The organism is Roseibium sp. (genome assembly GCF_039982295.1).
Taxonomy (GTDB): Bacteria; Pseudomonadota; Alphaproteobacteria; order Rhizobiales; family Stappiaceae; genus Roseibium.
This window is the reverse complement of sequence record NZ_JBDWYP010000087.1, coordinates 55,346-110,157: the sequence shown is the minus strand read 5'-3', so window position 1 is coordinate 110,157 and position 54,812 is coordinate 55,346. Positions and strand designations below refer to the sequence as shown.

The following is a 54,812-nucleotide window of genomic DNA, read 5'->3' as shown; positions in this document are numbered from 1 at the left end:
CCGCTTGACCTCTTCCTCGGTTATGCCGCGTGCCTTGGCCGTGTCGGGGATCTGTTTTTCCACGAGGGGCGTCCAGACATAGGCCGGGCAGATCGCGTTGACCGTGATGCCCTGTTCGGCGACTTCGAGCGCGACGGTCTTGGTGAGACCTGCAATACCGTGCTTGGCGGCAACATAGGCGGCCTTGTAGGGCGAGGCGACAAGGGCGTGAGCCGACGCGGTGTTGATGATCCGGCCCCAGCCACGCTTTTTCATGCCGGGGAGCGCGGCGCGTGTGGAGTGGAATGCAGAGGTCAGGTTGATTGCGATGATCGCGTCCCACTTGTCGATGGGGAACTCATCGACCGGCGAAACATGCTGGATGCCGGCGTTGTTGACCAGGATGTCGACCGAGCCGAGTTCGTTCTCGGCGTTCTGGATCATGGTCGCAATTTCGTCGGGCTTGAGCATATTGGCGGCTGAATAGATGCAGCGAACGCCGAAGTCGTTTTCGATGGCGGCGCGGGTCGCTTCAATCTCATCCGCATCGCCAAGGCCGTTGATCACGACATTGGCGCCCTCTTCGGCGAAGGCGCGGGCGCAGGCCAGTCCAATTCCGGATGTGGATCCGGTGACAACAGCTGTTTTGTTCGCAAGCATTCGATTGGCTCCCAGAAATGAACTTTGGCTGACTTTTTACGATGTTTCACTGCACTGCAACAGGGCTTTCGCCCGGCGATGGAAAATTGATGCTTTCGTGAGGCGGGACCTCAACGCCGGTTGATACGGTTGACCGAGGCAAGCGCCTTTTCTGCCTTCTCCCTGGCGGACTGACGGCTCGTGTCGGCCTGTTCGTAGACCTGGCGGGTCAAGCCGAGGCGTACGGCGAACCGTTCGCGGATCAGACCGTAAAAGGTCGCGTGGAGACTGGCGAAGATCCAGACTGTCAGCAGCATGGAGCCCATGGGGAAGACGGCGGAGCGGATCTGTTCAAGGATCGGCTCGCCTGCAGTCAATGCGCCCACTGCCGTCAAGGCCAGGTACCAGAGGCCGATCAGGCAGCCCGCCAGGAGGCTCATGATCAGGGCCGAGAACGCCATGGGCCATCCAAGTCCGCGCGTGGCGCTCCAGCTCTCCTTCAAGGTCAAGGGGTCATCCACGGCAGCCGCGGGCAGGACGACCGATAGCTTCTGGACCACCATGAGCGAGATAAAGGGCGCTGCGAGGAAAAGCAGGAAACCCAGGCCGCCTGTGAACATGGCGATAACGGATGCAACAATGCCGAGTGGGATCAGCGCAACGACGCCGATCAGCGACAGGACAATCTGGTTGATGATGACGGACAATGTGCGCTTCGAGACTGTCAGCGGAAAGTCCCGTGCGTCGATCAGAATTCGGCGCACATAGGCAATTGCGATCGAAAACCCGATGAGGATATTGGCAAGGATGGCGAGAAGGCGCAGGCCGCCCTCATTTGGCTCGCCGACCGGCTCGGTCATATAGGACACGGTCGAAAAACCAGCGCCGGGCGACAGCACCGAGCCTATGGCGAAGTTGAGTGCCGCCAGAAGGAGGATATAGGCCCAGCCGGTTCGGAACAGGGTTCCCTGATGGGCCATGGCCAGTGACAACGATCGCTCCAACAGCGTGACAAACACTTTTCCAGTCTCCCGCAGCGCGATCCTTCACCGGTCTCGCCCCAACATAGTGATTTCGGCGGAGCTTTGAAGGGCGTGTGTGGTCAGTCAGAGCGGGAGGGGCCTGCTCCTGCTCCGTGAGCCCTTTCCATCGCAATTCGGTAACCTGCGGTGATCACGGAGATCCCGAGGACCGTGACGATGATCTGCAGCAGCAGGTTCAGGATCAGCACCTTGAACTGGATCAGGATCAGCGGCAGCCCACCACCGACGAAACCCAGCAAGAGCTGCAGGCCGACACTGACGACGATGAAAGGCAGCGAGAGGGTGAAAGCCGCACCGAACATGGACCAGCCAAGCCCCTTGCCGAGTTCATAGGCTTCCTTGAAGCCGAGCGGCCTTTCAACGGCGACTGCCGGCAGGGTGAGATAGAGACGCATGAAATGCGGCACCAGAAAAATTGCGGCCACGAGCCAGAGGACGATCATCACCGCCGGCGCCTGGAGCATCGAGCTGAGAAGGGCAAAGACAAGAACCACAGGCACCATGCAGACCATGAGGATCAAGGCGAGCAGGATCATCTTGAGGATGAACTGGCCTTCTATTGCGCCCAATTTCAAATGGATGAGATCAGGCTCTTCGCCAAGAAGGCCGAACCTGTGCCAGGCGACGGATATGGAAGCGGAAGAGGCAAGGGCAAAGACAAAAGAGATGATGGCGATCAGTGCTGCCGCCGGTGTGGTTTCGGTCGCGTCCTGGGTCTCGCCAACCAGGAGCTGGGTGGCGATGATCAGCACAAATTGAAGAACGAACCAGGCACCGCAGGCCCGGAAGACCGTCTCGAGGTTTCCAAAGACGAGATAAAAAGAATCTTTGAGAATACGTTTGAACACGGTCAACCCTTAGAAAAGTTGTTTGGCAATAGCAGCTGGCAATGCCCGTCAGGCGATGGCTGGACGGGCGATTGGCGAGAATTGAGTGCGACCTTAACGGGAGACGTTTCCTTTGTCATCGACCAGCTGCGCAGTCTTTCGAAGACCGCTCCGGCATTGCCCTTTTGGTCAAGGCGCACTAATCAGGCGGGGAAAGCTTGTGGCGAACGCACCTGCGCCACATATGCAGCCCAAACGCAGCGAAACGGCATAGGTCCATGATCGACAATTTCGCAAAGCAGTTGCCGCGTCGGCGGTCCGTGCCGGTGAAGGTCGGCAATGTCACGGTTGGCGGCGACGCGCCGATCGTCGTGCAGTCGATGACCAACACGGATACGGCGGACGCGGATGCGACAGTCGCCCAGGTCGCAGCGCTGGCGCGCGCCGGGTCGGAAATTGTCCGCATTACGGTCGACCGGCCGGAAGCCGCGGCCCAGGTGGCGCGCATCAAGGACCGGCTGGACCGGATCGGCATTGATGTGCCGTTGGTTGGCGACTTCCACTACATCGGCCACAAGCTGCTGACCGACTATCCAGATTGCGCGGCCGCTCTCGACAAGTACCGGATCAATCCGGGCAACGTCGGTTTCAAGGCGAAGCGGGACACGCAGTTTTCGCAAATCATCGACATCGCCCAGAAGTACGACAAGGCCGTTCGGATCGGCGTCAACTGGGGGTCGCTGGATCAGGAACTCCTGACGCGCCTGATGGATGAGAATTCGGGCAGCGACAAGCCGGTTTCCGCAGCTGCGGTCATGCGCGACGCGATCATCCAGTCCGGACTTTTGTCGGGTGAACGGGCCGAGGCCCTGGGCATGGCGCGCGACAAGATCATCCTGTCGGCCAAGGTGAGCCAGGTGCAGGATCTGATCGCGGTCTATGCAGATCTGGCGCAGCGGTGTGATTACGCGCTGCACCTGGGCCTGACGGAAGCGGGCATGGGCACCAAGGGCATCGTTTCGTCCGCCGCCTCCATGGGAATTCTGCTTCAGCAGGGCATTGGAGACACGATCCGTGTTTCGTTGACGCCAGAGCCTGGCGGCGACCGCACCCGCGAGGTGCAGGTTGCCCAGGAGCTTCTGCAGGTCATGGGGTTCCGGGCGTTTGTGCCGGTCGTTGCCGCCTGTCCGGGCTGCGGTCGGACGACGTCGACGGTCTTTCAGGAGCTGGCCAGCGACATTCAGGATCACATCCGTGTGTCGATGCCGGCGTGGCGCGAGCAGTATCCCGGGGTCGAGAATCTCAATGTTGCCGTCATGGGCTGCATCGTGAATGGCCCGGGAGAATCCAAGCACGCCGATATCGGAATTTCCCTGCCCGGCACCGGCGAAACGCCATCGGCTCCGGTTTTTGTCGATGGTGAGAAGGTCACCACACTACGTGGCGACGATATCGCTGACGATTTCAAGAAGATGGTGCTTGAGTATATCGAGAACCGCTATGGCAAGGGGGCGATGAGTCCTTCTTCCGCCGACATTGCCTGACGAAAGCTGTCCTTCATGACATCGATGCCTGGTTCACAGGAGAGTTCCAAACCTGCCATCCTCGTGATCACATCCCAGGTCGTGCGCGGCGGGATAAGTGGACGCGGGCTGGTTTTTGCGCTCGAAAGACTGGGCCATCCGGTCTGGTTTCTGCCGACGATCCTTCTGCCCTGGCACCCAGGACAGGGCGCCGGTACGCGGATTACCGCACCCGCTGCGGATTTCTCTGCGATCGTCGAGGATCTCGTGAACTCGCCGAAACTCAAGGAGATCGGCGGGATCGTCACGGGCTATCTCGGGAATGCTGAGCAGTCTGCTCCGATTGCGAAACTGATCAAGGCGGTTAAACAGGCTTCGCCGGATGCGCTCTATGTTTGTGACCCGGTGATGGGTGACCATTTTGAGGGGGATCGCAGCGGTCTCTACGTGCCCAAATCCACTGCAGAAACGATCCGTGATGACCTGGTGCCGCTCGCCGATATCGTCACGCCTAATTGTTTCGAACTGGGGTGGCTGACGGGCCGTGACGTGGCGACCGAGCTTCAGGCCCTGTCAGCCGCGCGGGATCTTGGCAATGACCGGGTTCTGGTGACCTCTTCTCCTGCCATGCGCCGCAATTCCATTGCCAACCTGCTGGTCATGCGCCGTGGTGCGCTCGCGGCTGAGCATGCGACCGTTCCAAATCCGCCAAATGGCACTGGTGATCTGATGGCAGGACTTTTTCTGGTTCGCCTTCTGGAAGGCATGCAGGATGAAGAGGCGCTTGTACGCGCTGCCGGATCGACCTTCGAGATGGTTGCACGCAGCGTGAAAAAGGGTGCTGACGAATTGCTCATTGCTGAAGAGCAGATGACGCTGGGCCGCCCCATGGCCCTCGTCTCCAGTCGGCGGGTGCTCGAAGCCACAGGCCGTGGCTGATCCTGGAAACAAAAGGATTGCCGGCGTCGACGGCTGCAAGGCTGGATGGGTTGTGGTTTCGTCTGATTTACGTGGGCAGGGACCCTATCAACTGCAGGTTTTTGAGAGCTTCGCGGTCCTGCTCGCGCATCAACCTGAATTTTCGACTGTCGCGGTCGACATGCCGATTGGCCTGCCTGATCATATAGGGCCACGAGGGCGCGGATCGGAACAGGCGGCGCGCAAACATCTCGGTCAACGCCAGTCTTCGGTCTTTACTGTTCCCTCTAGGGCCGCTGTCTATACGGACGACTATCTCGAGGCGTGTAGTGTCGCTCGGGAGACATCGGATCCGCCGAAGAAGGTCTCCAAGCAGTGCTTTTATCTTTTTCCGAAAATGCGCGAGATCGACACTGTGATGACGGTGGCGTTGGAGGAGCGGGTCTTTGAAGTTCACCCGGAACTCGCCTTTTGGAGGCTGAACGGCGAGGCTGCCATGAGCCTGCCGAAGAAGATCAAGAGCCGTCCAAATGGACCGGGCCTCGATCAACGCAGGGACCTTCTCGTGTCTCATGGATTTGACAAGACATTTCTGGATCAGGTGCCGCCCAAAGGCGTCGGGCGGGATGATCTTCTTGATGCGGCCGCCAATTGCCTGATCGCGTCAAGAATTGCCGCGGGTAAGGCGGAGCCATTTCCAAATGACTATCGACGCGATGGCAAAGGTCTCAGAATGGCGATCTGGGCCTGAGCAGGGCCTCTAACTGGCCGTTTCGGGCGATCAAGGCTTGGAGGCTGGCACAAGCTCAGTCGAGATTTCGCCGACTTCCGGCGACGGGGTGTCGTCTTCAGCCTTGTTCCCAAATGGTACCCAGCGCTTGAAAAAAGAGCTGGTTGTGCTCGGCTTGGCGACGCTGGGTGCGAAAGCGGTCTCGACCGACGTTTCGCCGTCTGCCGGCTTTGGAGTGATTGCACCGGGTGCCGCGGGCGTGGATGCTGTCTGCGTCTCGGTGGTTGAGGCAGCTTCAGCTGCCTGGGTTCCGCCGCCGATCACATTTGCAATTTTCGTCTGCCGTTCTTCCCACCGCTTCTGACGCTCTTCACGGGCATCCAGGCGAGCGACGATCTGTTCGTATTTCTGATCGTCCTTGCTTTGCTTCTTGCTAACCAGCTGCTGCAGGCGTGGTGACACCTGATAGTCAGGGCATTTCGCAGACGCACGGAACGGGATGCCTTCGACAAGTGGGGTGGCGTCGAAGACGTATTTCTTCTCGCACACGGATATTTTCGGGGGCACCTGGGTCAATTCAAAGTGGTCGTATCCGGTCTTGAGCATACGCCAGAATTCCATGTGCTCGCTGTCGCGATGCTTGGCCATGTTTTCCGGAGTCATCTCAAACGGATAGGCTTGGACCTGGAATGAGCGTTGGCCACCCTTGAAGCTGTCGCGGGCGAGGGCGTAGATGTCCTGCACCTGAGCGTCGGTCATTGCGTAGCAACCGCGCGACGAACAGGCACCATGCACCATCAGGTGTGAGCCGGTGCGGCCATGAGACCGGTCGTAGCTGTTGGGAAAGCCCAGGTTGAAAGCCAGGTGATAGCTTGAATTCGGGTTCATCAAGCCGGGTGTGATCTCATAGAAGCCTTCCGGTGCCTGCCGATCGCCTTCCTTGAATTTCGGCCCAAGTTTTCCCGACCATTTGCAGATCTCGAATTCTTCCAGGAGCGCGAACCTGCCGTTGCGCTTTTCCTTCCAGACTTCGAGCGTGTTCTCTTCCTTGAAGATCCGGATGAGGATCGGCGACGTCTTGCTCATGTTCAGATCGGTGATCTTGCGCTTGATGTCGCTTGAAACCGGCCGTTGTGCCTTTGGTCCATAGCCAAGCTCATCGGCCTGACATCCTGCCAGAAGACCGGCGACAAGAAGGGCGCCGCCCAGATTGCGGACACGTCGGAACGACGTCCGCGTCAGGTTTGAAAACGTTGCCTTTGGATTTTGCCGATGGGCCATGAGAACGTCCCGAAAACTCCAACTCGTTCCGGTCGGCCGGAACTCCAATCGGGCGCCGGGCAATGAAACCTCACCCGAAGCCAGTCATCAAAACTAGGCAGCTATGGTTTATAGCGGGTTACCTGACCGACAAAATGTGTCTCTGATTATCTCAGGGTATATCCCGCCGACAATCAAGTCCGACCATTACTTTGAGCCCAAAATCGGGCCAAACAACGGCAAACGGGGGCGCCGATGGTCACCCCCGCACACGGTTTCGTGAGATCAATCAGATTCAGGACAGGGTGCGTCCGATGTTGAGGAATTTCTCGCGGCGCTGCTTGCGGATCTCTTCCGGCGAAAGCTTGGAGAGATCCGCAAGGGCTGTCTCGATGGCGGAGCCTGCACGATCGATTACCGTCTCGCGGGCACGATGGGCGCCGCCGACCGGTTCTTCGACGATGCCGTCGATGACCTTCAGCTGCAGAAGATCCTGCGCCGTCACCTTCATGTTGGTCGCCGCGTCCTGGGCTCTTGCGCTGTCACGCCACAGGATGGACGCCGCTCCCTCGGGCGAAATCACCGAGTAGATTGCATGCTCGAGCATCAGAACCTTGTTGGCGGTGGCAATTGCAATCGCGCCGCCGGATCCGCCTTCGCCAATGATGAGCGAGATGGAGGGGGTGCCCAGTCCCAGACCCTTGTCTGTCGAACGGGCGATCGCTTCAGCCTGTCCACGCTCTTCAGCGCCGACGCCTGGATAGGCACCGGCCGTGTCGACCAGCGACAGAACGGGAATGTTGAAACGCTCGGCCATGTCCATGATGCGTACCGCTTTGCGGTAGCCTTCCGGACGGGCCATGCCAAAATTGTGCTTCAGACGAGACTGTGTGTCCGAGCCTTTTTCCTGGGCGAGAACCGCAACCGATTGGCCACGGAAACGGCCCAGGCCGGCGATCAGGGCGTGATCTTCGGCAAAGTTCCGGTCTCCAGCCAGTGGCGTGAAGTCCTCGACCAGCGCAGAGATGTAGTCGGCAGCATGCGGGCGATCCGGGTGCCGCGCGACCATGGTTTTCTGCCAGGGCGTCAGCTTGGAATAGAGGTCCTTGAGAGTCTGCGACGACTTCATGTCCAGCCGCTTGATCTCATCCTCGATGTTCACGGCCTCGCCGTCAGCTGCCAGGGCGCGAAGCTCCTGGATCTTGCCTTCGATATCCGCGACGGGTTTTTCAAATTCCAAATAGCTGTGCATGTACTCGTTTACCTGGAACAAGCAGCCGGCGGGCGCCTTGAGAGCAAGGTGCAAGGGCCTGTTTTGTGACGTGATCCGACAGGGATGTTGCAGTGCCCTGTTTGTCTTTAGTAGTCGGCTCTAGCAAGAGAAAGGGGCACGCGCAAGAGCGTGCCGCCGGCTTGATCACTCTTGCCTTTGCTTTGTCAGCGCGCTGCGCGATCGCTTCCGTCGCCGCCAATGTTGAGTTTGGAGGCTTGAACCACCAGTCGTCCGGAGGTGGTGTCGATGGAAATCCTGTAAGGGATCAGCACGTTGTCACGGCCCATGGGAGCAAGCCAGGCTTCCATGCCGGCCTTTGCCATATGTTTGACTGATTCTTTTGACGGGCGGTGGCCTGCCACTGGAACCCACTGTGCCTTGCAGATCACGACCTTGCCATCATAGCCCTTGCCGGACACTTCTTTCGTACCCTTGTAACTGAGCTTGATGTCAAAACGTGTCCAGCCGTCAAACACGGGCAGTTTGCGTTTGCAGGCCTCGGGTCCAAGGGCGTTCTTTCCGGCGCGCACAGGCATCAATGCCGCGCTCAGGGGGTCCATGGCGTTCTTGCGGTGGCGGCCTGTGACCTTGATGCGTTCCTTGTTTGGCTTGAACTGCGGTGTCACTTCCATGTTCCGGATGTGACCGGATCCCTGCTTCAGCGCGACGTAGAAGTCGCGGTTGGCAGCGTGGGATGCCATCTGGTAGCGCGATGGCACGACCTTTGAACCGACCAGCCAGCCAGAGGCTTCCGCGCCTCCCTTGCCCGTGGAGAAAAGCGTCCCGATGCCGGCGGGCTCCAGCCCGACCTTGGCAGAATAGGCGTTGCCCTGCAGCATGAGCGACAGGCTGCCCCGACCGACGGTGAAGCCGGCGATCGAAATATTGTAGAGACCGCCGACGCTGCTTTTCTTGGCGGCTGCTGGAGCCGCAGCAAGAGCGCATGCCAGAAATGGCAGAGCAAGAAATTGCCCAAATAATCTAAAACCAGACACTTCAAACCTCCACGCCGTCGGAGTTGACGACGATCTTGCGCCCCCGCGCTGTTGCCCGTGCGGAAAATTGCTTGCGCAAATCACCTGCAGCGGACGTGCCAATTGTTCGTGCGTATGGTAACTCAGTCGTTAACGTAGCACGCGAACGTGTCGGAAAAGTAAGGAATCGCATTCCGCGCGTTTTGAAGCCTTGACGATAGCGTGCTCGGTCAGTATAGCAGGCCAACTTTTTCCGTACAAAGCCGGAGATGCGTAGCCGGGCCTCAGGTCCGCTCCCTTCCGGTTGCAACTGCCGGGTCTGTTTTCGCGGGCCGGCCAAAAGATAAAAGGTGATATCATGGCACGCCGTTGCGAACTCTCCGGCAAGGATGTGATGACGGGTAACAACGTCTCTCACGCAAACAACCGTTCACGCCGCCGTTTTCTGCCGAACCTGTGCGTCGTTTCTCTTATGAGCGAAACACTTGGCGAGACTTTCCAGCTGCGCATCAGCGCGCATGCACTGCGCTCTGTCGAGCATCGCGGTGGTCTCGACGCGTATCTGGCGAAGGCTTCTGAAGATGGCCTGTCCCAGAAGGCACGTCAGATCAAGGCAAGCATCCGCCGCCACAAGGCTGCAGCGGCAGCTGCCTGATCTTCCTTTCGCAGGATAAAAACATGACGGATTCCCGGAGTTTCTCCGTGGCCCGACTCGCCATCGTGATCCTCGCGATGGCGTCTGTCGTTGTGGCCTCCAATTTTCTGGTTCAGTTTCCCGTTCAGGGAATGCTTGGCGCGGTCAATCTCGCAGACATCCTGACATGGGGTGCTTTTACCTATCCCGCTGCCTTTCTGGTGACCGATCTGACAAATCGCCGGTTCGGGCCCAATGCCGCGCGATTCGTCGTGCTCGTGGGTTTCTTGATTGCGGTATTGCTGTCGATCTGGCTGGCCACGCCGCGGATCGCAATTGCGTCGGGCTCCGCGTTTCTGGTGGCTCAGTTGCTTGATGTGACCGTCTTCGACCGGTTGCGCCGTGCGACCTGGTGGAAAGCCCCGATTGTTTCCTCTCTGCTGGGATCAATCGTGGACACGGTGCTGTTCTTCTCGCTCGCCTTTGCCGCAATCTTTTCGACCACCCTTGGCTACCATGACGATTTCGCAGCGGAAGTGGCGCCGTTGTTCGGCGTGTTTGCGCTGGAAGCGCCGCGTTGGGTTTCCTGGGCGCTGGGTGATTTCGCGGTGAAGATCATCGTGGCGGTTGCGCTTCTCGCGCCGTACCGGATCGTTCTGAGCTTTCTGCAGCCGACGCCGAACGGATCGGCAGCATAATCGCAGATCGAACGTCATTGTGTTTTGAAATTCAGAAAAGCCTCTCGATCCGGGAGGCTTTTTTGTTTGCGGTCGTTTAAATCAGGCGGGCGGTCAGCAGGCGCAATCCGACGCTGCCGAAGACAATCGCAAACAGTCCGTTGAACCAGCGGTGCAGGCGGGTATAGCCGTTCCTTAGCGCGGGTACTGCAAACAACCAGCCATAGCCCAGGAATACGGTGGCGCTCATCAGCCCGATCATGACGATGACGGGGAGAAGCTCGGCAAAGCTCGAGTTCGGCGGAACGCCGACGGAATAGAGCGATCCAAAGAAAAGAATGGCTTTCGGGTTGGTGAGGTGCAGCGCATATCCCTTGCGAAAGGCGGTGCCGCCAGAATGTACCTGGATCGGGCTGACTTGTTTTTTGGCACGGGAAAAAGCGGCTCTGGCGGATTTAAGCGCCAGAAAAATCAAGTAGCCGGCACCGACGTAGCGAATGGCCTCCAAGACCCAGGCATTGGCCAGCATCAAGGTCCCGAGGCCGAGAGCCGCCGTAACCGACCAGGTCAGTGAGCCGCATAGAACGCCGAAGGCCAAGGCCATTCCATGTTTGCGACCCGACGCCATGGAAGTGCCCGCAATCGCCAAGGTCGCTGGTCCGGGTGTGGCGAGTGCGAGGAGAGCAACGCTGAAAATCAGAGGGAAATTGATCGTTTCCATGCGGGTTTCTCCAGCTTTTCGCGCCTAATTCTGAGAGGTTTACACGGCCACTTTTCTACAAAGGAGTTATCTTGAAAAGGAGACTCCTCAGAGGGCGTCCATTTTGAAGCGCAACAGCAGCGTTCTTTGCAGGAGCGACCGGTTGTTGTCAGATAGAAGCGTTAGAATGGTCGCGCCGTCTGGTCCCTCATGGATGGCGATGCCTTCCATGTTGTCGATCTGGTAGCCGTAGTCGGCCTCCAACAGGACTTGTCCTTCAAGCCGTGCACCGGGCAGTATATCGGCGTCCTGAATGAGACGTATGCGCATGCCGACGAGGTCGCGCAGATTAAAGCGCCGTTCCAGAAGCAGCAGATCGCCGGTGGGCAGGAAGGTTGCATCGGTGACGTCGTAACGGTCCGATCGTGCCACCGACAGCGTTTCCTGCTGCCCCTCCTTGAGCAGAAATGCGGGGATGCTGTCGCTGCCACTTGGGCCGCGCTCGGCAATGGCCAGAGCGGTTCCCTGAAGACGAGATCCTGTCGGGGGCATCGCCAGGGCTTCAAGTCCCTTGCTGCTTCGCAAGGCCTTGATCTCGGACGAGACTGGCAATTCTTCGATCATCCGCTCCTTGCCTGTGGCCAGCGGCCAGGGAAAGCGGAAGATGTCGTTGGCCCGTTCCGCCGTGACCAGAAGGCTGTCGCCGTCGATCGCAATGGCTTCCGTATCGTGCTGCCAAGCGGCGCGCAGGCTCTTGCCCTCGCGGTTGAGCATCGGCGTATAGCGGGCATTTGTGACGTCGAGCGGAGTGCCGTCCGGGCTCTGCTTGATCTCTGCGGCGAACCAGAGGCCGTTGTCGGTGACGGCGAGGATCTGGTTGCCGCTGTCCAGGCTCAAAAGTCCTGACAAACCACCGACGTTGCGATCGGCGGAAATCAGCTCCAATCCACCCAGAAATGTCAGCGGGCCGAAGGTGTCGAGATCCCGGCCGATTTGAAAGCGGTCGAAGAGCCTGGTCTTGACCTGAACAGACTTGGCAGCTGCAAGAAGGGACACGTATTCGGCTTTGACGGCCAGGACTTGCAGCAGGAAACAGCAGCCGAGTGCAGCGGCGGCGAGCGCACGCAAGTGCGAGCCGCCTTTTGCCATCAGCGCCGTCCTCCTGCACGTTTTTTTCTTCGGCCGCGAACTGGCGCCTCAGGAACCTCGTCGTCAAACAGATCAGCCAACTGATCCGTCATCGCACCCGCCAGTTCCTCGGCATCGACAATTGTCACGGCGCGCTTGTAGTAACGGGTCACATCGTGGCCGATGCCAATGGCAATCAGCTCGACCGGAGAACGGTCCTCGATTTCCTCGATGACATGACGCAGGTGCCGTTCGAGATAGTTGCCGGGATTGACGGACAAGGTGCAATCATCGACAGGAGCGCCGTCGGAAATCATCATGAGGATGCGGCGTTGTTCCGGACGCCCCAGAAGACGCTCGTGAGCCCAGGTCAGGGCTTCTCCATCGATGTTTTCCTTAAGCAGCCCTTCGCGCATCATCAGGCCAAGGTTGCGGCGCGACCGGCGCCAGGGGGCGTCGGCGGACTTGTAGATGATGTGGCGCAGATCATTCAAACGCCCGGGCGTTGCGGGTTTGCCCGCGCCAAGCCAGGCTTCCCTGGACTGACCACCTTTCCACGCCTTGGTGGTGAAACCGAGAATCTCCACTTTTACGCCGCAACGCTCAAGGGTGCGGGCGAGGATATCGGCGCATGTGGCAGCGACGGTGATTGGCCGACCGCGCATGGAGCCGGAGTTGTCGATCAGCAGCGTGACGACCGTGTCGCGGAAGTTCGTGTCTCGCTCCTGCTTGAAGGCGAGCGGTGCCGTCGGATCGGTAACCGCGCGTGTCAGACGCGCCGTATCAAGGATGCCTTCTTCCAGGTCGAAGTCCCAGGAACGGTTCTGCTGTGCCATCAACTTGCGCTGCAGACGGTTTGCGAGCCGCGCGACGGCGCCTTGAAGATTGGTCAGCTGCTTGTCGAGGAAGCCGCGCAACCGATCCAGTTCCGCGATGTCACAGAGGTCCTCCGCAGTCACGGTCTCGTCGAATTGGGTGGTGAAGACCTTGTAGTCGGACGTGGGCGGACGGTTGGAGAACGGCATGTCCTGCCGATCGCTTTCGCCTGCGTCTTCCGAGGCGTCAGCCATGTCGTCTTCAGAGAAGTCTTCCATTTCGCTGTCGGCAGCATCCTGCTCGCCTGCGTCCTGTTCTTCTCCCGACATCTCCATTTCCTGGGGAGCCGCTTCCTGTTCGCCGGTGTCCTCTTCGCCGTCATCGCCGGCTTCAGCTTCGTCGTTGTTGCCTTCATCCTCGCTCTGGTTCGGATCGTCGTCCTGATCCTGATCGCCGATTTCATCGGCCATTTCGAGGGACGTCAGCAGTTGATGAACCTGTTTGGCAAAGCTTTCCTGATCCTCGACGCGTGTGGTCAGAAGATCGAGATCCTTGGCAGCCTTTTCCTCGATCCAGCCGCGCCACATGTCGACCAATTTGGTCGCGCTGGGTGGTGGGGGTGCACCGGTCAGGCGCTCGCGGACCATGAGGGCGATGGCATCCTGAAGCGGCGCTTCCTCGCGGCTGACCACTTCTGGCGCATTGGCCTTTTTGTAGCGGTCGTCGAGCATGGCGGAGATGTTGTCGGCCACACCTTCCATGCGGATCGAGCCGACGGCATCGCACCGGGCCTGTTCAACAGCCTCGAAGATTGCACGAGCTTCGGGACCGGAGGGTGCCCTGCGAGCGTGAAGCTTGGCATCGTGGCACGCAATCTTCAGGGCCATTGAATCGCCAAGGCCACGGGTTACGGCAACTTCGCCGGCCGTTGGCTTGCGAGATGGCTCGGGCAGACGCGCGGTTGCCCCGGACAGGCCGGGACGGTCGCCGGAGAAGATGATCTCCAGCTCCGGCTCACCGGCAATCGCCCGGATGGTTCCGGTGACCGACTGCTTGAACGGTTCTGTCGACGGCGTCGACTTGCCGCTCGGATTGGAGTTGCTGCCCGGCCCTGCCATGCGGTCCTCAGCTCATCACGATGTTGGCGGAGGATTCCGGCAGTTCTTCACCGAAGCAGCGCTGATAGAACTCGGCGACCAGCGCCTGTTCCATGTCGTCGCACTTGTTGAGGAAGGTCAGACGGAAAGCGAAGCCAATGTCGCCGAAGATTTCGGCATTCTCGGCCCAGGTGATGACCGTACGCGGGCTCATGACGGTCGACAGGTCGCCATTGATAAATGCGTTTCGCGTCATGTCAGCGAGGCGCACCATCTTGGAAACGGTCGCACGGCCCTCTGCACCCTGGTAGTGCTTGGCCTTGGACAGGATGATGTCGACTTCATTGTCGTGCGGCAGATAGTTGAGCGTGGTGACGATGGACCAGCGGTCCATCTGCGCCTGGTTGATCTGCTGGGTGCCGTGGTAGAGGCCCGAGGTGTCGCCCAGGCCGATGGTGTTGGCCGTGGCGAACAGGCGGAACGCGGGATGCGGGTGGATCACGCGTGACTGGTCGAGCAGGGTCAGGCGGCCGGAGGATTCCAGGATCCGCTGGATCACGAACATCACGTCCGGGCGGCCGGCATCATATTCATCGAACACAAGCGCGATGTTGCGCTGATAGGCCCAGGGCAGGATGCCGTCCTTGAATTCGGTGATCTGCTGGCCGTCCTTGATGACGATGGCGTCCTTGCCGACCAAATCGATACGGGAAATGTGGCTGTCCAGATTGACGCGGATACAAGGCCAGTTCAGGCGAGAGGCGACCTGCTCGATATGGGTCGACTTACCGGTGCCGTGATAGCCCGAGACCATGACGCGGCGGTTGTGCGCAAAGCCGGCCAGGATGGCGAGGGTCGTCGCGCGGTCGAAAAGATAGTCCGGATCGGCCTCCGGCACATGTTCGGACGGGGTCGAGAAAGCCGGAACCCTGAGGTCGGTCTTGAAGCCAAAGACCTCTTCCACGGAAACTTCTGTATCCGGCGTGCTCGCAGCCGCGTTCGTCATCTCAGTCATCGGTCCTCCGCTGCCTCGGCCGTGCCGGGTGGGGTGTTTTGGAAATATCTGCAGGGAAGATGCAGACTAGGTCGCGACCTAAAGGAAGCCAGCCTTTTTCAGGACATTGTAGGCCTGGATGATCTCTCGAAGACGATCTTCGGATGAGCGATCACCGCCATTGGCGTCCGGGTGGTTTAATTTCACAAGTTCTTTATAGCGCGTCTTGATTTCAGCGCCACGGGCATTTGGTCCCAGATTGAGCACATCCAGCGAGCGCTTTTCAAGAGCCAGCAGCTTGCGCTGGCGCGGTTGCCGGGTTTCGGACGCACGGCGCTGCGCGTTTGCGCGCGCTGCCGTCCGCGGATCAATTCCATCGGGACCATCGGCTGCCTGACGGTTCACGCCCATCTTCCAAGTGGGGCGGTGACCGGTCATGGAGTCCTTTTGGTAGCTGCGGACGTCGTCGTCCTGCATGCCGGAGAAGTAGTTGTAGGACTTGTTGTATTCCCGCACGTGGTCGACGCAGAAATTAAAATACTGGCCTTCCCGGTCGCGACCCTTGGGCGCGCGATGGGTGCCGGGACGTTTGCACCCGGGATGATCACAGGAAGGATGTGTTTCCTCCTGCGCCTTCTCCTTGTCGGGCTTCACGCGGATGCTGTCGAAGATTTTTGAGTCCAGTTTCATAGGCTAGATTATGGTCAGAGCTGAGGGCGGGAACAAGCTTTTCGATGATGCAAATTGTGGGCTGCGGCAAGCAAATTTTCGAATGCGACATTTTCGTGCCGCTGTGGGCGGCGAAGCGGGACGCATTCTACAGGATCCGTCTTGACGAAAACATGAGGCGAGGCGAAAAAGCTGCCATGAGCATGAAAGAGACTATCATCGATAAACTGAGTCAGGCATTTGCGCCAGCCTCTCTGGATGTCATTGACGAATCCGACAAGCACAAAGGCCATGGCGGCTGGCGAGAAGGCGGCGAAACGCATTTTCGCGTTCGTATCGTTTCAGAGGCCTTTTCCGGCATGAGCCGGGTGAACCGGCATCGCGCCATCAATGAGCTGCTCGCCGACGAGCTGGCGGCCAGCGTTCATGCCCTGGCCATTGAGGTGCGCGCACCAGAAGATCCCGATCCGCGCGTTGCACGTATTTCCGGCGCGTCCTGAGCTCGGGAGCAGGCGCTGCTTTAGGCTGACTACGATCCGGCAACCGTCGGCGTTGGCGGGGCAGAAACGGCAGGGGGCGGCACCTGTCGGGCTTGTTGCCCTAGCGGCATGATGCGCAGACGGGTGACCCGGTTGCGCTCGCGCCGCAGCACGGTGAAGCGGAAGCCGTGGAAAGTGAAAATCTGGCGTTCGTCCGGGATCATCCGGGCTTCATGGATTACGAGGCCCGCAATCGTCGTGGCCTCTTCGTCAGGCAATGACCAGTCCGTTGCCCGGTTGAGGTCGCGGATCGGCACGGAGCCATCCACGACGACGGAGCCGTCGGCCTGAGGCCGCACGCCTTCCAGCTCCACGTCGTGCTCATCGGCGATCTCGCCGACAATCTCTTCCAGAATGTCTTCTAGCGTGACCAGGCCCATCACCTCGCCATACTCGTCGACAACGAGGGCGAAATGCGACTTGTGGCGCAGGAAGGCGTTGAGCTGGTCCTGGAGCGAAGTTGTGTCCGGCACGAACCAGGTTGGCGTGATGATCTGCTCGATGTCTAGCTTTTCACTGTCGCCGCCGGCGGCATGAAGCGCGCGCAGCAGGTCCTTTGCGTGAAGAACACCGACAAAATTGTCGGTTTCGCCGCGCCAGAGCGGCAAGCGTGTGTAGGGCGAGGCAAGCGCCGCATCGACCAGCTTCGGCAGGTCGTCGTCAGCATTGAGGGCCACCATGTTGGTCCGGTGGACCATGACGTCGGAGACTTCCAGCTCCGCCAGATCAAGCAGACCACCGATGCGGTCGCGCTCGGCCTTCACGAGGCCGCCTTCCTTGTGCTGAAGGTCGACCGCGCCGCGCAATTCCTCATGGGCCGACAGCACCCAGGTCTCGTCATGAACATCGACACCAACCAGGCGCAGCATGAGCCGGACGATGACTTCGACACCGGCGACGATCGGTCCGAAGATTGCCACGACAACACGGACGATCGGTGCCACGGCCAGGGCGAAGCGCTCCGGGTTTGAGATGGCCCAGGTCTTCGGCATGACTTCGGAGAAGACCAGCACCAGAGCGGTCATGACGAGCGTTGCCAGGGCAACGCCAGCCTCTCCAAACAGGTTGAGGAAGACCGTGGTGGCCAGCGCGGACGCCAGGATGTTGACCAGGTTGTTGCCCAGCAGAAGCGCCCCGATGAGGCGTTCGCGGGCGGCAATGAGCCTAGCGACCAGACCGGCGCGCTTGTCGCCGCTCTTTTCCATCTGGTGCATGCGGGCACGGGAGGCGGCGGTCAAGGCCGTTTCGGAGCCAGAAAAGAAGCCCGAAAGAAACAACAGCACAATGATGGCCGCGATTGCCAGCCAGAGGGTCAGATCGGTCATCGGGTCAGCTTCTCCGTCAGGAAGTCGCGTACGGTGGCGGGGTCGACGCCCTTTTCGACAAAGGACTGTCCGATTCCGCGCGTGAGGATGAACGTCAGGCTGCCGCGGCTGACCTTCTTGTCCTGGGCAATGATGTCCATCAAGGTATCGGCTGGCGGCATTTGGCCCGGGATGTCTGAAATCCTAATGGGCAGGCCGACGGCACTCAGATGCGCTTCGACCCTGTCGACGGTTTCCTGTCCGATCAGGTCGAGGCGCTGCGAGAACTCATGCGCCAGCATCATGCCGATCGAGACACCTTCGCCGTGAACCAGCCGTTCGGTTTCGTAGGAAACAGCAGATTCCAGGGAATGACCAAAGGTGTGACCGAGATTGAGAAGCGCCCGGCGACCTGCTTCATGTTCGTCTTCTGCGACCACATCGGCCTTGGCCTGGCAGGACCGCGCGACTGCTTCGTCCCGCTCAGGGCCGCCGGCAAAGACGGCTTGCCAGTTGTCTTCCAGCCAGGTGAAGAAGGGCTCGTCGCCGAGCAGTCCGTATTTTGCCACCTCGGCATATCCGGCGCGGAAATCGCGCAGGGGCAGGGTGTCCAGAATGGCGGTGTCGGCCAAAACAAGATCCGGCTGATGGAAAGCACCGATCAGGTTCTTGCCATGGCGTGAGTTTATGCCGGTCTTGCCGCCTACGGAGCTGTCGACTTGAGCCAGCAGCGTTGTCGGAACCTGGATGAAGCTCATTCCGCGGCGCACGGAAGCGGCCACGAAACCTGCGAGATCTCCGACGACACCGCCGCCCAGCGCAACGACGGCATCACCGCGCTCGAGGCGGGCTGCCAGGACATCATCGCAAAGACGTTCAAAGAGTTCGAAACGTTTGGAGGCCTCGCCAGCGGGAACTTTCAGAACCACATAATCAAGCCCGGCTTCTGACAGGCTCTTGCTGAAGGCATCAAGGTGCAGCTTCGCAACGGTTTCATCCGTAATGACCGCAAGGCGCGCGCCCGGTTTCACCGCTGCGATGCGAGCACCTGCTTCTTCTAGCAGGCCGCGACCAATGACGATGTCGTAGCTTCGGCTGCCCAAGTCCACGCGAACGGTTTGAAAACGTTCAGTTTCGAGATCGGCGGAGGCGGGCGTGTCAGTCATGTATTGCCTTCAGATGTCTTGTGTCGGACCGGTGTTGATATCGCTGCCCAGAAGCCGTGTTGCAAGGGCCTCAATGATCTCGTCCATGACGACTTCATGGGGGACTTCGCGTGAATGGACCGACAGGTCTGCCGTCGCATAGACCGGATCACGTGTTGTCAGAAGCTCTCTCATGGTACCGTCCGGATCCGGGTTTTGCAGCAGCGGACGGGTCGCTTTCTTGCGCACGCGGGTCATCACTGTGTCGAGATCCGCCCTGAGCCAGACGGATATACCGTGTTCCGATATGGCCTTGCGGGTCGCTTCACTCATGAAGGCGCCGCCACCGGTGGCGAGAACCTGAGGGCCTTCTTTTAGCAGACGCGCGATCACACGCTCTTCTCCGCTTCGGAAATAAGGCTCGCCATGTGTGCTGAAAATTTCTGCGATCGTCATGTTGGCCGCTTCTTCAATCGCCGTGTCCGCATCGATGAAGCGCAGGCCGAGTTTCTGCGCCAGCCGGCGGCCAACGGTGGACTTGCCGGATCCCATGATACCGACAAGAACAATGGAGCGGTCGCCAAGTGCCTCGACAACCCGTGCCATACGGCTGGCCGAAGGGGCCCCGGCGGCGCCGGTCGCGATTGCTGATTTTGGGTCGCTGTTGTGTTTCATGGCGGCGTTTTAGCACATTCGATCAAAAAGAAAGCTTCCCCATGCAAAGAAACAGGCGGAAGCACAAGAGTGAAGTTTGCCGCTGCCGGTTGAGACGGCTTGCGCCGATGCGACGGGCAGGGAAAACTGGCGAGATCCGATTCGTTTGAGGAGCCACCTGTCGTGCCAACCCTGACCCGTCTGATCCTGGTGCTGATCATTCTTGGCGGTCTTGGCTATGGAGCGGTCTATTCCCTGGCAAATCTGGTTGAGCCGCGCGAACGGGAGATCACCGTGCGCATCAAGAAGGACGGTTTTGGCCGCTAGGATCGTGGCATCTGACTATTCCCTGGAGAGTTTTCTGGAAATGCTGGCCGCCGAGCGCGGGGCGGCGGAAAATACCCTGTCCAGTTATCGCAGGGACCTGGAGGACTTCTCCGATTTTCTCGGCTCCACCAATGCCGCCACGGCGGCGGCAGATGACATTTCCGCCTACATGAGCGATTTGGCTGGTCGAGGCTTTGCGGCCACGTCTCAGGCCCGCCGTCTCTCGGCGCTGAAGCAGTATTTCAAGTTTCTCTATGCTGAGGGTCTTCGGCAGGATGATCCGACCCGGTTGATGTCCGCCCCTAAAAAGCGCCAGAGCCTGCCCAAGGTTCTGACGGTCGATGATGTGGACAGGCTCATCGAGGCGGCCCGGTCAGAAACACTTAAATCCCATACATCAGCGGCAGCACGACTGCGCGCGCACCGGCTCTACACCTTGCTGGAAGTGCTCTATGCGACCGGCCTTCGCGTGTCGGAGCTCGTTGCCCTTCCTGTGACCGCCGCCATGCGCGATGCGCGGCTTATCGAGATCAAGGGCAAGGGTGGCAAGGAGCGGCTGGTGCCCCTGTCGAAGGCGGCGCAAAGCGCCATGCGTGACTATGTCGGCCTGCGCGCTGCTGAGGGGGCTTACGAAAAGAGCCCGTGGTTGTTTCCTTCTCACGGCTCCAGTGGTCATTTCACCCGGCAGGCCTTCGCGCGGGACCTGAAGGATCTGGCCGGTGACGCAGGCATCGATCGCTCGGCGATCTCTCCCCATGTGCTGCGCCACGCCTTTGCCTCGCATCTCTTGCAAAACGGCGCGGACCTCCGTGTTGTCCAGCAGTTGCTGGGTCACGCGGATATTTCCACCACCCAGATCTACACGCATGTTCTGGATGAACGGTTGCAGGAGCTGGTCGAAAGCGCTCATCCGCTGGCTAAGTCCTAGGACAGGGCGGGCAGTCCGACGATCACGCCTTCCCGGATGTGGAGCGGGTCATAGGCCTTGCGCGCAAAGACTTCCCGCACCATCGATTCAAAGAACTCAACCGTTTCCGTCGGATAATCGGGGTCGAAGGACGACTGGTCCCACCGCTCGCAGAAATCTGCACAGGACTGGAAATAAATGTTGTCCCTGAAGCGATCTCTGGCGTTTTCATCCCAGCCGTAGTGGTTGGCATAATAGACCATCTGGAAGATGCCGTGATGCTCCACGGTCCAGGCCACTTCCTCGCGGACAAAGGGGCGAATGACCTCTGCTGAAAACCTGTCGTGGTTTTGCGGTGCCAGGCCGTCGCCAATGTCATGCAGCAGAGCGCCGACGACCCAGTCTATGTCCGCCTCTTCGCGATATGCGCGGGTCGCAGACTGAAGGCCGTGCTCCATCCGGGTGATCTTGTAGCCGGACATGGTGTCCTCACCCTGCCTGCGAAGTTCCGCAAGAATGCGGTCTGCCGTCAGAACGTGATAGGGCTTTTCCTGCTCGGCCAGCAGGTCATAGTCAGCCTTGGTGCCGTCTTTCATCTGGGTGAAGGATACGGTCTTCATGTCCGGGCTCCGTGGTGTCTTTTCCGGGCACAGGGTGACGGCTTCGGATGGGGCTGTCCAGCGCGGGCTACTTCGGCATCAAGGCCCAATAGTCGAAGTCGAGGATCATGTTGTCCAGATACTTGCCGTCGGAACTCTTCAGGGGGTGATCGGCGCAGGGGCGGTTCTTCGTGGCAACGAGCCGTAGGCGCAGGGCGCCAACATCCGTGCGCCCTTCGAGTTCCGCCGTATCCAGGATCTCCGACCAGGCAAAGACCGTGTCGCCTGCAAATAGCGGCGCCACGTGACGGCCGCCATTGATTGCAGCGATGTGGAAGGCGTTTCCAAGACCGTTGAACGACAGGGCCCTCGCCAACGAAATGACATGACCACCATAGATCAGACGCTTGCCGAAACGGCCCTGGCCTTCCGTATGCTGGTTGAAATGAACTTTCGCCGTGTTCTGATAGAGACGCGTTGCCATCTGATGCTCCGCCTCTTCCACTGTCATGCCGTCCACATGATCGATCATCTCGCCCTTGGCGTAATCGCCGAATCGGAAGGTGGAGCCGGTCAGATCCGTGTCCCAATGGGCGACGTCGAGCAGGGGCACTGCGTTGCCGAGAGCTTGCGGATCAAGTGCACTTGGCAGTTCCGGCACAACAGGTTCCGGTGGCGGATTGTCTGCGTCGCGTTTGTTCACCATGACCCAGCGGACATAGTCGAGAACTTCGGTGCCATCGGCGGTGTAGCCTGTGGAGCGGACATAGACGACGCCTGTCTTGCCGTTGGAATTTTCCTTCTTGCCAATGATCTCGGAAACCGCCGACAGCGTGTCGCCCGGATAGACCGGCGCGAGGAACCGTCCACCTGCATAGCCGAGATTGGCGACTGCATTGAGCGAGATGTCTGGAACCGTCTTGCCGAAGACGATGTGGAAGGTCAGAAGGTCGTCGATTGGGGCGCGGTCATAACCAAGTGCATGGGCGAAATCGTCTGAGGACTGGACTGCGAAACGGGAGCCATAGAGTGAGGTGTAAAGCGAGGCGTCGCCGGTGGTGATCGTGCGCGGCGTCGCGTGGCGGATCACCTGGCCGACATAGAAGTCCTCGAAAAAGTTACCCGCATTGGTCTTCGCCACGTGCCTGCTCCCCGACATTCCGGTTGGTTTTCGAGATTAAACACTTCCGCAGCGCACAAGAGCAAGGTCGACGTTCGGGGGATGACGATTGGTGCTGTCCTTTGACGGGATCGCAGGTCAGCACCAAAATCGTCAAGCTGGCCCAGGCTTCTTGCCCCGGATGGCGGGCTGGGGCTCTTCAGGCCGAGCGGCTTCTAAAAGAACTCGCGTTCCTTGTTGTAGGGGTGTTCCAGGCCGTAGCCATGGGCGACGCGGTAGCCGTCATAGCTGCGGCCCTTGAATTCATAGATGACCCAAGCCGCCAGACCGATGAAGACGAACAAGAAAAACACCAAGGTGAGAATGGGCATATTGTATTGCATCAGCCCTGATCCGATCGCTCCGAATGCCACGAGCATGGTGAAATAGCCGGATGTCTTGTGGTAAGCCTCAAACAGACGCCGCTTTGGTGTGCGGCTGTACTGGTCGCCCTCCCATGTCTTTGGATCGTTGATGTCCGATCCTTCGCGGTACTTGCCGCCGCGCGTGCCACGCATTTGCGAAGAGATGACTTGGCCAACGCCCATCAGAACCGTCATCATTCCCAAATAGGAATGCGTGGATTGACTGAAGCCCCCGCTGACAACCAGCGCGACACAGGTCCCGCTTACCGCCAGGAACATGGCAAACAACAAACCAAACTTGTGAACGCTGAAAAACCACCATTCCCGGTGCCAAAGGCTGACATCGCGCTGAAGGCCTTTTTCTGAGGGTGGGGGTTTGTGAAAGCGCATAACCGTGACGCAAATGGGCACGAGAACAATCCAAACGAAAAACATCAACATCGCATGGTAGTTCCAGTGAATGTCGATCGTGCGCCCTAGAAATCCCAAATACACTTCGGTGGGAATGTGAGGTGCATTTTCATTCATTGGCACGTCTCCCTGCATTTTTATGTCTAACCGTTGTTTTTTGCTCTATTTTTAACGGTATGCGATTTTGTGAAGTCGACCATCTGTTTTGATAATGTTCAAATGGGTTCTTCAATGGTTGTTTCTTGCTGACTTTTATTAGATTTCATCTGAGTAATATGCGTTTTTTTGCAGGAGGTGATCAAGGACGGAATGCGGGAGTATCATGGTGTGAACGTGATCAGCCTTTGACAACTTCGCACGCCTGGTCAGCGTCGATGCCTGCGGTCATGCAGATCCATTCCGGCAAAAGCGGATTTTTCGAGTGGGTCGAGCCATGGCATGACGGAGTGTGAAGGGGGCTTTCCTTGGACACGAGTGCCCTTCACGCAAATCAACTCTCTTTGGTATCGTCACCGAAAGTGTGGTAAGCGCCAGCCAAACAACATCAGGAATGCAGCATTGAGCGAACTGACCGTGGCGGATGCGACGAACCGCATCTATGAATCACTCCAGGCAGACAACGAGGACATCGATCTTCACATTGCGGCTCTCAAGCCTGCGTTGAAGCGCGAAGGCTTGAAGGAAGTCGTTCTGGATCCATCCCGGCTTGTCCAGAACAACCGGTCTGGCCGCAAGCTGTTGCAGGCCTATTTTCGCCAGCGTGGCGTGAAGGTTTCCTTCGCGTCTTCGTGAGGCCGTGCGCATCCAGCGCTTTTAGGCAGCCTTTTCTGATCCTGCTGCGACGATCTTGACCACGTCGGCCATGATGTCGGTGAGCTGAAAATCCTTCGGCGTGTAGACGGCGGCGACGCCCATGGCCTTCAGGCTGGTGGCGTCCTCATCGGGGATGATCCCGCCGACCACGACCGGAATGTCGTCAGCACCGGAGGCTCGCAGGCGGTCCAGGACATCCCTGACCAGGGCCAGATGCGAGCCGGACAGGATCGACAGGCCGATGACGTGGACATCTTCCTCGATCGCCGCATTGGCAATCTGGGCTGGCGTCAGCCGGATGCCTTCGTAAACCACCTCCATGCCGCAATCGCGTGCCCGTACGGCAATCTGTTCCGCGCCGTTGGAATGTCCGTCCAGCCCCGGCTTGCCGACAAGGAATTTCAGGCGGCGGCCAAGCTTTGCGGAAACCGATTCCACGTCTTCTCGCACGGCAGCCAGATCTCCTGCGTCGTCGCGAGCGGCTTGTCCGACGCCGGTCGGAGCGCGGTATTCGCCGAAAACTTCACGCAAGGTGCGCCCCCACTCACCAGTGGTGACACCTGCCTTGGCGGCGGCAATGGAGGGCTCCATGATGTTGCAGCCTTCGCTGGCGGCCTGCTTCAATTCCGCGATGGCGGCATCGACTTGCTTCTGGTCGCGGTTGTTGCGCCAGGCCTTGATCTTTTCGATGGCTTCTTCCTCGACGTGCTCGGGCACGGTCAGGATGCCGCCATCTTCGCCGGATGCCAGCGGAGAGGGTTCGCTCTCGGTCCATTTGTTGACGCCGACCACGATCTGCTCACCGGCTTCAATGTTGGCAAGGCGAGCGGAATTGGATTCCACCAGTTTGCGCTTCATGTAGCTGGATTCAACGGCTGCGACCGCCCCGCCCATGTCGTCGATACGGGCCAGTTCCTCGCGGGCCTCTTCCTTCAGCGCTTCCACCTTGCGGGTGATTTCCGAAGAGCCGTCGAAGATGTCGGCATATTCCAGAAGATCCGTCTCATAGGCGACGATCTGCTGCATCCTGAGGGACCATTGCTGGTCGAAGGGACGCGGCAGGCCGAGGGCCTCGTTCCACGCAGGAAGCTGAACGGCGCGGGCCCGGGCGTTTTTGGATAAGACCACGGCCAGCATCTCGATCAGGATGCGGTAGACGTTGTTTTCAGGCTGCGGTTCGGTCAGGCCGAGCGAATTCACTTGAACACCATAGCGGAAACGCCGGTATTTCTCTTCCTCGACGCCATAGCGTTCCCGGCAGATCTCGTCCCAAAGCTCGGTGAAAGCGCGCATCTTGCACATCTCGGTGACGAAGCGCATGCCCGCGTTGACAAAGAAGGAGATGCGGCCGACTGCGCGCGAAAATTCATCTTCCGGAATAGCGCCGGAGGCCTTCATGCTGTCCAGAATGGCAATGGCGGTGGCAAGGGCAAAGGACAGCTCCTGAACCGGTGTCGCACCTGCTTCCTGCAAATGATAGGAGCAGACGTTCATCGGGTTCCATTTGGGCATATTGGAATAGGTCCAGGCGATCACATCCGTGGTCAGTGCCAGGGAAGGCGCCGGCGGGAACACGTAAGTGCCGCGGGACAGATATTCCTTGATAATGTCGTTCTGGGTCGTGCCGGAAAGCAGTTTACGATCCGCACCCTGTTCGTCGGCCGCAGCGACATACAGAGACAGCAGCCACGGCGCGGTCGCGTTGATGGTCATGGAGGTGTTCATGCGCTCCAGGGGAATGTCCTGGAAGAGCGCTCGCATGTCGCCAAGGTTCGATACGGGCACGCCGACCTTGCCGACCTCATCACGGGCCAGAATGTCGTCCGGGTCATAGCCGGTCTGGGTCGGCAGGTCGAAGGCAACGGAGAGGCCGGTCTGCCCCTTTGCCAGATTGCTCCGGTAGAGCTTGTTGGATTCGACCGCAGTGGAGTGACCGGCATAGGTGCGGAAGATCCAGGGGCGATCGCGCTCTGTAGCTGCCGTGGGTGCAGAATTGTCCGGCGTACTCATAATCTGTCCCTCCTCCAGACAGTTTCGACCTAATGTCTACAGGCATGAAAAGTCACGCCTTTGCCGCCTGGTGCTTCCGCTAACGGAAATCATGCCTTTTTATCGTGGGCGTGGAAAGCCCGTTTATATGCAATGCAAAAAGCTCCTTGGCTCAAAACGCAAGTTAAGCAATAGTCGTATAGATATGATGCTATTTTCGCATGATAGTTGCGCAAATGCGGTCTCAAGTTCGATTTTGCCTTTTGCGCTGCAGCGGTTGCGTGTTGGCGAAACTTGGCAAACTTCAAGCGCGAGGCTGCTGCAAGGGAGGAAAACATGACAAGCGCAACAGCTGAGGCCAACGACAATCGAACGCCGGAGGCGGTACCGATGAAAGACCTTTACGAGCCGGGTGAAATTCCGCCGCTGGGCCATGTTCCAAAGAATATGTACGCCTGGACGATCCGACGGGACCGTCACGGTCCACCGGAAGAGGCGATGAAGCTGGAAGTGGTGCCGACGTGGGAGCTCGATAGCCACGAAGTTCTGGTTCTCGTCATGGCTGCGGGCGTCAATTACAATGGTATTTGGGCCGGGCTCGGCGAGCCGATCAGCCCGTTCGACGTTCACAAGGCGGATTATCATGTCGCCGGTTCCGATGCGTCGGGCATCATCTGGGCTGTCGGCGACAAGGTGAAGCGCTGGAAAGTCGGCGACGAGGTTGTCATTCACTGTAACCAGGACGACGGTGACGATGAGGAGTGCAACGGCGGCGATCCCATGTTTTCGCCTACCCAGCGTATCTGGGGCTATGAGACCCATGACGGTTCCTTCGGCCAGTTCACCCGGGTGCAGGCGCAGCAGTTGATGCCGCGGCCACAGCATCTGACCTGGGAAGAAAGCGCCTGTTACACGCTGACGCTGGCAACGGCCTACCGCATGTTGTTCGGTCACCATCCGCATGAGTTGAAGCCGGGACAGAACGTTCTCGTCTGGGGCGCATCCGGCGGCCTCGGTTCCTATGCGATCCAGCTGATCAACACGGCTGGCGCCAATGCCATCGGGGTGATCTCCGACGAAGACAAACGCGACTTCGTCATGGGCCTTGGCGCAAAGGGTGTGCTCAACCGCAAGGACTTCAACTGCTGGGGTCAGCTGCCGACGGTGAATTCACCGGAATACAACGAGTGGTTCAAGGAAGTTCGCAAGTTCGGCAAGGCGATTTGGGACATCACTGGCAAAGGCAATAACGTCGACATCGTCTTCGAACATCCGGGCGAGGCAACGTTCCCGGTCTCGACGTTCGTCTGCAAAAAGGGCGGTATGGTCGTGATTTGCGCCGGGACCACAGGGTTCAACTGTACCTTTGACGTCCGCTACATGTGGATGCACCAGAAGCGGCTCCAGGGCTCGCACTTTGCCCATCTGAAGCAGGCGTCTTCGGCCAACAAGCTGATGATCGAGCGCAGGATCGATCCCTATATGTCCGAGGTGTTCCCCTGGGATCAGATCCCCAAGGCACACACCAAGATGTGGAAGAACCAGCACGCACCGGGCAACATGTCAGTGCTTGTCTGTGCGCCGACGACAGGGCTCCGATCCTACGAAGATGTTCTTGAGGCGGCCAGGCGCTGATCCCCATTCAAGGCTCCCAGGAGCTCAAGTTTCTTGAGCGGCCTACCGAGGACCAACCCGCCCCGGCGGGTTGGTCTTTTTTTTGACACGGAAGCTGACTAGCGCCTCTATGCTCTGACTACCAAACAACGAATCGACCCTGACGTCCGCTGCAAAGGCGGAGTTGTGATGCCGGTGACGCATAATGGGGACTTCATGAACAAGATCCGCTTCTCGCCGGTTGTCGGCCTCTTTGCTGCCCTGCTGGTATCGGCCTGCGCGCCCAACAACGGTGAGGTGCCCGCCTTCTACAAGAGCATGGCGCGGCTGGACGCATCGGTCGACCAGGCTGTCGCGGCGCAGATGATCTCCCAATACAGGGTGAACAACGGTCTGCAGCCGCTGACAGTCGATCCCGCTCTCGGCGTCATTGCCTTGAGTCAGGCGCGGGCGATGGCCGCGGCCGGATCAGTGAGGACGTCCCTGGGCAAGGAGCAGAAACTGTCTGCCCGCATGGCATCGATCGGCGAACCGGAAACCCATGCGGTTGAAAATGTCAGCGGTGGGTACCGAACACTTGCAGAAGCTTTCTCCGGATGGCGGGAATCGCCCAAGCACAACAAGGTGATGCTCGATCCGGCGGCCACACGCTTTGGCCTTGCCACCGCCTATTCCGCGCGGGCCAAGCACAAGGTGTTCTGGTCGCTCGTCATGGCCGGGCCAAAGGCGAACTAAAGACTATTTGCGCAGCCCCCTTGCAGTTGTCCTCTGGCGCTAGCACTGTGTGCTGACAAGAGTGGGGACAATATGGTGTTTGGATTGAAAGCCTTGGGGCGTCGAAGAGTTGGACTGGCGGCAGCGTTGATGCTGGCGGCAGGTTTTGCATCCGGCGCCGGAGCCGCAGATCTGCATGCAGGCTACTATTATCCCGCGCCGCAGACACATGAGGTCTATGTTGCCAGCGTGCCGGTTGCCGATGACGCCGAAGAAACCTCACGGGCCGCTTTTGTGATCGGGCTTGCCGCCCAACAACTCCAGCAAAATCATGCGCCGGGCTATCACCTCTTTGCCAAGGGCGAAAGCCTTGAAAAGATGATCATCGTCGCGACGGGGGATGGGCGTTACGACACGCCCTATCGCATGCGTGCACTGCTGGCATCCCTGACGTCCATGGCCAGGGCGACGCCGCTGTTCACCCAGTCGGCGGAGCCTTATGAGCTCAACTTCCTGGATTTTTGCAAGCTGCTCGGATTCACGCAGGTGACGATTAGCGACGGGAAGGCCATTGCGCACCAGATAAAGGTGCGCTGAGCCGTCGCGCCGCATATTTTGCTCGAGGCTTATTCGGTCGCTGCGGGAGCACTTTCTTCCTCAGAGGCAGGGGCGTCATAGCCTTCAAGCCGGTCAAGCCAATCAAGGCTCTGGAACCAGTGGCCGCGCATGTCGCCAAGGGTCCCGTTGGCCGTGTTTTCCATCAGCCAGGCGTTCAGGAAATTGACGAAACGCTCGCTGCCTGGCCGCACGGCCATGGCTTGCAGGGTTGAAACCAGGGGCTCGGCTTCCGCGGCAAAACGGTCTGGATCGCGCGACACGATGAATTCGGGATAGGGCGTGGGAACAATCACACCTTGAACGTCGCCGTCGAGAAAGGCGTCGCGCAGATCGCCGTTGTTGTCGTAGCGCATGACTTCGGCCAGCCGAAACTCACTCGACGCGGCGTAGTCGGCGAGCGTGTCTCCGGCAACGCCGAGCTTCATGCCCTCGACATCGAAGCCATTGTCTTCAGCGCCCTCGGGCAATGCGGTCTTGTCGACCACGACACTGAAATCCGTGCTGGAATAGGGAGCCGTGAAGAGCACTTCACGCGCCCGGTCTGCCGACACGGACATGCCTGAGATCACCACGTCCAGCTGGCCGATGGTGAGGCCACGCAGCAACTGGTCGAAAGGCATCTCGACAAATTCCGGCGTGAGTTGAAGCGCGTCTGCCACGGAGGTTGCTACGTCGATCTCGAAGCCCATGCGACCGCCGCTTTTGTCGTGTGCCAGCCAGGGAACGAAATTTTCCTCGGCGATGCCGACGCGCAATGTGCCGCGGGAAAGGGCGTCCTGCATGGTGCCGGCGCTGACTGGTGCATTCGAAACAGCACCGCCGATCAGTGCTGCGACGGCAAGTGATATAGGGAATTTCATGTCACAAATCCTTCCGGGTCTGGCCGGGAAACTTTAAGTCGGGCAGCTGGTCAGCGGCGGCGGCCACCGCTTGGCCGCGACGGACGTCCGCCACTTGGCCGAGACGGGCGCGCTCCGGGACGGGGACGATAGCTCGGAGGCCGCGCGCTGGGTGGTCTGGCGCTGGGCGGTCTCGCTCCCGGTGGCCGTGACCCGGGAGGTCTGGCGATCGGGTTCGATGGTCTCGGCGGGCGCACACCTGGCGGCGGACGGTTTACAGGGGGGCGCGCGATCGGAGGTGTTGGCTTGGGCGGCCTGTATCCCGGCGGACGGTTTCCAGGAGGGCGGTTGCCTGGTGGCGGACGATAGCCCGGATGATAAGGCGGGCGCGGACGGTAGATCGGGTAGCTGTGCCAGATCAGAGGCAGGCCGATATAAACCCCCGACCGGTAGATCGGCTGGCCGTAATAGGTGCCGTTTCCCGCGTAGGCGAGATATTTCCCGGAGGCCCAGCCGCGCTGGCCTGCATGGTCGATATCACACCAGCCGTAGCCTTCCGTGCAATTGAACACGGTGACAATGCGGCCATTGGGAATGGACCCGATGATCTCATAGTTGGTGCCCGGTCCGGCGCGAAAGTTCAGATTGGTCGTGGCACTCGCCTGATAGGCGGACTGAGCCGACGCGGCAGAGCAGATCGTTAGGAACAACAGAGCCAAGGGGGCGGAAATACGAAACCCTTTGCCAAATCCAAGCATCAAAACCTCCACGCGATAACGTGCGCGGAGTATGGCACAGGTTGATAACATCGCAATGATCGATGTCAGATTTGTCTGACGTTGTGGTCAGGGCCCGGCGTTCGTGCCGGAATTTACGCTCTAGCGCTCCAGCTCACCCTTCAGCCATTTCCGAAATTGTGACTTGCTGCCGTAAAAAACGTTCCGGTCGACTTGGCCGTCGATGCCCGGTACGTCGCCTTCGGCGGTGTACTGCCAGAAATACCAGTCGTCGCGGTCCGTGTAGATATGGTTCGGATAGCTCGCCACCGAACGCAGCCAGAATTGCTCGTCCTTGAAGGCTCCGACCATACGGTCGCGGTGGAAGTCGACCGAAGAATAGATGACGGGGCGCTTGCCGTAGTGCTTTTCGACCTCATCGAGGAAATATTTCATGTCGCGGACGATTTCAGACCGTGGCGGGCGAATGCGGCAGGTCTTGGAATGGGCGTTCCACTCCATGTCGAGCACCAGCGGCAGAGCCGTCGGATCTTTCGGCACGGTTTTCAGAACCCATTCGACCTGTTCCTCAACCGGGCGGCAAAAATAGTAGAAGTGATAGGCGCCGCGCGGGACGCCTGCGGCCTTGGCTCCATACCAGTTGTCGAGAAACCGGTGGTCAGCGTGGTCTCCGCCTTCGGTCGCCTTGATCCAGGCGAACTCAACACCGCCCCGCCGGGCTGCGGCCCAGTCTACATCCCCTTGGTACTTGGAGATGTCGATGCCATGAACCGCATAGTCTTCAGGCGTGGGGTCCGGAAAATCGTAGCCGGAACACGATGCCAGAAGGACAGCGCCAAGGATTGCGCAAAATTGACGGGTCAGATCGAGCACAAGATCTCTCGCTTGGTTAAGGGTGTGCGAACAGTTCGGCTCAAAATGGCGCATTATTCCTAACGAAACATGGAGATCTCAAAACTGTGACCCGGTGTGGATGACGTCGGAAAAAGTTGAGTGCAATTGCGCTGCGTCAAGGACCGGCACGGGCTTGTCATGACCCAATTGCTGTCATGGATCATGCGCTCACATTCATTGGCCTTGGCTTGCTGTTGCTGGTCGGAATGGCCGCCGACGAAATCGGCCATCGCACCCGCTTGCCGCGGGTGACCTTGCTCATTTTGTGTGGTGTCGCGGCGGGACCGTCAGGGTTCGACCTCTTTCCCGAAACCTTCTTTGCCCTTTACGAACTGATGTCGGTCCTTGCGCTCAGCATGGTTGCCTTCCTTCTGGGCGGCAAGCTGACCAGGTTCAATCTGCAAAACAGCGGCAAGTCGATTGCCATTGTCTCCGTTGCGGTTGTTGTGGTGACAGGCCTGATTGTCGGTGCCGGGCTGACGCTCATCGGGCTTGCCCTGGCGCCAGCTCTGGTTCTGGCCGCCATGGCGACGGCCACCGATCCGGCCGCCACCCAGGATGTCATGCGCCAGAGTGGTTCGAGGGGCCATTTCACCAATGTGGTCACGGGCATCGTGGCGCTGGATGATGCTTGGGGGCTGATTGTTTTTGCCTTCTGCCTGGTCTGGGCGCAAAGCGTCGAGGGGTTGAGCGCCGATGGACACCTGCTGACTGCTGCGCGGGAAATCGTCGGCGCGGTGTTGATCGGTGTTGCGGTCGGCCTGCCGGCTGCCTTCCTGACGGGCCGGTTGCGTCCGGGCGATCCAACCCTTTCCGAAGCGCTGGGCGTGGTCTTTCTGGTCGCGGGGCTCGCGATCTGGTTTGAGGTTTCGTTTCTCTTGGCGGGGATGACTTGCGGGGTGGTGATCGCCAATTTCGCCAAGCACCATTCGCGGGAATTTCACGAAATTGAACACGTGGAATGGCCGTTCATGACGCTGTTCTTCGTGCTGGCTGGCGGGATGCTTGAAGTCGGCAGTTTGAGCGAGCTCGGCCTTCTGGGGTTCGGCTATGTTGCTTTGCGTCTTGTCGGGCGGTTCATTGGTGGGTGGATTGGTGGCGCCTTCACCTCCTTGAAGAAGCCTGAAAGAGCCTGGATGGGGATGGCGCTTGTTCCGCAGGCCGGTGTCGCGCTCGGCATGGCGCTTGTGGGCGTCGAGGTGCTGCCTCATTGGCGGGATCAGATCCTCACCATTGCCATCGGTTCAACGGTAGTCTTCGAGCTGATCGGTCCACCCATGACCCAATTTGCGCTGACGCGGGTAGGGGATGTGAAACGCTCCTGACATGGGCGTATTGAGATCGGAGCGTATGAAATTTGGTCTGGCCGAGGGCCCGTAAAGACCGTAAGACAGGTCATCTTCCCGTGCCGATTCTTCAAGGGTTCCGATGACCGATCGTCTGACAATTGCCACCTGGAACATCAACTCCGTACGGCTGCGCATGCCGATCGTCGAGAAATTCCTCGAGGAAGTCCAGCCGGACGTGCTGTGCCTCCAGGAAACCAAATGTCCGGATGCCAACTTTCCTTTCGCGCCATTGCGCAAGGCGGGCTACGAGCATATCGAGATCAACGGCCAGAAGGGCTACCACGGGGTCGCCACCGTTTCCCGCCTGCCGCTTGCCAATGTGGAGAAGCGCGAATTCTGCCAAATGGGCGACAGCCGTCACGTGGCCGTTGATGTTCCGTTCAACGGCGGTGCGGTGCGGGTGCATAATTTTTACGTGCCTGCGGGTGGTGATGAACCCGACCGGGAGATTAATCCGAAGTTTGGGCACAAGCTCGACTTCTTTGCCGAGATGAAGGGCTGGTTGCAGGGTGCCGAGACGGCAAAGCCTGCGGTGCTTGTGGGTGATCTGAACGTCGCGCCCTATGAGCATGACGTCTGGTCGCATAAGAAGCTGCTGAAAGTTGTCAGCCACACGCCCGTCGAAGTCGATCTCTTTGAAGATGTGCGCGAAAGCGGCGGCTGGATCGACGCCATGCGCCGATTTACCCCGATGGAAGAGAAGATCTACACGTGGTGGAGTTACCGCGCCAAGGATTGGTCCGCAGCTGACAAGGGGCGCCGTCTGGACCATGTCTGGGTATCGAAAAGCCTTGATGAGAACATCAAGGGCACCCGCGTCCTGCGGGATGCCCGCGGTTGGGAAAAACCCTCCGACCACGCGCCCGTGATCGCAGAGTTTTCCATCTGACCATTGGCCCGAAGCGCGCGCCTTAAGGCGTCAGGATGATCTTGCCTTGCACTTTGCGGTCCTCGATTTCAGTGAGGGCCGAGGCGATTTCCTCAAGCGGATAGACCGCATGAACATGCGGCTTCAAGGTGCCGTCTGCGACCCAATCGAGAAGTTGCGCCATGTTTTCGCGGTGGCCTTCCGGGTCGCGGATGACGGCTTCGCCCCAGAAGACACCCTGAACGTCGCAGCCCTTGAGCATGACGATGTTGAGCGGGATCTTTGGAATGTCGCCAGCGGCAAAGCCAACCACAAGATATCGGCCTTCCCAGGCCGTGGCTCGGAGCGCCTGCTCGGACAGGTCTCCACCAACCGGATCGTAGACAACGTCGACCCCCTCACCATTGGTCATGGCCTTGAGTGTTTCTTTCAAGGGGAGCTTTGAATAGTCGATGGTTTCTTGCGCGCCGAGGCGTCGAGCGAAGTCAAGCTTTTCCTCTGACGAGGCGCAGGCGATGACCTGAGCGCCCATGAGACATGCGATCTCGACAGCAGCCTGGCCGACACCGCCCGAGGCCCCCAGAACTGCGACCGTCTCGCCGCTGGTCAGTTTTGCCCGGTCGCGGAAGGCATGAAGCGTGGTGCCGTAAGTGACCGTCAGGCCGGCTGCATCCTCAAAGGAAATGCCGTCCGGCAGTCTGACCAGATCGTCTTCCGTCGCGATCACCAGCTCGCGGGCCGCGCCCCAGCGGATGTAGCCCATGACGCGGTCACCCGCGGCAAACTCGCTCACGCCTTCCCCAATCGCCTCGACGACACCGGCAAACTCGGCGCCGGGAGAGAACGGCATTTCCGGCTTGTATTGATATTTGCCCTGAATGATCAGCGTATCGAAGAAGTTCAGCGCGCATGCCTTGACCCTCACAAGCACCTCGCCTTCGGCGGGCTTGGGGTCGGGCAAATTTTCGATGACGAGGTCGGATGCTTGTCCGGGGGCTTTGCAGAGGCAGGCTTTCAAGGTGGTCTCCCGAACAATGTATGCTTTAAATGGGAGGCTTTGGTAACACGGGTTTCCGAATGGGGAAATGGGCCATGAGGCGAAATTGCAACCGGTCTTGAGCTTGAAGTTGCATGCCCTTGGCGGTTAGAAACGCCAAACGTTCGGCCGGGACAGGCCGGTTGAAAAAGGACAAGAAAAATGCGCGGTTATTTTGCCGTCGGCGCCGAGGGGCTGTCCAAGCGGATGAACCTTGGAAACCTGATGCGCTCTGCCCATGCCTTTGGCGCCAATTTTTTCTTCACCGTCGATGCGGAGAAGAACCTGCGCAAGGCGCCGCCATCCGACACTTCAAAGAGCCCCGGGCACTTGCCGTTGTTTTCCTGGGACAGTGTCGAGACAATGGATCTGCCGCGCGGGTGCCAGGTCGTCGGGATCGAGTTGACAGATGATGCAGTGGATCTGCCGAGTTTCGGACACCCCCTGCAGGCGGCCTATGTGCTTGGTCCCGAGCGCGGGTCCCTGTCGCCGGAGATGCTTGAGCGCTGCGATCACGTGGTGAAGATTCCGACCAAATTCTGCATCAACGTGGCCATGGCCGGCGCCATCGTTCTTTATGATCGTCACCGTGCGCTCGGCCGCTATGCGGACCGCTCGTTAACGGCCGGTGGCCCGAGCGTTGAGGTTCCGAAACATGTATCGGGCGGACCGATCAGTCGGACGGGGCGCGTGGTTCCCGGGCAAGACAAGTAGAGTTGGCGGAAGTCAGTCCACGTCGACCGCGTCATCGGCCTCGATCGCCTGGCGCAGGCGCGCGAAGGCAAGGCGGATGCGGGATTTGACGGTCCCGAGCGGCAAGCCGGTTTCCTCTGAGATTTCGCTGTGGGACAGCCCGGAGAAAAACGCCAGCTTGATCACCTCGGCCTGCTCATCCGGCAGTGCGGCGAGGGCGATGCGGACCCTTTGATCGCGCAGGCGTGCATCCATTTCAACCGCCACATCGGGCACGCTTGCGGGCTGGAGTGCAGGCTCTTCCGGGTTGAGTTCCGCGGTTTTCCTGCGGCGCAGCCGGTCGATGCGCCGGTTGCGGGCGATGCGATAGAGCCAGGTGCTGGCGGAGGATTTGGCGGGGTCAAAGAGATCGGCCTTTCGCCACAGGGTGACCATCACCTCCTGGGCAATTTCCTCAGCTGCCCCACCGTCGGCGCCCTGCTGCATCAGATACCCCTTCAGCCTGGGCGCGAAATGATCGAACAACTCCGCAAATGCGGTTTTGTCCTTTTCATTCGCCACCTTGACGATCAGGTCCGAATAGTACTTCAGCTGCTCCACCGAACAGGAACTCCTTGTTTCCAACCTTCTTATCAGGTTCGACGGATTTCGGAAGTGCCCACGCCACACTCTCGCCTGATTTATCGCGCCAGCGTGCGGATGAGGAAAGGGGCCCTAAAAACGTGGAGCAAAAAAGCTCATTTTTTGAGCCTAAACCCTTTCGTAACCAGCTTTAAGTTATCATTAAAGCAAGGTTTATATGTCACTTGGCATTTGAGTAGAATGCGACGGACATTCACAAGCATAGACGGTGTGAAGATGATGCAAGCAAAAACGCTGGTTATGGCCTTTCTCGGCCTTGTTCTTTCGAGTGCAGCGGCTTTCGCACAGACTCCGACGTTGCTGAAGCAGCACAAGGACTGGGCAGCCTATTCCCATGCAAGCGGCAGCGGAAAGGTCTGTTATGCGTTGACCAAGCCAACACAGATGTTGCCCGGCGACCGGAACCACGGAGATGTTTTCTTCTTCGTGTCCTCGCGGCCGAGTGAAGGGGTCAGTGCCGAGCCAAGCCTGTTGGTTGGCTATCCGCTGAAAGACGGCTCGACCGTGACGGTCGACGTGGACGGCAAGATTTTCAACCTGTTCACCAAAAACGATGGTGCGTGGGTCGAAAACGCGGCAACGGAAGCTCAGCTGATTGCGGCGATGAAGGCTGGCCGACAGATGTCGATCAGCGGCGAATCCAGCCGAGGGACAAAGACGTCCTACAAGTTCTCCCTGTCGGGTGTAACTGCGGCGATCGATACGGCGGGAAGCGCCTGCCGCTAAGTCCTGCTGGTGTCTCTTGAGGGACGCTGAGGGCATCGAGTTTGAAAAGGCCGGCGTTTCGCCGGTCTTTTTTGCGTTTGTGCAAGGCACACATGCGTGAGCGAAACTTGATTTTTCGCCGTTTGTATGGTTTTGACACCACTTGATCAAAGCGCCGGCCCGAGCCGGACTTTCCAGACAAGGCCATTTGCCGAAAGGTTGATCCGGAACGGATCGTTCGCGCGGCCATTTCTGGGCAAGAGACGCGACAGTCCGAAGCGGCGCACAGCCCACGGATGGAAATACAACGGACCAGACCATGGCAACGACGCTCGACATCGCGCGGGACAACCCGAATGCGCAGACCATTACGCCCTTGAGACCTTTAGAGGTCATGGGCGAGGACAAGCCGACGCTTGTCGGTTTGAGTCGTGAAGAGCTCGCCGAGGCTATGGCCAGCATAGGCATTCCGGAAAAGCAGCGCCGGATGCGTGCCTCCCAGCTGTGGCACTGGCTCTATGTGCGCGGCGTGTCCGATTTTGCCTATATGACCAATATCGCCAAGGATCTGCGCGCCAAGTTGGCGGAAACCTTCTCAATCGCACGACCGGAAATTGTCGATGAGCAGATTTCAGTCGACGGCACGCGTAAATGGTTGTTCCGGTTTCCGCCGCGTGGCGCAGGCCGCCCGGTTGAGGTCGAAACCGTCTACATTCCCGAAGAAGGCCGCGGGACGTTGTGTGTGTCGTCGCAAGTCGGTTGTACGCTCACCTGTACCTTCTGCCATACAGGTACTCAAAAATTGGTGCGCAACCTCACATCGGAAGAGATCCTGTCCCAGATTCTTATGGCACGTGACCGGCTCGGGGACTTCCCCGAGATGTCGACGCCCCAAGGTGCGGCTGTTCCCTCTGAGGGGCGGCTTGTGACCAACATCGTCATGATGGGGATGGGTGAGCCGCTCTACAACTTCGAGAACGTCAAGAAGGCGCTGCTAATCGCCTCCGACGGCGATGGCTTGTCGTTGTCCAAGCGCCGCATCACCCTGTCGACTTCAGGCGTTGTTCCAGAAATCTTTCGCACTGGCGACGAGATCGGCTGCATGCTGGCAATTTCGCTTCATGCCGTGCGCGATGAAGACCGCGACATTCTGGTGCCGATCAACAAGAAGTGGAACATTGAGGCGCTGCTGGATGCCTGCCGGAACTATCCGGGCCTGTCGAACGCCAAGCGCATCACGTTTGAATATGTGATGCTCAAGGACATCAACGACAGCAATCAGGATGCGCTGGAACTGGTGCGTCTGCTGAAGGGCATTCCGGCCAAGATCAATCTGATCCCGTTCAACCCCTGGCCGGGCTCGCAATATGGCTGTTCCGATTGGGAACGGATTGAGGAGTTCGCGGACATCGTCAATCGGGCCGGCTACGCCTCGCCGATCAGGACACCACGCGGTCGCGATATCTTCGCCGCCTGCGGTCAGCTGAAATCTGCTTCCGAGCGCCTGCGCAAGAAAGACCGTGAAGCACTTGCTGCGGGCGCCTGATTCTTCAATCCGAACTTTGACTTGAAAAAAGCGGGGCATTTGACCCCGCTTTTTTCTTGAGATTTTGAAGCCTAACTGGCAGTGAGCTGCGCCATGACGGCCTTGGCGACACCGGCGGAGGATGCCGGGTTCTGTCCGGTAATCAGATGGTCGTCGATGACCACATGGCTGCCCCAGTCGTCGCCTTTCTCATAGTTCCCGCCACGCTCCTTGAGCATGTCTTCGACCAGAAAGGGCACAATATCGGTCAGGCCGACCGCAGCTTCCTCGGAATTGGTGAAGCCTGTCACCTTGCGGCCTTTGACAAGCGGCTTGCCATCGACCGTCACGTCGCGCAAGGCGCCGGGGGCATGGCAGACCAGAGATACGGGCTTGTTCGCCTTGTAAAAGGCTTCGATCAGCGCAGCCGATGTCTTGTTGTTGGCGAGGTCCCAAAGAGGGCCATGGCCGCCTGGATAGAAAACGGCGTCGTAGTCTTCGTGAGACACGCTGTCGAGGGTCACGGTCGAGGCAAGGTGAGCCTTTGCGTCTGCGTCGTCCTTGAAGCGGCGGGTCGCATCCGTCTCGGAATTTGGATCGTCACTGCGCGGATCCAGGGGTGGTTGTCCGCCCTTGGGAGACGCGAGGGTTACATCAGCGCCTGCATCGCGGAAGATGTAGTAGGGCGCGGCGAATTCCTCGAGCCAGAAGCCGGTCTTCTCGCCTGTGTCGCCGAGTTTGTCGTGGGATGTCAGGACGAAGAGAATATGCATTTCAGATCCTTTGTTTCACGTGCACGTTGTTTTTTGGCGAGCGTCTCGCTGCCGATGACGTTTTTTGCTGTTGTGGGAACGCAGGGCTGCGGGGTTCGTTCCGCCGCGTTTTGCTTGTGGCCCTGTCTTTCGATCGCGTTTGCGTGATCAGGGCGCGTTTGCGGGTTACGCTCATGTGATATGTGCGGAGCAGGTTCCGCACCCATATCGGTTTGTGCCGGAGGATTTTCTCCCTGTTGTTCTGCCGAACAGAACCAAAGGAACCCGTTTCATGAGCATTTCGACCAAAAGCCCGTCCTGTGACCTCTTTCCGCCATTGACCCTTGCGACGCTCTTAACGGCCGTCCTGGCCGGGTTTGCCGCTGACGTGACCTGGGAGTTCTGGGCGCGCGTCCTGACGCCCTTTTGGGTCGGCGGGCCGCTTCAACCCGCCGCACTGGTGCAGTCGGTCTTTGGTTTTCAGAACTGGCCTCTGGCCGAGGCCATTCATGCCTTCGTCGGCATCGTGGCCTATCCGCTCGGGTATCTGTTCGTCGCCCGGCCCATCGCCCGCGTTGTCACGCCGTTCCTGCCATGGTGGATCATTGGCATCGGCTTCGGCGTCGGTCTTTGGGTCTTCGCGCTCTATGTGATGGCTCACATTTTTGCAGGCTTGCCGCCGTTCCTCGGCTTCGGCCAACTGGCCTGGGCGTCTCTGGTCGGTCATGTTCTCTTTGGTATCGTGGCAGCCGGGGTTGTTCGCTGGCGCGGTGTATAGCCGCTGAGCCTGATCCGTTTTCGCAGACAAAAAGGCCGGGCATTTTGCCCGGCCTTTGCTGTTTTGGGAGGCGGATTGGAGCTGAGGCCTGGCCGTGTTTTGAAATGGGGGCGGTCTGTGATCCAGGCGTCCTTAGCCGCGGCAGTAGCATTGGCAACAGCGGCTCCGGTTGTCGGGGTTGCGATTTTCCGCTGTCGCTTCGGAAACGGTGTTCACAGGCCAACGTCAGTGGTCCGGTCCGTGCTGTTGAACGTAAATGTAACAGACATCCTTGGCGAGGCTCCCCCGGCTGGTATAGAGTGGCTAGAGGGTAAACACACGAGTACAGGGAACCATTCCGTCCGACGCAGAGTTTCGGACACGTATGGATGAACTGAATAGTTTACCTGGGGCGGGGGCCCTGCAAGCACAAGTGACTTGGAGGAATAAAATTGCGATGTCGCTGACTGAACAAAAAAACAAGCAAATAATAGAAGCTGCAATCGCCGAATTTCAAGAACGCGGATTCGCCGGTGCCAGTATGGATCGCATCTCGGAGCGGGCGCAGGTTTCCAAGCGGACGGTGTACAATCACTTCGAAAGCAAGGAAATTCTGTTCCAGGCGATCAATCAAAACCTGCTGGAACAGCTGCAGTTGACGACGGATGTGCCGTTTGATGCAACTGCTCCCATCCGTGACGAGCTGGTGCGGCTTGGTTGGCAGCAGGGGCGCCACCTCACCGACCCTTGTGCCATGAATATGGCGCGTATGGTCATGGGCGAGGTCATCAGGGACCCGAAACAGGCGGAAATGATGAACAGGCGCATGGACATGGTTCGCCAGGTCAAGCGCTTTCTCGATGCGGCCGTCGCCGCCGGCAAATTGTCGATCCCCGACACATGGGTTGCTGCGGAACAGTTCCTTGGCCTGATCAAAAGCCGCGGATTTTTCCCCAAGCTCTTTGGCGAGGCTCTTGCGAGCGAGCAGGAGGTCGCCGCGATCATCGACGACAGCGTTGACATGATGCTGAAGAGCTATGGCGTCGAGATTGAGAAAGATCAGGCGGCCGACGTCGCCTGATCTGCGTATTCGCGCTTACAAATCGAAGTCTTCTACCCCTTGCGTTGCGGTATTTACCGGCTAAATTGCGCCGGACTTAAATACGGCTGCTGAGCGGCCCCCACACAAGACTTCGAACGGATTTTCTTTCCATGGCGCATGGTGACATCAAGAAGGTCGTGCTTGCCTATTCCGGCGGCCTCGACACCTCCATCATCCTGAAATGGCTGCAGACCGAATATGGCTGCGAGGTGGTGACGTTCACCGCTGATCTGGGCCAGGGCGAAGAGCTTGAGCCGGCGCGCAAGAAAGCCGAGATGCTCGGCATCAAGGAAATCTACATTGATGACCTGCGCGAGGAGTTCATCAAGGACTTCGTATTCCCGATGTTCCGCGCCAACGCTGTCTATGAAGGCGTCTACCTTCTCGGCACATCCATCGCGCGGCCTCTGATCTCCAAGCGCCTGATCGAAATCGCCGAGGAAACCGGCGCGGATGCGATCGCTCACGGCGCAACCGGCAAGGGTAACGATCAGGTTCGCTTTGAATTGTCTGCCTATGCCCTAAACCCGGACATCAAGGTCATTGCCCCATGGCGTGACTGGACGTTCAAGTCGCGTACCGACCTGATCGAGTTTGCCGAGCAGCACCAGATCCCGGTTGCCAAGGACAAGCGCGGAGAATCGCCGTTCTCGGTTGACGCCAACATGCTGCATTCGTCTTCTGAAGGGAAGGTCCTGGAAGATCCGAATGAAGAAGCGCCCGAGTACGTTTTCCAGCGCACGGTTGATCCGACGACGGCGCCTGACGTTGTCACCGAGATCGAAATCGGCTTCGAAAAGGGCGACATGGTTTCGCTCAATGGCGAAAAGCTTTCTCCGGCAACGATGTTTGCCGCGCTCAACGACCTTGGCCGCGACAATGGCATTGGCCGTCTCGATCTGGTCGAGAACCGCTTCGTTGGCATGAAGAGCCGCGGCATCTATGAAACGCCGGGCGGCACGATACTTTTGACCGCGCACCGTGCGATGGAGTCCATCACCCTCGACCGTGGCGCCGGCCATCTCAAGGACGAGCTGATGCCGCGCTATGCCGAGCTGATCTACAACGGCTTCTGGTTCTCGCCGGAGCGCGAGATGCTGCAGGCCTTGATCGACAAGAGCCAGGAACATGTCACCGGTACGGTCAAGCTGAAGCTCTACAAGGGCAATGTCATGGTGGTCGGCCGTGCTTCGCCATTCTCGCTCTATTCTGAAGAGCTGGTGACGTTCGAGGATGACGAAGGTGCCTACGACCAGAAGGATGCCGCGGGCTTCATCAAATTGAATGCCCTGCGCCTGAGGACCCTGGCCAAGCGCGACCGTTTGGGCTGAGTTCATTCAAGTGCCGGACTTGAAGGGGCGCCGGGAGGCGCCCTTTTGCGTTTAGAGCCTCCGGTGTAGAATTTTGATGCTTCAAGAGTGAGTGCAACGCGCACCTGGAACCTGGGCGGTCCCCAGACGTTTGCCAGGACTTGCCAAACAACAGAGTGCTTCAGATGGAACGTTGGTTCGGTCTTGCCGTTTTTCTTTTCGTCGTCGTTGGCGGCGGCCTCCTGATCGGGGCAACCAATCTTCCAGGGGCGTGGTATCTCGCGCTGGAAAAGCCCGCGTTCACGCCACCTGGCTGGCTCTTCGGCCCCGCCTGGACCACGCTTTATATTCTGATCGCGATCGCAGGCTGGCGAACGTGGTCGCGCACCGGCCACAGCGCAGTCTTTTCCCTCTGGGTTTTGCAGATGGGACTGAATTTCGTCTGGAGCCCGATTGTCTTCACCGCGCATGGCCTTGGCGCCGGCCTTGCCGTCATCCTGGTGATGCTGATGACCATCCTGGCGTTCATCCGCATGAGCTGGGGCCCCGACAGGCTCGCAGGACTTTGTTTTGTGCCCTATGCGCTCTGGGTCGCCTTCGCGAGCTATCTCAACGCCGGACTTTTTCTGCTCAACTAGTGACTTGAGGCCGCTGATCAGTGGGCAAGTTTTTCAACGCCATCCTGATCCGGGCAGGTTTTCAGAGCTTCAGCAGCTGTCTGACCGCCGCCGATCGGCGCGCTCGGCCAGATTTCGGCAAGCGGGATGAGGACGAAGGCGCGCTCACCCATGCGTGGATGCGGTACCGTGAGATTTTCCTCGTCCACGGCCTCTTTGCCGTAAATCAGAACATCGATATCGATGATGCGCGGCCCCCAGCGAATATCCCGAATGCGGCCGAGCTCGCGTTCAACCTCCAGGCAGCGCTCAAGCAGCGCGCGCGGCGAAAGGGTCGTTTCGACGGTGATGCAGATGTTGCGGTAGTCATCCTGCGGCACCGGGCCCCATGGCGGCGTGCGGTAGTCGGATGATCTCGCAGTGACCGCAATGCCCTGGCTGGCATTCAACCGTTCAATGGCGGCGTCGAGGTTGGCTTTGGTGTCGCCCATGTTGGAGCCAAGACCAAGTGCTGCCCGGATCGTCAAGGTCATTCGGCGTGTTCCTTCAAGGTGGCTTCCAGGATCCGGGCGGCGTCTACATGAGGGCGAACGTCATGAACCCGGACGATCGCGGCGCCCTTTTGCATAGCCAGAAGATGAACTGCCATTGATCCGAAAAGCCGCTCGCCGGTTTCAACGTTCAGCACCGCACCAATCATGCGCTTGCGAGACGCGCCTGCCAGAATGGGAAGGCCGTGTTTCAGAAGGCTTTCGAAACGGTTCAGGATCTGGAAGTTCTGGTCGACGGTCTTGCCGAAGCCAAAACCCGGATCAAGGATCTGCTTTTCGCGGGGGATACCGGCCTTGTCTGCAAGGGACATCGAACGCTCGAAACTGCGGTCGATGTCCGACATGATATCGATCTGCGGATCAACAGCGTCCCGATTGTGCATCATCACGACATGTGCCCCGGCTGCAGCCGCCGCATCAGGCATGGCGGGGTCTTTCTGCAAGCCCCAGACGTCGTTGATGATCACGGCACCTTCCCCGCAGGCGCGGCTCGCGATTTCGGCCTTGTAGGTGTCTATCGAGACGGGAAGGCCCAGATCGGCCACAGGAGCGAGGACCTGAGCAATGCGTGCCCATTCGTCTTCCAGTGAGACAGGTGCCGAGCCAGGGCGGGTGCTTTCGCCGCCAATGTCGATAATGTCTGCGCCCTCGTCGATCATATGGCGGGCGTGTGCCAGAGCCTGATCCAGAGCGTTGTGCCGGCCGCCATCGGAAAAGCTGTCCGGCGTCACGTTTAAAATGCCCATCACATGCGGACGGCTTGCGCTGGCAACATCGGTCAGGTGGTAGCTGCTGGCTCGAGACATCTTCGGTGGCAATCCTTGTGTTCAATCGGCTGTGTGCCGGTTTAAACAGCCAGGGTCAAGGCGATTACGGGGGGCAAAATAGCAGCCTATTTGACAGCAGCGTGTGCAGCCCGATAGCGCCGCCCGAGGACCAGGTACAGAAACACACCGGTCGCGGGCATGGCGGGGATGATGGTTGCCATGCCAAACAAGGGATCTCCGGTGGCTGCTATGGCGAGACTGCCGAGTATCCCGCCACCGAATTGCATGAAGCCTGTCATGGAGGAGGCGGCACCTGCGATCTGCGGGAAATCCTGCATTGAGGAGGTCAGGGTCTCCGGGAGAATGAATGCCAGAGAAAAAGCAAAGACGCCGACAGGTCCCATGACGCCCAGATAGGTAGGCTCCTGGAGTCTGAGGATTGTTGCCATCAAGAGGGCTGCGAACAACATGCCGGCCATGCCGAAAGGCAGAAGTTTGCGTGCCTCCGTTTTCTTCAAAAGCCGCCCTGCCACAAGTGTGCCGGTGATGAAGCAGATCGATTGAAGCATCATGCCCAGACCGAACTGTGAGGGCGTGAGGCCAACCTCATGAATGAGCACGAAGGGCTGCACTGTTGCCATTGCATAGAGGTTGCCGAGGCTGAAGGCGAGGAGCAGGCTCGGACGCATGAACCTGACATCGCGCAGCAGTGTCAGATAATTGATTGCCAGCCGCTGGGGATGAATGTTGCTGATCGACTTGTAGGCATTGGTTTCGCGCTGAAACAGTGCAGCGCCAACCATCAGGGCAACACCATAGACAATCATGCAAATGAAGATCTCGCGCCAACCAAACAGCTCCAGTATGACGCCGCCAAGGGTGGGCGATATCGCGGGGCCGAGCGCCAGCATGGTGCCGATGGTGTTCATGATACGCGCCGATTTTTGACCTGTGAACTGATCGCGAACAATGGCGCGTGATGCTGAAATGCCTACCGCGGCGCCGACCCCCTGGATCGCTCGGGCGACCATCATCCAGGTGACATCGGGCGCGAAGGTCGCGACGATCGTGGACACGAGATAGAGCGTCAGAAACGCAAGGGTTACCGGTTTGCGCCCGAAGGCGTCCGACAAAGGTCCGCACAACAATTGAGTGATCGCGAAGCCGGCAAAATACGCGGTCAGAGTCAGCTTGATCATGGATTCGGTCGTGCCAAATTCCATGGCAAGCGTTGGCATGGCCGGTGTGTAAAGCGCCATGGTTATGGGGCCGATGGCGACAAGGGCTGCACCCAGAATCGCCGTCCGGCGCTCAGTCATGACCGGTTCGGCAGCTCTTACTTCACGCACTTCCCGGCTTCTCCGTTCAGCAGATTGTCTTTCATGGTGCCCAGGATGGCTTCCATCTCGTCCCGCTGGCGTTCGCTCATGCCAGCCAGCGTTTCGGATCGCACCTCAATGATGGCGTCCTCAATTTTGTCGATCACCGGATTGGCTGTGTCGGTCAAGGTGATCAGCTTGGCACGACGATCGGCAGGATCAACGGTGCGCTTGATCAGGCCAGCGGTCTCAAGTGAATCGAGGTATCCGACCAAGGTCATGGGTTCCACACTCATTCGCTCGGCCAGCGCCGCTTGCCGGAGGCCCTGATGGCGCCAGATGAAGGTCAGCGTGCGCGCTTCTGCGACCGTCAATCCGGTGTCCACATGTGTCAGAGCGATTTCAAATCGTTTGCGCAGCAGTCTTGCGATGTCCACGATCATCAGCGTGACAACGCTTTGCGGAACCGGAGCTTTCATGGAGGTCTCTTTTGTAAGGTCTCCTTACTATATAGAGGCCGCGGTAATCATGTCAATCACAGGCAATCTCTTCGCATTGCACATAAAGCCGCTTCGGACTATATAGAGCGCAAATTTCGGCCGCCGTGGCCGATTTCCGAACAAACGTGAGCCAAGACATCCGCTGCGGGCCCCTCAGGTCCGCTAATGTCTTTTGGAGCCCTGAAATGAACTTGCGCAATATCGCCATCATCGCACACGTCGACCATGGCAAGACAACTCTCATCGACGTCCTGCTGAAGCAGTCCGGAGCATTCCGCGAAAATCAGCGCACGGAAGAGCGCATGATGGACTCCAACGACATCGAGCGTGAGCGTGGTATCACCATTCTCGCGAAAGTGACGTCGCTGGTCTGGAAAGACACTCGCATCAACATCGTGGACACTCCGGGCCACGCCGATTTCGGCGGTGAGGTGGAGCGTATCCTTCACATGGTCGACGGTGTGATCCTGCTGGTGGATGCCGCCGAAGGTCCGATGCCGCAGACGAAGTTCGTGCTCGGCAAGGCCCTGAAGCTCGGCCTCAAGCCGATCGTTGCGATCAACAAAATCGACAAGCCTGAGCAGCGTGCTGACGAAGTGCTTGATGAAGTCTTTGATCTCTTCGCATCCCTGGATGCCAACGAAGATCAGCTCGACTTCCCTGTCCTCTACGGATCTGCCAAGCAGGAATGGATGGCCAACGAGCCGGACGGACCTCAGGAAAACATGGACGCACTTCTGGACATGGTTGTCGAGAAGGTTGCCGAGCCTGTTTCCGAGGAAGGCTCTTTCAAGATGCTGGCGACAACGATCCAGTCCGACCCGTTCCTGGGCCGCATCCTGACGGGCCGGATCGCCGCTGGAACGGCTCTCCCGAATATGGCTGTGAAGGCGCTGTCCCGTGATGGCAAGACGGTCGAGACCGGCCGTATTTCCAAGATCCAGGCTTTCCGCGGACTTGAGCGTACATCGATCGAGCAAGGTGAAGCCGGCGATATCGTTTCCATCGCAGGTCTGACCAAGGCAACTGTTGCAGATACCATCTGTGCGCCGGATGTCACTGAGCCGATCCAGGCACAGCCGATTGATCCGCCGACGCTGTCGATGACCTTCCGGGTCAACAACAGTCCGCTGGCTGGCAATGAAGGCTCCAAGGTTCAGTCTCGTGTGATCCGCGAACGCCTGCTGAAGGAAGCCGAGGGCAACGTTGCTCTGAAGATCGAAGAAACAGATGAACCGGATGCATTCATCGTGGCAGGCCGCGGCGAATTGCTTCTGGCGATCCTGATTGAAAACATGCGGCGTGAAGGCTTCGAGTTGGGCGTCGGCCGTCCGCGTGTTGTCTTCCAGAAAGACGAAGACGGAAAGCTGCTGGAGCCGATCGAAGAAGTCATCATCGATGTGGATGAGGAATTCTCCGGTGCTGTGGTTCAGAAGCTTCAGGAACGCAAAGCGGACCTGCTGGAAATGCGCTCTTCCGGCGCAAACCGCAGTCGCCTGGTCTTCCTGGCCCCGACACGTGGGTTGATCGGTTACCAGGCCGAGTTGATGTCCGACACGCGCGGATCTGCCATCTTCAACCGCCTGTTCCATGGCTATGCACCCCACAAGGGGCCGATCCAGGGCCGTCACACCGGCGTTCTGCTGTCGAACGGCAATGGTGAGGCCGTGGCCTTCGCACTGTACAACCTTGAAGACCGTGGCCCGATGATGATTGATCCGGGCACCAAGGTGTATCAAGGCATGATCGTTGGCGAACACACACGTGGCAACGACCTGGAAGTCAACGTTCTGAAGGGCAAGCAGCTCACCAACATGCGTTCGTCCGGCAAGGATGACGCGGTCAAGCTGACGACCCCGATCCGTCTCAGCCTCGAGGCTGCGCTGTCCTACATCGCTGACGATGAATTGGTTGAGGTGACGCCGGAGTCAATTCGCCTGCGGAAGTTCCTGCTTGATCCGAACGATCGCAAGCGCGTGAGCCGTGCGGCCAACAAGGGTGCGGTTGCAGGCTAAGCCTGTCGCATCACCGGAGAGATTGAAAAGCGGGCCAAGGCCCGCTTTTTTTTGTTCGGACACATGAGTCAGGATGGCACATGTTGTTTACGAAACGTAAATCTTTGTTAATCTTTTCTTGCCAGACTTCTCATGATGCTGCCAGAAGGGCGCGTCTTAAAAGCTGGCCAGGAGGCCATTATGCCAACGACGATTGAAAGGCCACCTGCGGCCCCCGTCGTGGCGCATGCGACAGAATACCCGCCGGACCGGGAGCGCCGGGACGACCCGCGGGATGAGCACAACAGTAAAGAGTCACGCGCGCAGCGCCATGATCCCGACACCGGTTCCTCCGACGAGGCGCCGGCTGTTCTTGTTGATGCAGAACACCATGAAGATCACCGTCTTGACGGCGTTGCCGCCTATCGGGCAACGGCACAGCATGTTCTCGACCCTAAAAAGACGACGGTGCGGCGCCCGAGCACGCTCGGTGCGCCGGAGCATCAGGCTCCGGAGACTGTGCGCCATGCCTATGAGGATCATGGCACACAGGAAGAGAGACACAGCCTCAACGTTTCGACTTGAGCTGTCCTAGTCCTGCCTGATCGGCCCAGAACTGCGGTGGAGCTTCGACTCGAAGCTTGCCGGGGCTTCCAAGGCTTGTGGCGTTGTGCAGTGTTCTTTATACGGACTGGAGCTATTTGGTTCCCGTATTCGCTATTTCATAAAGTGAGCGGGTTTATGGGAAGTATGGCGTGCTGGATACCATCCTTAGCCTTGCGGCGACCAATCTGTTGTCGCCGATTATCCTGTTTTTCGTCTTGGGGCTGGTCGCGTCTTTTTTGCGATCCGACCTGACTGTTCCAGAGGCCGCGGCGAAGGCCCTCTCGATCTATCTGCTCTTTGCCATCGGCTACAAGGGCGGTGTGAGCGTCAGCGATCACGGCGTTGATGCAAGCTTGGTGATGACGCTGATCGCCGGACTTTTGCTTTCGTTTGTTCTGCCGATTGTTGCCTTTGGGCTTTTGAACGTCATGACTGGCCTGGGGCGAACGGATGCTGCTGCAGTGGCCGGGCACTATGGCTCGATTTCGATCGTGACCTTCGTCGCTGCGACATCCGTTCTGCAAAGTCAGGGCATTGCGACGGAAGGCTATATGGTGGCCGTTGCTGCAGGCATGGAAGCGCCCGCGATCTTGTCCGCACTTTGGCTGGCAACCCGTGGTCAGACCCAGGAACAAGGAGCGGAAAGCGGACTTTGGCGCGAGATCCTGCTGAATGGCTCCATCGTGCTCTTGATCGGGTCTTTTCTGATAGGATTCATTACCGGTCCGAAGGGACTTGCCGACATTGAGAGCTTCATCGTTTCACCATTCAAGGGCGTCTTGTGCCTGTTCCTGCTGGACATGGGGCTGGTTGCGGGTCGAGGCTTGCGTACGAGCGCAAATGTCTTGCGTCCGGGTCTTGTACTGTTCGGTGTGATCATGCCGTTGGTTGGCTCCGCATTCGGACTTGCCGCAGCTGTTCTTCTGGGGCTATCGCCCGGCGGTTCTATGCTGCTGATGACCTTGTCGGCGTCTGCTTCCTATATTGCAGTTCCTGCAGCCATGCGCGTTGCATTGCCGGAAGCAAATCCTTCGATTTATCTGACATTGTCGTTGGGGATCACATTTCCCTTCAATCTGACGCTCGGTATTCCGCTGTATCTTGCAATGGCGACAGCGTGGGGAGGGTAGGCTGATGGAAACAAGTATTGCAAAACGGGTCGAGATTATCATCGAGAGCCCGATGGAATCTCGTTTGACCGGTGCCTTGAGCGAGGCGGGCGTCACCGGATACACGGTGCTGCCGGTTCTGGGCGGAAGTGGTCGGTCTGGCCGCTGGAGCCGCGAGGGTCAGGTGTCACGTGCCGGCGGCATGGTTGCTGTAATCTGTATCATTCGGGAAGAGCTGCTTGAAGGTCTTCTGGATGCAGCCTTCAAAGTTGTGCAGCGGCACATCGGGGTGGTCAGCGTCACCGATTGCCAGGTGCTTCGAACCGAGCGATTTTAACAAATCATCTGCCACAACACTTGGATTTCATCCTTCCCTGAAGTGGCTTGCTTCTGAACGCGCGGCTGGACGGTCGGAGTTGACTGCGTGTTGGCATCGCCGTCCTGTTTCTCCTATAAGCGGTCAAGTCTTGTCGATTGTCGCTTACGGAGGCCGAAGTTTTGACATTTCCTGAAAGTTTGTTGACCGGGTATGGTCGATACTTTGAAAAGGGCTTTGTTCGTTACAAGGAAACGCATGAACACCTCGCGGTCTATGGCCAGAAGCCCGAGGTCATGGTCATCTCGTGTTGTGATAGCCGCGTCACGCCGGAAGGGATCTTCCACGCGGGACCTGGCGAGCTCTTCGTGTTGCGCAACGTTGCCAACCTGGTCCCTCCTTACGAGGAAACCGAGGGCCAGCATGGCACGAGTGCGGCCTTGGAATATGCGGTGACAGCGCTGAAGGTTCAGCATGTGGTTGTCATGGGGCACGCCAAATGCGGTGGTGTTCAGGCATTCCGGGAGAATGCCAATGCACCTGCCTTCAAGGGGGATTTTATCGGCCGTTGGATCAAGCTGCTTGAACCGGCCGCCATCGCCATGGCGTGCATGCCGGTCGACAAGATCGATGATCCGCAACTGGCCATGGAATATGCCGGTGTGCGCCAGTCGCTGAAGAACCTGCACACATTCTCATTCGTGGAAGAGGCCGTCGCCAAGGGGGAGCTGAGTCTGCACGGGGCGTGGTTCGACATCGGCTCAGGTGAACTGAGGGTGATGGACCCTCACACGGAAAAATTTGAAACGGCGGTTTCAGGCACGCCAACCGAGTGAGTCTTGGTCGCTATCTCGAAAGGGTTTGGGCGGGCTTAAGAGCCCTCCCAGACCGCATCGAAAAAGGCAACTTCCAGTGCGCACATGCCCTTGAAGCATTGCGCGACCTGCTTCTGTTCGGTCTCGCTCAGCGCTTTGCCGACGACATCCATCTCTTCACGCAGCCAGCCGACGAAGCTCTCAAAGCCCAGGACCGCATGAAGGTCGATCCATTCTGCGAGGTAGAAAGCCTCCGGGCGCGGTTTCCCGGCTTCGCGCAGCCCCCAGGTCAGGTATACCCATTCGGCGCAAAGCAGGCACGCAAGGCCTTCGGCGTAACTGCCCTTGCCGGATGAGGTCAGCAGGAGTTCGGAAAATTGTCGGGTGACTGGCCCCTGAGCCGCTGTCCTGTAGGTCGTCTCGGAGACATTCAGGGCTGCAAACGACCGCTCAAAATAATCGTTTTCTTCAGATGTTAGCAGCGCAAGAAACGCGCTCAGTCGAGCCTTGGATCGCATGGTCGGTGCTTTTGCGACCAGGTAGCCGAGGGTCGAGGCAAGATCGGTGATGAAGGTATAGTCTTCGATGAGATACCGCACATAGGCGGGATCGGGCATGGCGCCGTCGCCAATGGCTCTTGTGAAATCATGCTCGGTGGCAGCATTCCAATCCGAGCCGGTCTGAAGAACCAGCCAGTCGCTGAAGCGGGCTGATGGCGTCTCGGCCTGATAGTCTTGAAACGAGGATGCTTGTGTGACGGCCACGACGGCGTCTTTCATGTGATTGGGCATCTGACTTGCCACGTGACCTGGAAGGCCATTGGATCAAGCGCAGTTTCGTGAATGCGCTTGATCCATGAAGTCGTTAGGCCGCTGCCTTCTTCGGCTGAATCAGGCCGCGGTTGACCAGAACCTCGGCGATCTGAACTGTGTTGAGTGCTGCGCCCTTGCGAAGGTTGTCAGAGACCACCCACATGTTCAGCCCGTTCTCGATGGTTGCATCTTCACGGATACGGGAGATGTAGGTCGCATCTTCACCGGCGCTTTCGTATGGCGTCATGTAGCCGCCGTCTTCCTGCTTGTCGATCACCAGGCACCCTGGTGCTTCACGCAGAATGTTGCGTGCCTCGTCCGCAGAGATCTCGTTCTCGAATTCGATGTTGACGCTCTCGGAGTGGCCAATAAAGACCGGAACACGGACTGCGGTGCAAGTGACCTTGATCTTCGGGTCGAGCATCTTCTTGGTCTCGGCGAGAACCTTCCACTCTTCCTTCGTGTAGCCGTCTTCCATAAAGCTATCGATATGCGGAATGACATTGAAGGCGATGCGCTTGGTGAATTTCTCCGGTTCGATCGGGTCATTCACGAAGACAGCACGGGTCTGGTTGAACAGCTCTTCCATAGCGTCTTTGCCACCGCCGGAGACCGATTGATAGGTCGAGACGACAACGCGCTTGATCTTCGCTGCCTCGTGCAGCGGCTTCAGTGCGACAACCAGCTGCGCGGTCGAGCAGTTCGGATTGGCGATGATGTTCTTCTTGGAAAAGCCGGTGATTGCATCGGCATTGACTTCGGGAACGATCAGCGGCACGTCCGCGTCGTAACGCCAGGCCGACGAGTTGTCGATCACGACGCAGCCTTTGGCTCCGATCCTGGGAGCCCATTCCTTGGCGACCGAACCGCCTGCGGACATCAGGCAGATGTCAGTGTCGGAGAAGTCGTAGTTCTCCATGGCCTGGACCTTCAAGGTCTTGTCGCCGAAGGAAACTTCCGTGCCCTGCGAACGGCGCGATGCCAGTGCAACGACTTCATCGGCGGGAAAGCCGCGCTCGGCGAGAATGTCGAGCATTTCCCGTCCAACGTTGCCGGTGGCGCCCACGATTGCGATCTTGTAACCCATGTTGAAATTCCTCATCCGTCTCCCCGCTTCAGCCGGCGCCCGGTCCCAGGACCAGCCGGCCTTTCAGCGCCCCCCATCCCCGGGGAGCGGGACGAGCGGCACCGTTACGCGGTGGTGGTCGTAGTCGGTTTGACGGTGGTTGTCGGAGCAGGGGTTGCGCAGGCAAAAGCGGCGACGGCGAAAACCGTCGTCTGCTTTTTCGCGATGTCGGCGCTGCGCCGAGCCATGCCTAAGCTCCAGTTGCAAATTACCGGTGACTTTTGGCGCGGAAAGAAACCGATGTCAACTGCCCGCTTTTCAACGGTCGACCGGCAGGGCGCAAGGTCGACGGCGGAAACAGGTTCAGCCGGTGATGTTATTTGTTGAACTGCGTTCTGAAGCTGCTGAAGTAGCGCAGCCCGGCTTCCGTTGTGAACAGGAGTGCGCCCGGATGCCGCTTGCGCCTCGCACGTTGGGCCAGGTCAGGGCGCTGCTCGTACCCCCTGGCCGGGAAATCTCTTGTTGTCATGAACGGTCTCTTTCCGCCGCCTGACCTGATCTTGAAGGATGTAAGTCTGGTCCAGAGCGGAAAGGAAACAGGGCAGGTCGTCGCTCGCTCGGAGGGGGTGTCAAGAGAACTTCAAGCGACTGTCACCAATCTGCCATGCGGCTCGCCTAGTTTCGCGCTCGAAATTGGGACCTTGCGAGGCCCCTTGGGAAGCTTCATGCCGCGTTTGTCATACCTTTAAATCTTGTGGCATGTGAGACTTGCCACGACACCTTGTTATGATGACGCATGAGCAAAAAACGGCATTCCGCTTGATGAACGGGTGAGCCTATCCAGTCCGGTCCTCCCAAGACCGACCAAAGAAAACGCCCGGTTGCTGATGCCTGCATCCGGGCGTTTTCAATTTTCAGATTTGGCGCGAGGTCAGCGTGTGCCTGAAGCGATGATGCTCAGGCAGCTTCGCTTTGATTGGACCGCTCGCCGATTTCGACGACGCCTTTGATGAAGCTCTGGACCGCGTCCGAGAGCTCGGCGCTAACGTGGGAGAGTTCGCCGGAGGTCTGGTCCACTGCCGTTGAGCTGTCCTTTGTGCGGGCGATGGCGTCGGCCAAGCCTTCCACATTGGACGAGGCGTTGCCGCTGCCAGAGGCCGCAAGAGAGATGCTGCTGCTGATATCTCCGGTCGCGGCACCCTGCTCCTCAACCGCAGAGGCAATTGCGGAGGTAACTTCCTGAACATCCTGCATACGCGTCCCAATTGCCTTGATGGCTTCGACTGCGTTCTGGGTCGAGGCCTGAACGCCGGCGACCTGCGTTGCAATTTCGTCTGTTGCCTTGGCGGTCTGGGTTGACAGTTCCTTGACTTCCGCAGCCACAACAGCAAACCCCTTGCCGGCTTCACCGGCACGCGCGGCTTCAATGGTTGCGTTGAGCGCCAGGAGATTGGTCTGCTCGGCAATTGCCCGGATGATCTCGATGACTTCGCCGATCTTTTCTGCAGCATTTGCCAGGGAGGTCACGTCTTCATCTGTTGCCCGGGCAACGTCGGCAGCTTCACTCGTGATGTCGAGTGCCTTGCCGGTGTGCTGCGCTATTTCCTGAATCGAGGACGCCAATTGTTCGGCGGCTGATGCGGCTGCCTGAACATTGTGGGTCGCATCTCCCGAGGCAGACAAGGCCGTGCTCGCAGCGCTTGAGGCTTCTTCTGCGATGCCGACCATTGATTTTGCGGTGTTTGACATCGACCCGGTGCGATCTTCCAGTCTCGACTGGATTGACGAGATCGTCTGATTGAAATTGACCACAAGCTGGTTCAATTCTTCCTGGCGGGCCCGTTCGGCCTGTTGTTTCTCACCTGCGTTGGCCTCCAAGTGCTTGCGAGATCTTGCGCTGTCGAGGAACACCTGGACAGCACGGCCCATGTCTCCGATTTCGTCGTCGCGATCGGCGGTGCTGATCTCAGTTTCAAGATTGTCTTCGGCAACAGCCCTCATGTCTGACACCAGACTGCTGATCGGCCGTGTGAAGGAAAGGGCGATGAAGTATCCACCAACCACTGCCAGCACGAACAGGACACCTCCTGCC

General features: G+C 58.9%; 59 protein-coding genes (2 of these 59 running past the window's edge). 26 read left to right on the top strand and 33 right to left on the bottom strand.

Annotated features, from left to right (window positions below):
* The 3 genes from ABJZ52_RS18845 to ABJZ52_RS18835 all read right to left on the bottom strand — a co-directional run.
* A protein-coding gene (locus ABJZ52_RS18845) for a 3-hydroxybutyrate dehydrogenase (protein WP_289035197.1) crosses the window boundary here: on the bottom strand, positions 1–639 show its 5' portion. The gene continues 144 nt to the left of window position 1, outside the view; 639 of the gene's 783 nt are visible here — the first part of the coding sequence; the start codon lies at positions 637–639; its stop codon lies beyond the left edge, outside the window.
* A 110-nt stretch (positions 640–749) separates the two neighbouring features.
* A complete protein-coding gene (locus tag ABJZ52_RS18840; RefSeq protein ID WP_348188536.1) occupies positions 750–1,637 on the bottom strand; it encodes a 4-hydroxy-3-methylbut-2-en-1-yl diphosphate synthase in 888 nt (295 codons plus the stop codon).
* A gap of 83 nt (positions 1,638–1,720) precedes the next feature.
* On the bottom strand, positions 1,721–2,509 hold the full coding sequence (locus ABJZ52_RS18835) for a hypothetical protein (protein ID WP_348188538.1): 789 nt from the start codon (positions 2,507–2,509) through the stop codon (positions 1,721–1,723).
* A gap of 257 nt (positions 2,510–2,766) precedes the next feature.
* Between ABJZ52_RS18835 and ispG the strand changes: the two genes are divergently transcribed.
* Genes ispG through ABJZ52_RS18820 form a run of 3 tightly spaced genes read left to right on the top strand, consistent with a single transcriptional unit; the run spans position 2,767 to position 5,680 of the window.
* On the top strand, positions 2,767–4,032 hold the full coding sequence (gene ispG / locus ABJZ52_RS18830) for a flavodoxin-dependent (E)-4-hydroxy-3-methylbut-2-enyl-diphosphate synthase (RefSeq protein ID WP_348188540.1): 1,266 nt from the start codon (positions 2,767–2,769) through the stop codon (positions 4,030–4,032).
* Between the two features lie 15 nt (positions 4,033–4,047).
* A complete protein-coding gene (pdxY, locus tag ABJZ52_RS18825; protein ID WP_348188542.1) occupies positions 4,048–4,950 on the top strand; it encodes a pyridoxal kinase in 903 nt (300 codons plus the stop codon).
* Entirely contained in the window at positions 4,943–5,680 is a 738-nt protein-coding gene (locus tag ABJZ52_RS18820) for a DUF429 domain-containing protein (protein WP_348188544.1), read from the top strand. Before pdxY ends, ABJZ52_RS18820 begins: the two co-directional genes overlap by 8 nt.
* Before the next feature lie 30 nt (positions 5,681–5,710).
* Here ABJZ52_RS18820 and ABJZ52_RS18815 read toward each other — a convergent pair whose 3' ends face one another.
* The 3 genes from ABJZ52_RS18815 to ABJZ52_RS18805 form a co-directional block, all read right to left on the bottom strand.
* Positions 5,711–6,940 carry a murein L,D-transpeptidase family protein gene (locus ABJZ52_RS18815; protein WP_348188545.1) on the bottom strand — a complete coding sequence of 410 codons (1,230 nt, stop codon included), beginning with the start codon at positions 6,938–6,940 and terminating at the stop codon, positions 5,711–5,713.
* A gap of 274 nt (positions 6,941–7,214) precedes the next feature.
* Positions 7,215–8,171 carry an acetyl-CoA carboxylase carboxyltransferase subunit alpha gene (locus tag ABJZ52_RS18810; protein ID WP_348188547.1) on the bottom strand — a complete coding sequence of 319 codons (957 nt, stop codon included), beginning with the start codon at positions 8,169–8,171 and terminating at the stop codon, positions 7,215–7,217.
* Between the two features lie 185 nt (positions 8,172–8,356).
* Complete coding sequence (locus ABJZ52_RS18805; protein WP_348188549.1) at positions 8,357–9,187, bottom strand: DUF3108 domain-containing protein; 831 nt, start codon at positions 9,185–9,187, stop codon at positions 8,357–8,359.
* Positions 9,188–9,524: 337 nt separating this feature from the next.
* On the opposite strand from ABJZ52_RS18805, the gene rpmB reads away from it, so the two are divergent.
* Complete coding sequence (rpmB, locus tag ABJZ52_RS18800) at positions 9,525–9,821, top strand: 50S ribosomal protein L28 (protein WP_348188551.1); 297 nt, start codon at positions 9,525–9,527, stop codon at positions 9,819–9,821.
* 23 nt (positions 9,822–9,844) lie between these two features.
* A complete protein-coding gene (locus ABJZ52_RS18795; protein ID WP_348188552.1) occupies positions 9,845–10,498 on the top strand; it encodes a queuosine precursor transporter in 654 nt (217 codons plus the stop codon).
* Positions 10,499–10,574: 76 nt separating this feature from the next.
* Here the strand turns inward: ABJZ52_RS18795 and ABJZ52_RS18790 are convergent, their stop codons facing one another.
* The 5 genes from ABJZ52_RS18790 to ABJZ52_RS18770 form a co-directional block, all read right to left on the bottom strand.
* Positions 10,575–11,198: a LysE family translocator gene (locus ABJZ52_RS18790; protein WP_348188554.1), complete on the bottom strand. Its 624-nt coding sequence runs from the start codon at positions 11,196–11,198 to the stop codon at positions 10,575–10,577.
* Positions 11,199–11,285: 87 nt separating this feature from the next.
* Positions 11,286–12,326 (bottom strand): esterase-like activity of phytase family protein, encoded by a 1,041-nt coding sequence (locus ABJZ52_RS18785; protein WP_348188555.1) that lies wholly within the window; start codon positions 12,324–12,326, stop codon positions 11,286–11,288.
* Positions 12,326–14,239, bottom strand: a complete 1,914-nt coding sequence (cobT, locus tag ABJZ52_RS18780) for a cobaltochelatase subunit CobT (RefSeq protein ID WP_348188557.1) — start codon at positions 14,237–14,239, stop codon at positions 12,326–12,328. Before cobT ends, ABJZ52_RS18785 begins: the two co-directional genes overlap by 1 nt.
* A gap of 7 nt (positions 14,240–14,246) precedes the next feature.
* Positions 14,247–15,233 carry a cobaltochelatase subunit CobS gene (gene cobS / locus ABJZ52_RS18775; protein WP_192109756.1) on the bottom strand — a complete coding sequence of 329 codons (987 nt, stop codon included), beginning with the start codon at positions 15,231–15,233 and terminating at the stop codon, positions 14,247–14,249.
* Between the two features lie 78 nt (positions 15,234–15,311).
* On the bottom strand, positions 15,312–15,902 hold the full coding sequence (locus tag ABJZ52_RS18770; RefSeq protein WP_192109755.1) for a DnaJ domain-containing protein: 591 nt from the start codon (positions 15,900–15,902) through the stop codon (positions 15,312–15,314).
* 176 nt (positions 15,903–16,078) lie between these two features.
* On the opposite strand from ABJZ52_RS18770, the gene ABJZ52_RS18765 reads away from it, so the two are divergent.
* On the top strand, positions 16,079–16,381 hold the full coding sequence (locus ABJZ52_RS18765; protein ID WP_348188576.1) for a BolA family protein: 303 nt from the start codon (positions 16,079–16,081) through the stop codon (positions 16,379–16,381).
* A 29-nt stretch (positions 16,382–16,410) separates the two neighbouring features.
* Here ABJZ52_RS18765 and ABJZ52_RS18760 read toward each other — a convergent pair whose 3' ends face one another.
* From ABJZ52_RS18760 to ABJZ52_RS18750, 3 genes are read right to left on the bottom strand one after another with little or no spacing between them, the layout of a single operon-like run.
* Positions 16,411–17,745: an HlyC/CorC family transporter gene (locus ABJZ52_RS18760; RefSeq protein WP_348188559.1), complete on the bottom strand. Its 1,335-nt coding sequence runs from the start codon at positions 17,743–17,745 to the stop codon at positions 16,411–16,413.
* Positions 17,742–18,890: a 3-dehydroquinate synthase gene (gene aroB / locus ABJZ52_RS18755; RefSeq protein ID WP_348188560.1), complete on the bottom strand. Its 1,149-nt coding sequence runs from the start codon at positions 18,888–18,890 to the stop codon at positions 17,742–17,744. Before aroB ends, ABJZ52_RS18760 begins: the two co-directional genes overlap by 4 nt.
* Before the next feature lie 9 nt (positions 18,891–18,899).
* Entirely contained in the window at positions 18,900–19,475 is a 576-nt protein-coding gene (locus ABJZ52_RS18750) for a shikimate kinase (RefSeq protein WP_348188578.1), read from the bottom strand.
* 231 nt (positions 19,476–19,706) lie between these two features.
* On the opposite strand from ABJZ52_RS18750, the gene ABJZ52_RS18745 reads away from it, so the two are divergent.
* Both ABJZ52_RS18745 and xerD read left to right on the top strand, forming a co-directional pair.
* Positions 19,707–19,850, top strand: coding sequence for a hypothetical protein (locus ABJZ52_RS18745; RefSeq protein ID WP_162858391.1), 144 nt, complete (start codon positions 19,707–19,709; stop codon positions 19,848–19,850).
* Positions 19,851–19,854: 4 nt separating this feature from the next.
* On the top strand, positions 19,855–20,778 hold the full coding sequence (gene xerD, locus ABJZ52_RS18740) for a site-specific tyrosine recombinase XerD (RefSeq protein WP_348188579.1): 924 nt from the start codon (positions 19,855–19,857) through the stop codon (positions 20,776–20,778).
* Here the strand turns inward: xerD and ABJZ52_RS18735 are convergent.
* From ABJZ52_RS18735 to ABJZ52_RS18725, 3 genes are all read right to left on the bottom strand, one after another.
* A complete protein-coding gene (locus tag ABJZ52_RS18735; RefSeq protein ID WP_348188562.1) occupies positions 20,775–21,377 on the bottom strand; it encodes an HD domain-containing protein in 603 nt (200 codons plus the stop codon). The genes xerD and ABJZ52_RS18735 overlap by 4 nt on opposite strands.
* Before the next feature lie 67 nt (positions 21,378–21,444).
* Entirely contained in the window at positions 21,445–22,497 is a 1,053-nt protein-coding gene (locus tag ABJZ52_RS18730) for a MaoC family dehydratase (RefSeq protein ID WP_348188564.1), read from the bottom strand.
* A 194-nt stretch (positions 22,498–22,691) separates the two neighbouring features.
* Complete coding sequence (locus ABJZ52_RS18725) at positions 22,692–23,408, bottom strand: cytochrome b561 domain-containing protein (RefSeq protein ID WP_348188565.1); 717 nt, start codon at positions 23,406–23,408, stop codon at positions 22,692–22,694.
* A 441-nt stretch (positions 23,409–23,849) separates the two neighbouring features.
* Here ABJZ52_RS18725 and ABJZ52_RS18720 point away from each other — a divergent pair, with 441 nt between their 5' ends.
* Positions 23,850–24,083, top strand: a complete 234-nt coding sequence (locus ABJZ52_RS18720) for a hypothetical protein (RefSeq protein ID WP_153771395.1) — start codon at positions 23,850–23,852, stop codon at positions 24,081–24,083.
* 21 nt (positions 24,084–24,104) lie between these two features.
* Here ABJZ52_RS18720 and ABJZ52_RS18715 read toward each other — a convergent pair whose 3' ends face one another.
* Positions 24,105–26,114: a protein meaA gene (locus ABJZ52_RS18715; RefSeq protein ID WP_348188567.1), complete on the bottom strand. Its 2,010-nt coding sequence runs from the start codon at positions 26,112–26,114 to the stop codon at positions 24,105–24,107.
* 315 nt (positions 26,115–26,429) lie between these two features.
* Between ABJZ52_RS18715 and ccrA the strand changes: the two genes are divergently transcribed.
* The 3 genes from ccrA to ABJZ52_RS18700 all read left to right on the top strand — a co-directional run bounded on the left by ccrA (position 26,430) and on the right by ABJZ52_RS18700 (position 29,018).
* Complete coding sequence (ccrA, locus tag ABJZ52_RS18710; RefSeq protein ID WP_348188569.1) at positions 26,430–27,728, top strand: crotonyl-CoA carboxylase/reductase; 1,299 nt, start codon at positions 26,430–26,432, stop codon at positions 27,726–27,728.
* A gap of 168 nt (positions 27,729–27,896) precedes the next feature.
* Complete coding sequence (locus ABJZ52_RS18705; RefSeq protein WP_348188570.1) at positions 27,897–28,442, top strand: CAP domain-containing protein; 546 nt, start codon at positions 27,897–27,899, stop codon at positions 28,440–28,442.
* Between the two features lie 72 nt (positions 28,443–28,514).
* A complete protein-coding gene (locus ABJZ52_RS18700; protein ID WP_348312830.1) occupies positions 28,515–29,018 on the top strand; it encodes a hypothetical protein in 504 nt (167 codons plus the stop codon).
* Between the two features lie 29 nt (positions 29,019–29,047).
* Here the strand turns inward: ABJZ52_RS18700 and ABJZ52_RS18695 are convergent, their stop codons facing one another.
* The 3 genes from ABJZ52_RS18695 to ABJZ52_RS18685 all read right to left on the bottom strand — a co-directional run bounded on the left by ABJZ52_RS18695 (position 29,048) and on the right by ABJZ52_RS18685 (position 31,488).
* The gene (locus ABJZ52_RS18695; protein WP_348209131.1) at positions 29,048–29,899 is read right to left on the bottom strand and encodes an ABC transporter substrate-binding protein; all 852 of its coding nucleotides are present in this window, start codon (positions 29,897–29,899) and stop codon (positions 29,048–29,050) included.
* Between the two features lie 50 nt (positions 29,900–29,949).
* Complete coding sequence (locus ABJZ52_RS18690) at positions 29,950–30,636, bottom strand: SH3 domain-containing protein (RefSeq protein ID WP_348184862.1); 687 nt, start codon at positions 30,634–30,636, stop codon at positions 29,950–29,952.
* 120 nt (positions 30,637–30,756) lie between these two features.
* A complete protein-coding gene (locus ABJZ52_RS18685; protein ID WP_348184864.1) occupies positions 30,757–31,488 on the bottom strand; it encodes a GH25 family lysozyme in 732 nt (243 codons plus the stop codon).
* 116 nt (positions 31,489–31,604) lie between these two features.
* Here ABJZ52_RS18685 and ABJZ52_RS18680 point away from each other — a divergent pair, with 116 nt between their 5' ends.
* Together ABJZ52_RS18680 and xth are read left to right on the top strand one after the other, a co-directional pair.
* Complete coding sequence (locus ABJZ52_RS18680) at positions 31,605–32,834, top strand: cation:proton antiporter (RefSeq protein ID WP_348487829.1); 1,230 nt, start codon at positions 31,605–31,607, stop codon at positions 32,832–32,834.
* A 103-nt stretch (positions 32,835–32,937) separates the two neighbouring features.
* Entirely contained in the window at positions 32,938–33,747 is an 810-nt protein-coding gene (gene xth, locus ABJZ52_RS18675; protein ID WP_348184868.1) for an exodeoxyribonuclease III, read from the top strand.
* A gap of 22 nt (positions 33,748–33,769) precedes the next feature.
* Here xth and ABJZ52_RS18670 read toward each other — a convergent pair whose 3' ends face one another.
* Positions 33,770–34,744: an NADPH:quinone oxidoreductase family protein gene (locus ABJZ52_RS18670; protein ID WP_348184870.1), complete on the bottom strand. Its 975-nt coding sequence runs from the start codon at positions 34,742–34,744 to the stop codon at positions 33,770–33,772.
* Between the two features lie 180 nt (positions 34,745–34,924).
* On the opposite strand from ABJZ52_RS18670, the gene ABJZ52_RS18665 reads away from it, so the two are divergent.
* The gene (locus ABJZ52_RS18665) at positions 34,925–35,476 is read left to right on the top strand and encodes an RNA methyltransferase (protein ID WP_348184872.1); all 552 of its coding nucleotides are present in this window, start codon (positions 34,925–34,927) and stop codon (positions 35,474–35,476) included.
* Between the two features lie 12 nt (positions 35,477–35,488).
* Here the strand turns inward: ABJZ52_RS18665 and ABJZ52_RS18660 are convergent, their stop codons facing one another.
* On the bottom strand, positions 35,489–36,055 hold the full coding sequence (locus ABJZ52_RS18660; protein WP_348184874.1) for a sigma-70 family RNA polymerase sigma factor: 567 nt from the start codon (positions 36,053–36,055) through the stop codon (positions 35,489–35,491).
* 261 nt (positions 36,056–36,316) lie between these two features.
* On the opposite strand from ABJZ52_RS18660, the gene ABJZ52_RS18655 reads away from it, so the two are divergent.
* Together ABJZ52_RS18655 and rlmN are read left to right on the top strand one after the other, a co-directional pair.
* On the top strand, positions 36,317–36,823 hold the full coding sequence (locus ABJZ52_RS18655; protein ID WP_153771760.1) for an invasion associated locus B family protein: 507 nt from the start codon (positions 36,317–36,319) through the stop codon (positions 36,821–36,823).
* A gap of 373 nt (positions 36,824–37,196) precedes the next feature.
* The gene (rlmN, locus tag ABJZ52_RS18650) at positions 37,197–38,348 is read left to right on the top strand and encodes a 23S rRNA (adenine(2503)-C(2))-methyltransferase RlmN (protein WP_348185016.1); all 1,152 of its coding nucleotides are present in this window, start codon (positions 37,197–37,199) and stop codon (positions 38,346–38,348) included.
* Positions 38,349–38,419: 71 nt separating this feature from the next.
* Here rlmN and ABJZ52_RS18645 read toward each other — a convergent pair whose 3' ends face one another.
* On the bottom strand, positions 38,420–39,100 hold the full coding sequence (locus ABJZ52_RS18645; RefSeq protein WP_348184876.1) for a type 1 glutamine amidotransferase domain-containing protein: 681 nt from the start codon (positions 39,098–39,100) through the stop codon (positions 38,420–38,422).
* A 271-nt stretch (positions 39,101–39,371) separates the two neighbouring features.
* On the opposite strand from ABJZ52_RS18645, the gene ABJZ52_RS18640 reads away from it, so the two are divergent.
* The 4 genes from ABJZ52_RS18640 (at position 39,372) to ABJZ52_RS18625 (ending at position 42,886) form a co-directional block, all read left to right on the top strand.
* Positions 39,372–39,857 (top strand): hypothetical protein, encoded by a 486-nt coding sequence (locus ABJZ52_RS18640; protein ID WP_348184878.1) that lies wholly within the window; start codon positions 39,372–39,374, stop codon positions 39,855–39,857.
* Between the two features lie 436 nt (positions 39,858–40,293).
* Entirely contained in the window at positions 40,294–40,917 is a 624-nt protein-coding gene (locus ABJZ52_RS18635) for a TetR/AcrR family transcriptional regulator (RefSeq protein WP_348184880.1), read from the top strand.
* 131 nt (positions 40,918–41,048) lie between these two features.
* Positions 41,049–42,269: an argininosuccinate synthase gene (locus ABJZ52_RS18630; protein WP_348184882.1), complete on the top strand. Its 1,221-nt coding sequence runs from the start codon at positions 41,049–41,051 to the stop codon at positions 42,267–42,269.
* A gap of 164 nt (positions 42,270–42,433) precedes the next feature.
* On the top strand, positions 42,434–42,886 hold the full coding sequence (locus tag ABJZ52_RS18625; protein WP_348184884.1) for a TspO/MBR family protein: 453 nt from the start codon (positions 42,434–42,436) through the stop codon (positions 42,884–42,886).
* A 17-nt stretch (positions 42,887–42,903) separates the two neighbouring features.
* Here ABJZ52_RS18625 and folK read toward each other — a convergent pair whose 3' ends face one another.
* From folK to ABJZ52_RS18605, 4 genes are all read right to left on the bottom strand, one after another.
* The gene (gene folK, locus ABJZ52_RS18620; RefSeq protein WP_348184886.1) at positions 42,904–43,398 is read right to left on the bottom strand and encodes a 2-amino-4-hydroxy-6-hydroxymethyldihydropteridine diphosphokinase; all 495 of its coding nucleotides are present in this window, start codon (positions 43,396–43,398) and stop codon (positions 42,904–42,906) included.
* Positions 43,395–44,222, bottom strand: coding sequence for a dihydropteroate synthase (gene folP, locus ABJZ52_RS18615; protein WP_348184888.1), 828 nt, complete (start codon positions 44,220–44,222; stop codon positions 43,395–43,397). Before folP ends, folK begins: the two co-directional genes overlap by 4 nt.
* Positions 44,223–44,308: 86 nt before the next feature.
* Positions 44,309–45,532: a multidrug effflux MFS transporter gene (locus tag ABJZ52_RS18610; RefSeq protein WP_348184890.1), complete on the bottom strand. Its 1,224-nt coding sequence runs from the start codon at positions 45,530–45,532 to the stop codon at positions 44,309–44,311.
* Positions 45,520–45,981, bottom strand: coding sequence for a MarR family transcriptional regulator (locus ABJZ52_RS18605; RefSeq protein ID WP_348184892.1), 462 nt, complete (start codon positions 45,979–45,981; stop codon positions 45,520–45,522). The genes ABJZ52_RS18610 and ABJZ52_RS18605 overlap by 13 nt, the downstream gene beginning before the upstream one ends.
* A gap of 206 nt (positions 45,982–46,187) precedes the next feature.
* Here ABJZ52_RS18605 and typA point away from each other — a divergent pair, with 206 nt between their 5' ends.
* From typA to ABJZ52_RS18580, 5 genes are all read left to right on the top strand, one after another.
* Positions 46,188–48,017 (top strand): translational GTPase TypA, encoded by a 1,830-nt coding sequence (gene typA, locus ABJZ52_RS18600; RefSeq protein WP_348184894.1) that lies wholly within the window; start codon positions 46,188–46,190, stop codon positions 48,015–48,017.
* A gap of 180 nt (positions 48,018–48,197) precedes the next feature.
* A complete protein-coding gene (locus ABJZ52_RS18595; protein ID WP_348184896.1) occupies positions 48,198–48,581 on the top strand; it encodes a hypothetical protein in 384 nt (127 codons plus the stop codon).
* A 170-nt stretch (positions 48,582–48,751) separates the two neighbouring features.
* Positions 48,752–49,732 carry a sodium-dependent bicarbonate transport family permease gene (locus tag ABJZ52_RS18590; RefSeq protein WP_348184898.1) on the top strand — a complete coding sequence of 327 codons (981 nt, stop codon included), beginning with the start codon at positions 48,752–48,754 and terminating at the stop codon, positions 49,730–49,732.
* Positions 49,733–49,736: 4 nt separating this feature from the next.
* A complete protein-coding gene (locus ABJZ52_RS18585) occupies positions 49,737–50,048 on the top strand; it encodes a transcriptional regulator (protein WP_348184900.1) in 312 nt (103 codons plus the stop codon).
* 161 nt (positions 50,049–50,209) lie between these two features.
* A complete protein-coding gene (locus ABJZ52_RS18580; RefSeq protein ID WP_348184902.1) occupies positions 50,210–50,863 on the top strand; it encodes a carbonic anhydrase in 654 nt (217 codons plus the stop codon).
* A 35-nt stretch (positions 50,864–50,898) separates the two neighbouring features.
* Here the strand turns inward: ABJZ52_RS18580 and ABJZ52_RS18575 are convergent, their stop codons facing one another.
* The 5 genes from ABJZ52_RS18575 to ABJZ52_RS18555 all read right to left on the bottom strand — a co-directional run.
* Positions 50,899–51,633: a TenA family protein gene (locus ABJZ52_RS18575; RefSeq protein WP_348184904.1), complete on the bottom strand. Its 735-nt coding sequence runs from the start codon at positions 51,631–51,633 to the stop codon at positions 50,899–50,901.
* Positions 51,634–51,706: 73 nt separating this feature from the next.
* The gene (locus tag ABJZ52_RS18570; RefSeq protein ID WP_348184906.1) at positions 51,707–52,741 is read right to left on the bottom strand and encodes an aspartate-semialdehyde dehydrogenase; all 1,035 of its coding nucleotides are present in this window, start codon (positions 52,739–52,741) and stop codon (positions 51,707–51,709) included.
* A gap of 104 nt (positions 52,742–52,845) precedes the next feature.
* Positions 52,846–52,968: a hypothetical protein gene (locus ABJZ52_RS18565; RefSeq protein WP_348184908.1), complete on the bottom strand. Its 123-nt coding sequence runs from the start codon at positions 52,966–52,968 to the stop codon at positions 52,846–52,848.
* Positions 52,969–53,096: 128 nt separating this feature from the next.
* The gene (locus tag ABJZ52_RS18560; protein ID WP_348184910.1) at positions 53,097–53,249 is read right to left on the bottom strand and encodes a hypothetical protein; all 153 of its coding nucleotides are present in this window, start codon (positions 53,247–53,249) and stop codon (positions 53,097–53,099) included.
* Positions 53,250–53,677: 428 nt separating this feature from the next.
* Positions 53,678–54,812, bottom strand: the 3' portion of a protein-coding gene (locus ABJZ52_RS18555) for a methyl-accepting chemotaxis protein (protein ID WP_348184912.1). The gene runs 1,028 nt beyond the window's last position; 1,135 of the gene's 2,163 nt are visible here — the last part of the coding sequence; its start codon lies beyond the right edge, outside the window; it ends in the stop codon at positions 53,678–53,680.

What these genes read in the sequence shown, in the direction of transcription:
- ispG (WP_348188540.1), top strand. Translation starts at nt 2,767, where the DNA reads ATGATCGACAATTTCGCAAAGCAGTTGCCGCGTCGGCGGTCCGTGCCG.
- pdxY (WP_348188542.1), top strand. Translation starts at nt 4,048, where the DNA reads ATGACATCGATGCCTGGTTCACAGGAGAGTTCCAAACCTGCCATCCTC.
- ABJZ52_RS18815 (WP_348188545.1), bottom strand. Translation starts at nt 6,940, where the DNA reads ATGGCCCATCGGCAAAATCCAAAGGCAACGTTTTCAAACCTGACGCGG.
- ABJZ52_RS18810 (WP_348188547.1), bottom strand. Translation starts at nt 8,171, where the DNA reads ATGCACAGCTATTTGGAATTTGAAAAACCCGTCGCGGATATCGAAGGC.
- rpmB (WP_348188551.1), top strand. Translation starts at nt 9,525, where the DNA reads ATGGCACGCCGTTGCGAACTCTCCGGCAAGGATGTGATGACGGGTAAC.
- ABJZ52_RS18795 (WP_348188552.1), top strand. Translation starts at nt 9,845, where the DNA reads ATGACGGATTCCCGGAGTTTCTCCGTGGCCCGACTCGCCATCGTGATC.
- ABJZ52_RS18790 (WP_348188554.1), bottom strand. Translation starts at nt 11,198, where the DNA reads ATGGAAACGATCAATTTCCCTCTGATTTTCAGCGTTGCTCTCCTCGCA.
- ABJZ52_RS18785 (WP_348188555.1), bottom strand. Translation starts at nt 12,326, where the DNA reads ATGGCAAAAGGCGGCTCGCACTTGCGTGCGCTCGCCGCCGCTGCACTC.
- cobT (WP_348188557.1), bottom strand. Translation starts at nt 14,239, where the DNA reads ATGGCAGGGCCGGGCAGCAACTCCAATCCGAGCGGCAAGTCGACGCCG.
- cobS (WP_192109756.1), bottom strand. Translation starts at nt 15,233, where the DNA reads ATGACTGAGATGACGAACGCGGCTGCGAGCACGCCGGATACAGAAGTT.
- ABJZ52_RS18770 (WP_192109755.1), bottom strand. Translation starts at nt 15,902, where the DNA reads ATGAAACTGGACTCAAAAATCTTCGACAGCATCCGCGTGAAGCCCGAC.
- ABJZ52_RS18765 (WP_348188576.1), top strand. Translation starts at nt 16,079, where the DNA reads ATGAGCATGAAAGAGACTATCATCGATAAACTGAGTCAGGCATTTGCG.
- ABJZ52_RS18760 (WP_348188559.1), bottom strand. Translation starts at nt 17,745, where the DNA reads ATGACCGATCTGACCCTCTGGCTGGCAATCGCGGCCATCATTGTGCTG.
- aroB (WP_348188560.1), bottom strand. Translation starts at nt 18,890, where the DNA reads ATGACTGACACGCCCGCCTCCGCCGATCTCGAAACTGAACGTTTTCAA.
- ABJZ52_RS18750 (WP_348188578.1), bottom strand. Translation starts at nt 19,475, where the DNA reads ATGGCACGGGTTGTCGAGGCACTTGGCGACCGCTCCATTGTTCTTGTC.
- ABJZ52_RS18735 (WP_348188562.1), bottom strand. Translation starts at nt 21,377, where the DNA reads ATGAAGACCGTATCCTTCACCCAGATGAAAGACGGCACCAAGGCTGAC.
- ABJZ52_RS18725 (WP_348188565.1), bottom strand. Translation starts at nt 23,408, where the DNA reads ATGAATGAAAATGCACCTCACATTCCCACCGAAGTGTATTTGGGATTT.
- ABJZ52_RS18715 (WP_348188567.1), bottom strand. Translation starts at nt 26,114, where the DNA reads ATGAGTACGCCGGACAATTCTGCACCCACGGCAGCTACAGAGCGCGAT.
- ccrA (WP_348188569.1), top strand. Translation starts at nt 26,430, where the DNA reads ATGACAAGCGCAACAGCTGAGGCCAACGACAATCGAACGCCGGAGGCG.
- ABJZ52_RS18705 (WP_348188570.1), top strand. Translation starts at nt 27,897, where the DNA reads ATGCCGGTGACGCATAATGGGGACTTCATGAACAAGATCCGCTTCTCG.
- ABJZ52_RS18700 (WP_348312830.1), top strand. Translation starts at nt 28,515, where the DNA reads ATGGTGTTTGGATTGAAAGCCTTGGGGCGTCGAAGAGTTGGACTGGCG.
- ABJZ52_RS18695 (WP_348209131.1), bottom strand. Translation starts at nt 29,899, where the DNA reads ATGAAATTCCCTATATCACTTGCCGTCGCAGCACTGATCGGCGGTGCT.
- ABJZ52_RS18690 (WP_348184862.1), bottom strand. Translation starts at nt 30,636, where the DNA reads ATGCTTGGATTTGGCAAAGGGTTTCGTATTTCCGCCCCCTTGGCTCTG.
- xth (WP_348184868.1), top strand. Translation starts at nt 32,938, where the DNA reads ATGACCGATCGTCTGACAATTGCCACCTGGAACATCAACTCCGTACGG.
- ABJZ52_RS18665 (WP_348184872.1), top strand. Translation starts at nt 34,925, where the DNA reads ATGCGCGGTTATTTTGCCGTCGGCGCCGAGGGGCTGTCCAAGCGGATG.
- ABJZ52_RS18655 (WP_153771760.1), top strand. Translation starts at nt 36,317, where the DNA reads ATGCAAGCAAAAACGCTGGTTATGGCCTTTCTCGGCCTTGTTCTTTCG.
- rlmN (WP_348185016.1), top strand. Translation starts at nt 37,197, where the DNA reads ATGGGCGAGGACAAGCCGACGCTTGTCGGTTTGAGTCGTGAAGAGCTC.
- ABJZ52_RS18645 (WP_348184876.1), bottom strand. Translation starts at nt 39,100, where the DNA reads ATGCATATTCTCTTCGTCCTGACATCCCACGACAAACTCGGCGACACA.
- ABJZ52_RS18640 (WP_348184878.1), top strand. Translation starts at nt 39,372, where the DNA reads ATGAGCATTTCGACCAAAAGCCCGTCCTGTGACCTCTTTCCGCCATTG.
- ABJZ52_RS18635 (WP_348184880.1), top strand. Translation starts at nt 40,294, where the DNA reads ATGTCGCTGACTGAACAAAAAAACAAGCAAATAATAGAAGCTGCAATC.
- ABJZ52_RS18630 (WP_348184882.1), top strand. Translation starts at nt 41,049, where the DNA reads ATGGCGCATGGTGACATCAAGAAGGTCGTGCTTGCCTATTCCGGCGGC.
- ABJZ52_RS18625 (WP_348184884.1), top strand. Translation starts at nt 42,434, where the DNA reads ATGGAACGTTGGTTCGGTCTTGCCGTTTTTCTTTTCGTCGTCGTTGGC.
- folK (WP_348184886.1), bottom strand. Translation starts at nt 43,398, where the DNA reads ATGACCTTGACGATCCGGGCAGCACTTGGTCTTGGCTCCAACATGGGC.
- folP (WP_348184888.1), bottom strand. Translation starts at nt 44,222, where the DNA reads ATGTCTCGAGCCAGCAGCTACCACCTGACCGATGTTGCCAGCGCAAGC.
- ABJZ52_RS18605 (WP_348184892.1), bottom strand. Translation starts at nt 45,981, where the DNA reads ATGAAAGCTCCGGTTCCGCAAAGCGTTGTCACGCTGATGATCGTGGAC.
- typA (WP_348184894.1), top strand. Translation starts at nt 46,188, where the DNA reads ATGAACTTGCGCAATATCGCCATCATCGCACACGTCGACCATGGCAAG.
- ABJZ52_RS18595 (WP_348184896.1), top strand. Translation starts at nt 48,198, where the DNA reads ATGCCAACGACGATTGAAAGGCCACCTGCGGCCCCCGTCGTGGCGCAT.
- ABJZ52_RS18585 (WP_348184900.1), top strand. Translation starts at nt 49,737, where the DNA reads ATGGAAACAAGTATTGCAAAACGGGTCGAGATTATCATCGAGAGCCCG.
- ABJZ52_RS18575 (WP_348184904.1), bottom strand. Translation starts at nt 51,633, where the DNA reads ATGCCCAATCACATGAAAGACGCCGTCGTGGCCGTCACACAAGCATCC.
- ABJZ52_RS18570 (WP_348184906.1), bottom strand. Translation starts at nt 52,741, where the DNA reads ATGGGTTACAAGATCGCAATCGTGGGCGCCACCGGCAACGTTGGACGG.
- ABJZ52_RS18565 (WP_348184908.1), bottom strand. Translation starts at nt 52,968, where the DNA reads ATGGCTCGGCGCAGCGCCGACATCGCGAAAAAGCAGACGACGGTTTTC.
- ABJZ52_RS18560 (WP_348184910.1), bottom strand. Translation starts at nt 53,249, where the DNA reads ATGACAACAAGAGATTTCCCGGCCAGGGGGTACGAGCAGCGCCCTGAC.